Genomic DNA, 55604 nt, shown 5'->3' with positions numbered 1-55604 from the left:
AGCCGACCCGCTGGGACCTGGCCGAGACCCGCGCACTGGACCGGCCCGCCCTGCTCGCCCACGACGTCATGGTCAACGCCGTCCTCGCCGCCAGCCCCGTCCCGCCCTTCCTGCGGGACGCGGACCTTGACGACCCCGCCCGCCGGCTGCGCACCCTCTGCGATGTCACCTGCGACGTCGGCTCCCCCCTGAACGTCCTGCCGGTCTACGACCGCACCACCGACTGGACGGCCCCCGCCCGCCGGCTGCGCGAGCGGCGGCCCCTGGACCTGATCGCCATCGACAACCTGCCGTCCCTGCTGCCGAGGGAGTCCAGCACCGACTTCTCGGCGGCGCTGCTGCCCCAGCTGCTGCAGTTCGGGACGGGCGCGGCGTGGGTGCGCGGTCTGGGCCGGTTCCACCAGGCCTGCCGGGAAGCCGGAGTCGGGGAAGGGGAGGCCCGCCATGTCTGACCTGGTTCCCGCGAGCGGCACGGTCCACTGGGTCGGCGCAGGACTGTCCACCGGCAGCGGTCTCGCCCGGCTGTGCGAGACGGCCGAGCGGGTACGGCTGTGGCACCGCACCGAGGATCGCGCCGCCGACGCCCTGTCCCGGCGCGGCCTGACCGGACGCGCCGAGCCGCGCGCGTACACGCTCGCCGCGCTGACGGCCGGACTCGCGCCCGGCGACGTCGTCGTGTCGATGCTGCCCGCGCCCGAGCACGCCGGACTGCTGGCCGCCTGCGTGGCCCGGCGGGCCCACTTCGCGTGCTCCAGCTATGTGTCGGACGCCGTGCTGGCGCAGGTACCGGCGGCCACGGCGGCCGGTCTGGTCGTCCTCACCGAGGCGGGCCTCGACCCGGGCATCGACCATCTGTTCGCCCACTGCCTGGTCGCCCGCGCCCGGGAGGCGATCGGCGACGGTACGGCCGCCACGTACAGCCTGACCTCGTACTGCGGCGGAGTTCCCGCGGAGCCGAACGACTTCAGGTACCGCTTCAGCTGGGCGCCCTCGGGCGTCCTCAACGCCCTGCGCTCGCCCGCCCGTTACGTCGAGGACGGCGTCGAGACCACCGTGGAGCGGCCCTGGGAGGCGACCCGGCGGCACCTGGTCGAGGGGGAGGTGTTCGAGGTCTACCCCAACCGCGACAGCGTCCCCTTCATGGCCCAGTACGCGCTGCCGGAGCAGTGGAAGCCGCGCACCTTCGTCCGCGGCACCCTGCGGCTGGAGGGCTGGCTGCGCGCCTGGGAGCCCGTCTTCGCGGAGCTGAGGCGCGGCGACGACGAGCGCATCGCCGCCCTCGCCCGGGAGCTGGCCGACCGCCACCCCACCACGGACGCCGACCGGGACCGGGTCGTCCTCGCCGTCTCCCTCGACGTGCGCGGTGCGAACGCGCGGACCTGGAGCGGCAGTTTTCTGCTCGACCTGGTCGGTGACGAGGAGGAGAGCGCGATGGCCCGCTGTGTCTCGCGGCCCCTCGCGCTCGGCGTCCGCCACATCCTGGACGGCTCCCTGCCGCCGGGTCTGAGCCGGGCCGCCGAGACACCGGCCCGGTCGGACCGGTGGCTGCGTGAACTGGCCCTGGAGGGGCTGGGGTTCACCCTGGCGGTCAGTCGGTGACGGCCTCGTGCACCAGCCGTTTGAGGTCCTGGAACATGGTGTGGGACGTCTTCGGCCGTACCTGGGTCATGAACTGCACGGTGAGGTCGCGGGTCGGGTCGATCCAGAACGTCGTGGTCGCCACACCGCTCCAGCCGTAGGTGCCGAGCCCGGCCGGGTCCCGGGTGCGGGACGGGTCGATGACGACGGAGACGCCGAGGCCGAAGCCGACGCCGTCGTTGCCGGGCTCGTCGTGGGCGGGCCGGCTGCCGAAGGAGCGCAGGTCGGCGCCGTCGGGGAGGTGGTTGGAGGTCATCAGGTCGACCGTCCGAGGGGCGAGCAGGCGGACGCCGTCGAGTTCGCCGCGGCGGCGCAGCAGCTCCATGAACCGGTGGATGTCATGGGCGGAGGCGGCCAGGCCACCGCTGCCGGACAGGAACCGGGGGCGGCCGTGCCGCAGCGGAAGCCCGGGGATCGGAGTGATCCGGCCGTCGCCGGTCTCGCCGTACAACTCGGCGAGCCGGTCCCCTTGCGCGTCGGTCACCTGGAATCCGGCGTCGGTCATGCCGAGCGGGCCGAAGACGCGCTCGGCGAGGAACTCGTCCAGCGGCCGGCCGGAGACGACCTCGATGACCCGGCCGAGGACGTTGCTGGCGACCGAGTAGTTCCACTGCGTGCCCGGGTCGAACTGGAGCGGCAGGCTCGCGTACACGTCGACCGTCCCGGCCAGGTCCGAGCCCGGCAGCACCGCCGACTCCAGGTGGGCCTCGCGGTACAGGGCGTCCACCGGGTGGCAGTGGTAGAAGGCGAAGGTCAGGCCCGCGGTGTGGGTCATCAGATGGCGGATCAGCAGCGGACCGGCGGCCGGGCGGGTGCGGACATCCGGGCCGGAGCCCTCGACGTACACCCGCGGCTCGGCGAAGGCGGGCAGGTGGCGGCCCACCGGGTCGTCGAGCCCCAGCTTCCCCTCCTCCACCAGCAGCAACGCCGCCACCGCGGTGACCGGCTTGGTCATGGAGTAGATCCGCCACAGGGTGTCCGGCTCCACCGGCCGTCCGGCGGCCACGTCCCGCAGGCCGTGCGTGGTCAGGTGGGCGACGCGTCCACCCCGGGAGACGGCGACCAGGAAGCCGGGCAGCCGTCCTTCGTCGACGTAATGGGCGAAGTGCTGGTCGAGGCGGTCCAGTGCCTTCGGATCCAGACCGGCCTCGGCCGGTTCGACCTCTTGTCGCAGCAGTGCCATCGCTCTCCTCACGAATGCGGGCGCCGAGTGCTCCGGCATACCCAGCCGCGGCGGCCCGCGATCTTATCGTCGCGCAGGAACAGGTGTGCGGTCCTGTGGATCGCTGTGCTCGTCATCGGCCGAGGTGAAACGTCCGCGCGTGAGCGGCGGGCGGCCCGGCGCGGCGCGCGGGAATGTCCGGCACGGCCCGCCCGGTTACCGGGACATGACTCAGGACCGGACCGAAGAGGCCTTGCTGCCCTTGCTCTCCGAGGGACACGGCGGCGTGCTGGTGACCCTCAAGCGCGACGGCCGCCCCCAGCTGTCGAACGTCACCCACGCCTACGACCCGGACGAGCGGATCATCCGGGTCTCGATCACGGACGATCGCGCCAAGACCCGTAACCTGCGCCGGGATCCACGGGCGTCGTACCACGTGACCAGCGCCGACCGCTGGGCGTACACCGTCGCCGAGGGCACCGCCGACCTCACGCCCGTCGCCGGCGACCCGCACGACGGCACGGTCGAGGAACTCGTCCGGCTGTACCGGGACGTCCAGGGCGAACACCCCGACTGGGACGACTTCCGCGCCGCGATGGTCCGGGACCGCCGGCTCGTGCTGCGGCTGAGGGTGGAGCGGGTGTACGGAGTCCCAAAGCGCGGCTGAGCCGCCCTACCCGGTGAACCCGTGCTCGCGGGCACGCCACACCACCGCGAGCACGGGCACCAGCAGCGCCAGCACACTCCACGGGAACGCGGCCGCTCCGAACAGGCCGAGCAGCACCCCGCCGACCACCCCGCCCCCGGCCATCGCCGCGTTCCACAGGGTGACCAGCATCGCCTGCGCGGCGTCCGCCTGCTCGCCGCCGGCGTCGGCCACGGCGGTCTGCAGCAGCGTGGGCGCTCCGCCCCAGCCCAGGCCCCACAGCGCCGCGGCGGCGTAGACCAGCGGCGGCTGCTCCGCGAACCCCGCCAGCACCGCGGCGGCCACCCCGACCAGCACCACGCTCCCCAGGGTCAGTGCGCGCAGCCGCCGGTCGATGCGGGCGCCGACGATCCAGATGCTCAGCAGCGAGGTGCCGCCGAACACCAGCAGCACCAGGTCGGTCGAGCCGCCCATGCCGTACCGGTCCAGGAAGGTGGCGATGTAGGCGTACAGGACGGTGTGCGCGAGCACGAACACCAAGGTGACGAAGAGGACGGGGGCGACTCCGGGGAGGGCGAGCGCCGTGCGCACGGGGGCCCGGGTGCCGCTCTTCAGCCCGGGCCGGTCCGGGACCAGCAGGGCGATCCAGCCGAGCAGCGCGACGGTCACCGCGGTCATCAGCGCGAACGCCGTACGCCACCCCAAGACGTCGCCGAGATACGTGCCAGCGGGCACCCCGGCCGCCAGCGCCAGTGGGACGCCCGCCATGACGACGGCGACCGCCCTGCCCTGCACGGCGGACGGCACCAGCCGCCGGGCGTAACCGGCCAGCAACGCCCAGGCCAGGCCCGCCGCCACGCCCGCGACGAAACGGGCCGCCATGGTCAGCGGGTAGTTCCCCGACACGGCCGTGACGGTGTTGGCCAGCGCGAACCCCGCCATCGCCGCTAGGAGCAGCCGCTTGCGCCGCCAGTGCGCGGTGGCCGCGGACAGCGGGATCGCGGTCAGGGCGGTGCCGATGGCGTAGACGGTCACGGCCTGTCCCGCCGCGGACTCGCTCACCTTGAGATCCGAGCTCATCGCGGGGAGCAGACCCGCCGGAAGCGTCTCGGTGAGGCTGGTGACGAAGACGGCGGTGGCCAGGGCGAGCAGGGCGGGGAGGGGAAGGGCGGCGGGCGGGCGCAGTTCCTGAGTGGTGGTCATGGCGGGAGGATCGGGCCTGACACCGGTGTCAGGTTCAAGGGCGGCCGGGGCGCTTCCCGGCAGGGACCTAGGCCCCTGGGCGCAGGGCGGACGGCCGATGGTCCGGCGGGACCGGGCTGCCTAGGCTGCCGGAGGGATCAGGCAGCCAGGAGAAGAGGACCCATGCCCGTCGACGGCCGCAGTCACATCCGTATCGCCCGCCCCTCCCGGGACCTGGCCGCCGCCGAGCGGTTCTGGGGCGCGGGGCTGGGGCTCGGCGTCGTCTGGCGGACGGAGGGCGGGTCCGGACCAGGCGAGCACGATCTGCTGATGCTGGGCCGGCCCGACGCCGACTGGCATCTCGAACTCGTCCATGAGCCCGCCCGCCCCGTCGAGCCCCGGCCCACCGAGGAGGACCTGCTGGTGATCTACGTCGACGGACCGGTGCCGGAGGATCTCGTCGCGCGCCTGGAGGAGTGCGGCGGCAAGCGGGTCGCGTCGCCGAACCCGTACTGGAACCAGTGGGGTGTCACGGTCGAGGACCCCGACGGTTACCGGCTCGTCCTCTGCGAGCGGGGCTGGTCGAACGCCTGAGTCCCGAACCCCGGGGCCGCGCGGGCGACCGGGGTCCGGGGCACCTGGGTGGGCTCAGGCGGTCACGGTCTCCCGCTCGGCCGCCTTCTCGGGCGCCCGCTCGCCGAGCCGCTCCGTGGGGACCTTGTGGGTCTCGCGCGCGGAGAGCGCGGCGATGACCGGCGGGAGGCACAGGGCCGCCGTGAAGAGGCCGACCGCCGACCAGTCGTCGCCGTCCGGGCCCGCGATCTGCGCGGCGAAGGTCACCGCGAACCCGGCGACCGCGAAGCCGATCTGGGTGCCGATCGCCATGCCGGACAGCCGGACCCGGGTCGTGAACATCTCGCCGTAGAAGGACGGCCAGACACCGTTCGCGGCGCTGTAGACGACACCGAAGGTGACGATGCCGAGGAGCAGGGTCAGCGGGTAGTTGCCCGTCGAGATCGACCACAGGTAGAGGAACATCATCACCGCGCTGCCGGCCGCGCCGATCAGGAACACCGGGCGGCGGCCGATGCGGTCCGAGAGCGTGGCCCACAGCGGGATCGCGGCCAGCGCGACCAGGTTCGCCAGCGCGCCCACCCACAGCATCGAGGAGCGGCTCATCCCGACGGAGTCGCTCGTCGCGTACGCCAGCGCCCACACCGTGAAGATCGTGCTCACCGAAGCGACCAGCGCGCAGGCCACCACCCGCAGCACATCCGCCCAGTGCTCGCGCACCAGCACCACCAGCGGCAGCTTGACCACGCCTTCCGTCGCCGCCTGCTGCGCGAAGGCCGGGGTCTCGTCCAGCTTGCGGCGGATGACATAGCCGACCACGGCGACCGCGATGCTCATCCAGAACGGCACCCGCCAGCCCCACGACAGCAGTTGGTCCTCGGGGAGCGCGGCGATCGGTATGAAGACGAGGGTGGCGAGCAGCTGGCCGCCCTGGGTGCCGCTGAGGGTGAAGCTGGTGAAGAAGCCGCGCCGGTTCGGTGGCGCGTGTTCCAGGGTCATCGAGTTCGCGCTGGCCTGCTCGCCGGCCGCGGAGATGCCCTGGAGGACCCGGCAGAGCACCAGCAGCACCGGGGCGAGCGTGCCGACCTGGTCCCGGGTGGGCAGACAGCCGATCAGGAACGTCGACACACCCATCAGGATCAGCGTGAAGACCATGATCTTCTTACGGCCGAGGCGGTCGCCGTAGTGGCCGAGGAAGAGCGCGCCGACCGGGCGGGCGGCGTACGCCACACCGAAGGTGGCCAGCGACAGCAGGGTCGCGGTGGCCGGGTCGGACTCGTCGAAGAAGACCTCGGGGAAGATCAGTGCGGCCGCGCTGCCGTAGATGAAGAAGTCGTAGTACTCCAGCGCGCTGCCGATCCATGCGGCGGTCGCGGCTTTCTTCGGCTGCCCGGGCGGGGCGGCGGGGGTGGGGACGGACACGGCGGCTCCTTTGAGGGAACTCCAACGTAAGGGGAGTGAGCGGCGGGGAGAGGGGGCCGGATCTTCGGCTAATTAACCCACTGGATAGTTAGTCCCGGTGGGAAGGGATGTTGCGCCCGCGTTTCCCGCGTGTCAAGGGGTCCTGCCGTACGAACTCGCGCCGCGTCCGGTTCCCCGGGTCAGTCCGCTGCGCGCTCCGCCGTGAGGTAGGCGATCACCATGTCGCCGAGCATGGTCCGGTAGTGCTCGCGCTGGGCGGGGTCGACGAGGTCCCGGCCGAACAGGGCGCCGAAGGTGTGCCGGTTGGCGACCCGGAAGAAGCAGAAGGAGCTGATCATCGCGTGCAGGTCCACCGCGTCGACGTCGGCCGTGAACAGGCCGGACTCCTGGCCCGCCGCCAGGATGCGGCGGATCACGTCCAGCGCCGGCGAGCCGATCCGGCCCAGCTTCTCGGAGCCGGCGATGTGCTCGGCGCCGTGGATGTTCTCGATGCTGACCAGGCGGATGAAGTCCGGGTGCGCCTCGTGGTGGTCGAAGGTCACCTCCGCCAGCCGCCGGATGGCCGCCACGGGGTCCAGATGCTCGACGTCGAGCTGCTGCTCGGCCTCCCGGATCACGCCGTACGCCCGCTCCAGCACGGCCGTGAACAGCTGTTCCTTGCCGCCGAAGTAGTAGTAGATCATCCGCTTCGTGGTCCGGGTGCGGGCGGCGATCTCGTCCACCCGGGCGCCGTCGTAACCGGCGCGCGCGAACTCCTGGGTCGCCACGTCGAGGATCTCGGCCTGGGTGCGGGCGGCGTCACGGATGCGTCCGCCGCGCCGTGCCTCTTCGTCGACGCTGGTCATCGGGTTCCTTCGGGCGAGGGACAGGTGTCGCGATTGTAAGAGCTGGGCCCGGACCACTTCCTCCGACCGTGGGAGGAGTGCTATGACTAACGTACTAGTTCGTACATTAATTGCCTGGAGGTCCGCGGTGCCCAAGGACTCGTATCTCGTCGGACTGATCGGTTCCGGTATCGGACCCTCCCTCAGCCCCGCCCTCCATGAGCGCGAGGCCGACCGGCAGGGCCTGCGGTATCTGTACCGGCTGATCGACCTCGACGTCCTCGGCGCCCCGCCGGAGCGGGTCGGCGACCTGGTGCGGGCCGCCCGCGAGCTCGGCTTCGACGGGCTCAACATCACCCACCCGTGCAAGCAGCTCGTCATCGAGCATCTCGACGCGCTGTCCCCGCAGGCCCAGGCGCTCGGCGCGGTCAACACCGTCGTCTTCGACGGCGGCCGGGCCGTCGGCCACAACACCGACGTCACCGGCTTCGCCGCGTCCTTCGCGCGCGGCCTGCCCGACGCCCCGCTGGAGCGGGTGGTCCAGCTCGGCGCGGGCGGTGCGGGGGCGGCCGTGGCGCACGCCACCCTCACGCTCGGCGCCGAGCGCGTCACCGTCGTCGACGCGCTGCCCGAGCGGGCGGCCGGCCTCGCCGCCTCCCTGAACCGGCACTTCGGCGAGGGACGCGCCGTCCCCGCGGCGCCCGACCGGCTCGCCGGGCTCCTGAGCGCGGCCGACGGCATCGTGCACGCCACGCCCACCGGCATGGCCGCCCACCCCGGGCTGCCCTTCCCCGCCGAGCTGCTGCACCCCGGGCTGTGGGTCGCCGAAGTGGTCTACCGGCCGCTGGAGACCGAGCTGCTGCGCGCCGCCCGGGCGCGGGGCTGCGCCACCCTCGACGGCGGCGGCATGGCCGTCTTCCAGGCCGTGGACGCGTTCCGCCTGTTCACCGGGCGGGAACCCGACAGCGCCCGCATGCTCGCGGAGTTCGCCGAGCTGACCGACGTCATGGCCGCACCCAAGTAGGCCGTTCCCCAACTCCCGCGGCAAGTCCCGCTTGAAGAGAGGTACCGACGTGCGTACGTCCATCGCCACCGTCTCCCTGAGCGGATCCCTCACCGAGAAGCTCACCGCCGCGGCCCGGGCCGGCTTCGACGGCGTCGAGATCTTCGAGAACGATCTGCTGGCCAGCCCGCTGACCCCCGAGGAGATCCGCGCCCGCTGCGCCGACCTGGGTCTGACCATCGACCTGTACCAGCCGATGCGGGACATCGAGGCCGTGCCCGAGGACGTCTTCGCCCGCAATCTGCGCCGCGCCCGGCACAAGTTCGAGCTGATGCGCCGGATCGGCGCCGACACCGTGCTCGTCTGCTCCAGCGTCTCCCCGGACGCGGTGGACGACGACGCGCTCGCCGCGGCGCAGCTGAGCCGGCTGGCCGACCTGGCCGAGGAGTCCGGCGTCCGGATCGCCTACGAGGCGCTGGCCTGGGGGCGTCACGTCAGCACGTACGACCACGCCTGGCGCATCGTCGAGCAGGCCGGGCACCCGGCGCTGGGTACCTGCCTGGACAGCTTCCACATCCTGTCCCGGGGCTCCGATCCGAAGGGCATCGAGGACATCCCCGGCGAGAAGATCTTCTTCCTGCAACTGGCCGACGCCCCGCTGCTCGGCATGGACGTCCTGCAGTGGAGCCGCCACCACCGCTGCTTCCCCGGCCAGGGCGGCTTCGACGTCACCGGGCTCGTCCGGCACGTGCTGCGCACCGGATACGACGGACCCCTCTCGCTGGAGGTCTTCAACGACGTCGTCCGGCAGGCAGAGGCGGGCCCCACCGCCGTGGACGGCCGGCGCTCGCTGCTCCTCCTCCAGGAGTCGTTGGGCCTGGCCGCCCCGCCCGCGCCCGTCGTCCCCACCGGGATCGCCTTCGCCGAACTCCTCACTCCCGACGCCGAACCCGTCTCCGCTGTTCTCTCCGCCCTGGGCTTCGCCCGCACCGCGCGTCACCGCAGCAAGCCGGTCGACCTGTGGCAGCAGGGCGAGGCGCGGATCCTGGTCAACACCGGCGGCGCCGCCCGCCGGGAGAGCGTCCAGCTCGCCGCCGTCGGCCTGCGGTCCCCCGATCCCGCGGGCGCCGCCCGCCGCGCCGAGGCCCTGCTCGCCCCGGTCCTGCCGCGCCGCCGCGCCCCCGAGGACGCGGCCCTGGACGCGGTGGCGGCCCCCGACGGCACCGAACTGTTCTTCTGCGGCCCGGCTTCCGACTGGCGGGGCGACTTCGAGGACGTGCCGCACACCCCCACGGCCACCGCCGTGACCGGCGTCGACCACCTCGCGCTCACCCAGCCCTGGCACCACTTCGACGAGGCGACCCTCTTCCACCGGGCCGTCCTCGGCCTGCACGCCCAGCCCAGCGTGGACGTCGCCGACCCCTACGGACTGCTGCGCAGCCGCGCTGTCACCACCCCCGACGGCAGCGTGCGGATCGCGCTGACCGTGGGCGCCGCACCGGGCGACGACACGGTGCACGCCCAGCACATCGCGCTCGCCACGGACGACGTGGTCGCGGCGGCGCGCCGCTTCCGCGCGGCGGGCGGCCGGCCGCTGCCGGTCCCCGCGAACTACTACGACGACCTGGCGGCCCGCTTCGACTTCACCGAGGGCGAGTTGGAGACCTACCGCGACCTCGGCATCCTCTACGACCGCGATGCCGGCGGCGCCTTCCGGCACTGCTACACGCAGACCGTCGGCCGCGTCTTCTTCGAACTCGTCCAGCGCGATCCCGGCTACCGGGGCTACGGCGCCCAGAACGCGCCGGTGCGGCTGGCCGCGCAGCACGCCGCACGGGCGGTCACTGGCGGCTGACGGTGCGGGTGACGCCGGCCAGGATCGTCGTGGCGAGGATCCAGCCCGCCAGGACCAGGACGTACGACAGCCACTGGGACCAGCCCTGCGGCGCGTAGGCCGCCTCCTGGCCGAAGGAGATGACCGGCACCAGCAGGTCCAGGGCGAAGAACACCGGGTTGAAGTCCGGCGCCTCGGCCGGCTTGAGCGCGGGCGGCCGGTCCAGCGCGAAGGCGACCGAGCCGACGGCGAGCAGGGACAGCAGCCAGCCGAAGGCGCGCAGCGGCCGGAAGCCGTAGCCGACGGCCAGGTCCTGCACGTGACCCCACAGCCGTCCGTACCAGGGCAGGGTCGTGCGATGGCGGCGCTGCTTGGCGAGCTGGACCAGGCGGGCGGCGTGGTCGTCGCCGCTGCGCCGGTAGGCGGCGGTCAACTGCTCGTAGCCGTGGGGGTCGTAGGTGTTGCCGTCGCGGGCCAGCATCGGCAGCCGCCGCCGCACGGGCTCGTGCGGGGTGAGGAAGGTGTAGGTGAGATCCAGGATCCGTACCTCGTCCGGCAGCATCTCCGGCTCCAGGTCGAGCTGTTCGATCTGGGCGCGGCGCAGGTTGAGGCGGCCCACGATCTGCGGGCCCTCGCGCAACCAGAGTTCGCCGATGACGACGCTGCTGGCGCGCAGTGCGGTGTTGCCCGGGTGGGACAGGGTCGTCCGCAGCAGATCGAGGCGCCCCGGTATGCGGGCGCCGCGCAGGTCGATCCGGCCCTCGGCGCGCAGCCGCCGCCCGAGCACATGGGCGCCGACGTCCAGCGACTCGGCGTCGAGCGCGGTGCCGCCGGGGTGGCTCAGCCGGGCGTCCTCCAGGTTGACCGAACCGGCGACCCGGGCCCCGCTGAGCCGGATCCCGCCCTCGGTACGCAGTCCGGGCGCGCACAGCTCGTCCTCGACGGTGACCTGGTTGAGCCGCAGGACGGGCCGCTCATGGTCGGCGGCCGTGAGTTCCGCGCGCTCCAGGAACAGCGCTCCGGCGATCTGGGCGCCGCCGAGGTGGACCGGGCCGCTGAACCGGCAGCCGGTGAGCCGCAGGCTGCCGTCCACCCGGATACGGGCCCCGGACAGGCCCGGCAGCACGGAGTCGCTGAGGTTGAGATAGCCCAGCTGGGCGCCGGACAGATCGGGAGCGGTGTCGAAGTGACAGTGGCTCAGCCGGACGACGCAGTCCACGGTCGCGTACCGCAGGTCCAGTACGCCCGTGACGTACGCGCCCGCGACCTTGACCGCGGCGATCTCGCCGATCTCGCGGGGGCCGTTGAGCAGCAGGGCCCGCAACACCCGGGCCCGCACCGTGCGTTCGGGGCCCCGGTCGTCGCCGTCGGTCCGGAAGTCCACTTCCGTGCCCGTGGCGAAGGCCCGCCAGACGCGCTGTTCGGCCGGTGTCAGATCGTTGATCTCCATCAGCCGCGACTCTGGCGGGCCTCCTGGGCGGTGTCAAACTCCTGGGGCCGTGCGTTCCATTCCGCGATGACCGGCTGGAACAGCCGCCCCTCGGCGGGCGGGAGAACCCGGCACCTGTGCCGTCAGCACGCGCAGGAAGTGGGCGTGCGCGACGAGGACGGCGTCCCCGTCAGGCAGTGCCTCGTCCACGCGGGCCGGCACCCGGTCGGGCCGCCGCCCCACCTCGGCCGGAGACTCGCCGGGGTGCCCGGCCGGGCCGGGCGGGACGCCGTCCGTCCACAGGTGCCAGTCCGGCCGGGTGCGGTGGATGTCGACCGTCGTCATGCCCTCGTAGCCGCCGTGGTCCCACTCGTGCAGGTCGTCGCAGAGCAACGCCCCCATGAAGTCCGCGAGTTCGGCGGTGCGCCGGGCCCGGCGTGGGGGGGCACCTCCCACGCCCTTCAGGCAGTGGGGGAGGACCAGGAGGAGATCCCCCACCGCCGCGCCTACTTCGCGGACTCGACGGCGTGGCCGCCGAACTGGTTGCGCAGCGCCGCGATCATCTTCATCTGCGGGGAGTCCTCCTGGCGGGAGGCGAACCGGGCGAAGAGGGAGGCGGTGATCGCGGGCAGCGGCACGGCGTTGTCGATGGCGGCTTCCACGGTCCAGCGGCCCTCGCCGGAGTCCTCCGCGTAGCCGCGCAGCTTGTCCAGGTGCTCGTCCTCGTCGAGGGCGTTGACCGCGAGGTCCAGCAGCCAGGAGCGGATGACGGTGCCCTCCTGCCAGGAGCGGAAGACCTCCCGCACGTCGGTGACGGAGTCGACCTTCTCCAGCAGCTCCCAGCCCTCGGCGTAGGCCTGCATCATGGCGTACTCGATGCCGTTGTGGACCATCTTCGCGAAGTGCCCGGCGCCGACCTTGCCCGCGTGGACATAGCCGTACGGCCCGTCCGGCTTGAGCGCGTCGAAGACCGGCTGGACCTTCGCCACGTGCTCGGGATCGCCGCCGACCATCAGGGCGTAGCCGTTCTCCAGGCCCCAGACGCCGCCGGAGACACCGGCGTCGACGAAGCCGATGCCCTTCTCGCCGAGTTCGCGGGCGTGCTTCTCGTCGTCCGACCAGCGGGAGTTGCCGCCGTCCACCACGATGTCGCCCGGGGACAGGAGCTGTCCCAGCTCGTCCACGACGGACTGGGTGACGGGCCCGGCCGGGACCATCACCCAGACCACGCGCGGTCCTTCGAGCCGGTCGACCAGTTCGCCGAGGGAGGCGACGTCGGAGAGGTCCGGGTTGCGGTCGTACCCGATGACGGTGTGGCCGGCACGGCGGATCCGCTCGCGCATGTTGCCGCCCATCTTGCCGAGGCCGATGAGTCCGAGCTGCATCGATGTCATGTCAGTGCACTTCCTTCAGTTCACGGTAGGCGGCCACGAGGGCAGCGGTGGAGGAGTCGAGGCCGGGGACGTCGGCGCCGTCGGTGAGGGCGGGCTCGACGCGCTTGGCGAGGACCTTGCCGAGTTCGACGCCCCACTGGTCGAAGGAGTCGATGTTCCACACCGCGCCCTGGACGAACACCTTGTGCTCGTAGAGGGCGATCAGCTGGCCGAGCACCGACGGGGTCAGTTCCCGGGCGAGGATCGTGGTCGTCGGGTGGTTGCCGCGGAAGGTGCGGTGCGGCACCTGCTCCTCGGCCACGCCCTCCGCGCGGACCTCCTCGGCGGTCTTGCCGAAGGCGAGCGCCTGTCCCTGCGCGAACAGGTTGGCCATCAACAGGTCGTGCTGCGCCTTGAGTTCGTCGCTCAGCTCGCCGACCGGACGGGCGAATCCGATGAAGTCGGCCGGGATGAGCTTGGTGCCCTGGTGGATCAACTGGTAGTAGGCGTGCTGCCCGTTGGTGCCGGGCGTGCCCCACACCACGGGCCCGGTCTGCCAGTCCACGGGGCGCCCGTCGCGGTCCACCGACTTGCCGTTGGACTCCATGTCGAGCTGCTGGAGGTAGGCGGTGAACCTGGACAGGTAGTGGCTGTAGGGCAGTACCGCGTGCGACTGGGCGCCGAAGAAGTTGCCGTACCAGATGCCCAGCAGGCCGAGGAGCAGCGGGGCGTTGGCCTCGGCGGGGGCGGTGCGGAAGTGGTCGTCGACGATGCGGAAACCGTCCAGCAGTTCCCGGAAGCGGTCGGGGCCGATGGCGATCATCAGGGACAGGCCGATCGCGGAGTCGAACGAGTAGCGTCCGCCGACCCAGTCCCAGAACTCGAACATGTTGTCCGGGTCGATACCGAACCCGGTGACCTTCTCCGCGTTCGTCGACAGGGCGACGAAGTGGCGGGCGACCGCCTTCTCCTCGCCGTCGAGCCCGGCCAGCAGCCAGGAGCGCGCCGAGGTGGCGTTGGTGATCGTCTCGATGGTGGTGAAGGTCTTCGAGGCGACGATGAACAGCGTCTCCGCCGGATCCAGGTCGCGCACGGCCTCGTGCAGGTCGGCGCCGTCGACGTTGGACACGAACCGGAAGGCCAGCTCCCTGTCCGTGTACGGCCGCAGCACCTCGTACGCCATCGCCGGGCCGAGGTCGGAGCCGCCGATGCCGATGTTGACGACGTTCCGGATGCGCTTGCCGGTGTGTCCGGTCCAGGCGCCGGAGCGGACCCGGTCGGCGAAGTCGCTCATCCGGTCCAGGACGGTGTGCACGCCCGGCACGACGTTCTCGCCGTCGACCTCGATGACCGCGCCCCGGGGGGCGCGCAGCGCGGTGTGCAGCACCGCCCGGTCCTCGGTGAGGTTGATGCGGTCACCGCGGAACATCGCGTCGCGCAGCCCGAACACATCGGTGGCGGTGGCCAGTTCCTGGAGCAGGGCGAGCGTCTCGTCGGTGACGAGGTGCTTGGAGTAGTCGATGCGCAGATCGCCCACGCGCACCACATAGCGGTCCGCGCGCTCGGGGTCCGCGGTGAACAGGTCCCGCAGATGGGCGTGCCACTCGGCGCGGTGGTCCTCCAGGGCGGTCCACTCAGGCCGCCGGGTGAGCCTCGGGAAGTCAGACATGGGAAAGGGGCTCCTTGCCCGCCTCGCCCCGCAGGGCGACGGCGTACATCTCGTCCGCGTCGAGGCGCCGCAGCTCCTCGGCGATGAGTTCGGAGGTGGTGCGGACCTTCAGCGCGAGGGTGCGCGGGGGCTGGCCGGGCAGCGAGAGCGTGGCCAGCGGGCCCTCGGGGCGGTCGATGACGATGTCGCCGTTCGCGGTGCCGAGGCGTACGGCGGTGACCACGGGTCCCGCGGTGACGACCCGGTCGATCGTCACCCGCAGCCGCGCCTCGAGCCAGCGCGCGAGGAGTTCCGCGGCCGGGTTGTCGGCCTCGGCCTCCACGGCTCCCGAGAGGATCGGCACCCGGGCCTGGTCCAGGGCCGCGGCCAGCATCGAGCGCCACGGGGTGAGCCGGGTCCAGGCCAGGTCGGTGTCGCCGGGCGCGTAGGAGCGGACCCTGGTCTCCATGACCGCGAAGGGGTTCTCCACCGCGTACAGGTCGGTGATCCGGCGCTGTGCCAGCGCGCCCAGCGGGTCCTTGGCGGGGTTGTCGGGCCCTCCCACCGGCCACCACACGACCACCGGGGCGTCCGGCAGCAGCAGCGGCAGGACGACGGAGTCGGCGTGCTCGGACACCTCGCCGTAGGTGCGCAGGATCACCGTCTCGCCGGTGCCCGCGTCGGCGCCCACCCGGACCTCGGCGTCGAGCCGGGAGGCGGTGCGCTCGCGGGGGGTGCGGGCGTGCCGTTTGATGACGACCAGGGTGCGCGAAGGGTGCTCGTGCGAGGCTTCCTCGGCCGCCTTGATCGCGTCGTAGGCGTTCTCCTCGTCCGTGACGATCACCATCGTCAGGACCATGCCCACGGCGGGGGTGCCGATGGCGCGGCGGCCCTGCACAAGGGCCTTGTTGATCTTGCTTGCCGTGGTGTCGGTCAGGTCGATCTTCATGGCCTGCGCCAGCTCCGTCCGTCTCGTGCGAGCATCTCGTCGGCTTCGTCGGGTCCCCAGCTGCCCGAGGCGTACTGCGCCGGCTTGCCGTTCCGCGCCCAGTACTCCTCGATGGGGTCGAGGATCTTCCAGGACTCTTCCACTTCCTGGTGACGGGGGAACAAATTGGCGTCGCCGAGCAGGACGTCCAGGATGAGGCGCTCGTACGCCTCCGGGCTGGACTCGGTGAACGACTCGCCGTAGGCGAAGTCCATCGTCACGTCCCGGATCTCCATGGAGGTGCCGGGCACCTTGGAGCCGAAGCGGACCGTGATCCCCTCGTCCGGCTGGACGCGGATCACGATCGCGTTCTTGCCCAGCTCCTCCGTCGCGGTGCGGTCGAAGGGGGAGTGCGGCGCCTGCTGGAAGACCACCGCGATCTCGGTGACCCGGCGGCCGAGCCGCTTTCCGGTGCGCAGGTAGAAGGGGACGCCCGCCCAGCGGCGGTTGTCGACCTGCAGCTTGATCGCGGCGTACGTGTCGGTGGTGGAGGCCGGGTCGATGCCGTCCTCCTGGAGGTAGCCGCGGACCTTCTCGCCGCCCTGCCAGGCGGGCGCGTACTGCGCGCGCACGGTGTGCCGGCCCAGGTCCTCCGGGATCTTCACGGCCTTGAGGACCTTCAGCTTCTCCGTCAGCAGCGAACCGGCGTCGAAGGAGGCGGGCTCCTCCATCGCGGTGAGCGCCATCAGCTGGAGCAGGTGGTTCTGGATGACGTCACGGGCGGCGCCGATGCCGTCGTAGTAGCCCGCCCGGCCGCCGATGCCGATGTCCTCGGCCATCGTGATCTGCACATGGTCCACGAAGGACCGGTTCCAGATCGGCTCGAACATCGTGTTGGCGAAGCGCAGCGCCAGGATGTTCTGGACGGTCTCCTTGCCCAGGTAGTGGTCGATCCGGAAGACCTGCTCCGGGTCGAACACGTCGTGCACGATCGCGTTCAGCTCGCGGGCGCTGCCCAGGTCGTGGCCGAACGGCTTCTCGATGACCGCCCGGCGCCACGATCCCTCCGGCCCGTCGGCGAGCCCGTGCTTCTTCAGCTGCTGGACGACCTTCGGGAAGAACTTCGGCGGCACCGACAGGTAGAAGGCGTAGTTGCCGCTGGTGCCCCGGGAGGCGTCCAACTCCTCGACGGCGGAGCGCAGTTGCTTGAACGCCTGGTCGTCGTCGAAGTCGCCCGGGATGAACCGCATGCCCTCGGCGAGCTGCTGCCAGACCTCCTCGCGGAAGGGGGTGCGGGAGTGTTCGCGGACGGCGTCGTGCACGACCTGCGCGAAGTCCTGGTCCTCCCAGTCCCGGCGGGCGAACCCGACGAGGGAGAAGCCCGGCGGCAGCAGACCGCGGTTGGCGAGGTCGTAGACGGCCGGCATCAGCTTCTTGCGGGACAGGTCGCCGGTCACGCCGAAGATGACGAGGCCGGAGGGGCCGGCGATCCGCGGCAGGCGCCGGTCGCCGGCGTCGCGCAGCGGGTTGGTCCAGTCGGTGGTCATTCCGCGTCCACTCCCTTGCTGTCCAGGGACTTGGCGACCGCGTCCAGCAGTTCCTGCCAGGCGGCCTCGAACTTGGCGACGCCCTCGTCCTCCAGCTTGGTGACGACCTCGTCGTAGGAGATGCCGAGGCGTTCCACGGCCTGAAGGTCGGCACGGGCCTGGGCGTAGCCGCCGGTGACGGTGTCGCCGGTGATGTCGCCGTGGTCGGCGGTGGCGTTCAGGGTGCCCTCCGGCATGGTGTTGACCGTGCCGGGCGCGACCAGGTCGTCGACGTAGAGGGTGTCCTTGTACGCCGGGTCCTTCACGCCGGTCGACGCCCACAGCGGGCGCTGCCGGTTGGCGTGCGCGCTCGCCGACTTCGCCCAGCGGTCGGAGGAGAAGACCTCCTCGTACGCCTGGTAGGCGAGGCGGGCGTTGGCGAGGGCCGCCCTGCCCTTCAGGGCGAGCGCCTCGTCGGTGCCGAGCACGGTCAGCCGCTTGTCGATCTCGCTGTCGACCCGGGAGACGAAGAACGAGGCGACGGAGTGGATGGCCGACAGGTCCAGGCCCCGCTCGGCGGCCTTCTCCAGGCCCAGCAGATAGGCGTCCATGACCTCGCGGTAGCGCTCCAGCGAGAAGATCAGCGTGACGTTGACGCTGATGCCCTGGGCGAGGGCCGCGGTGATGGCCGGCAGGCCCGCCCGGGTCGCGGGGATCTTGATCATGACGTTGGGGCGGTCGACCAGCCAGGCGAGCTGTCTGGCCTCGGCGACGGTGGCCGCGGTGTCGTGGGCGAACCGCGGGTCGACCTCGATGGAGACCCAGCCGTCCCGGCCGCCGGTCCCGTCGTACACCGGGCGCAGGACGTCGGCGGCGGCGCGCACATCGGCGGTCGTCATCATCCGTACGGCCTCGTCGACCGTGACCCCGCGGACGGCGAGGTCGGCCAGCTGCTCCTCGTACCCCTCGCCGCTGCCGATCGCGGCCTGGAAGATGGACGGGTTGGTGGTGACACCCACCACGTGCTTGGTGGCGACGAGTTCGGCGAGGTTGCCGGAGGCGATCCGCTTGCGGGACAGGTCGTCCAACCAGATGGAGACGCCCTCGTCGGAGAGGCGCTTGAGTGCTGCGGTCACTGTGATCATCTTCTTTCTGGCGGTCGGATCAACCACGCGCGGCGGCCAGGGATTCCCTTGCCGCGGCGGCGACGTTCTCGGCGGTGAAGCCGTACTCGGCGAACAGTGCCTGGGCGTCGGCGGAGGCGCCGAAGTGTTCGAGGGAGACGATGCGTCCTGCGTCACCCACGAACCGGTACCACGTCAGGCCGATCCCCGCTTCCACGGCGACACGCGCTCGCACGGACGGCGGAAGGACGGCCTCGCGGTAGGCGCGGGGCTGCTGCTCGAACCACTCCACGGACGGCATCGACACCACCCGGGTGCCGATCCCCTCGGCTTCGAGCCGCTCGCGCGCGGCGACGGCGAGCTGCACCTCGGAGCCGGTCGCGATGAGCACGACGTCCGGCGTGCCGGTCGAGGCCTCGCGCAGGACGTAACCGCCCTTGGCGGCGTCCTCGTTGCGCTCGTACGTCGGCACGCCCTGGCGGGTCAGCGCGAGGCCGTGCGGGGCCGGGTCGGTGGCGTGCCGGCGCAGGATCTCCGCCCAGGCGACGGCGGTCTCGTTGGCGTCGGCGGGCCGCACGATGTTCAGGCCCGGGACGGCGCGCAGCGAGGCCAGGTGCTCGACCGGCTGGTGGGTGGGGCCGTCCTCGCCGAGGCCGATGGAGTCGTGCGTCCACACATAGGTGACCGGCAGCTGCATCAGCGCGGACATCCGGACGGCGTTGCGCATGTAGTCGGAGAACACCAGGAAGGTGCCGCCGTAGATACGGGTGTTGCCGTGCAGGGCGATGCCGTTCATGACCGCGGCCATGGAGAACTCGCGGATCCCGAAGTGGACGGTACGGCCGTAGGGGTCGGCCTCCGGCAGCGGGTTGCCCCGCGGCAGGAAGGAGCTGGCCTTGTCGATGGTGGTGTTGTTGGAGCCGGCCAGGTCGGCGGAGCCGCCCCACAGTTCGGGGAGCACCGCGCCGAGCGCCTGGAGCACCTTGCCGGAGGCGGCACGGGTGGCCAGGGACGCGCCGGGTTCGAACACCGGGACGGCGTCCTCCCAGCCTTCGGGGAGCTGACCGGCGACGACGCGGTCGAAGAGCCGGGCGCGCTCGGGGTGGGCGCCGCGCCACTTGTCGATCCGCTTGTCCCAGGCGGCGTGTGCCTCGGCGCCCCGGTCGAGGGCGCGGCGGCTGTGCGCCAGCACCTCATCGGCGACCTCGAAGGTGCGCGCGGGGTCGAGACCGAGCAGCCGCTTGGTGGCGGCGATCTCGTCCTCGCCGAGCGCGGAGCCGTGGGAGGCCTCGGTGTTCCGGGCGTTCGGGGCGGGCCAGGCGATGATCGTGCGCATGGCGATGATCGAGGGGCGCCCGGTCTCGGCCCGGGCGGCCTCCAGCGCCGCGTGCAGGGCGTGCACGTCGACGTCGCCGTCCTCGGTGGGCGCGATGCGCTGGGTGTGCCAGCCGTAGGCCTCGTACCGCTTGAGGACGTCCTCGGAGAACGCGGTGGCGGTGTCGCCCTCGATGGAGATGTGGTTGTCGTCGTAGACGAGGACCAGGTTGCCCAGCTTCTGGTGGCCGGCCAGCGAGGAGGCCTCGGCGGAGACGCCCTCCTGGAGGTCGCCGTCGGAGACGATCGCCCAGACGGTGTGGTCGAACGGGGACTCGCCCTCGGGGGCCTTGGGGTCGAACAGACCACGCTCGTAGCGGGCGGCCATCGCCATGCCGACGGCGTTCGCGACGCCCTGGCCGAGCGGTCCCGTGGTGGTCTCCACGCCCGCGGTGTGGCCGTACTCGGGGTGACCGGGGGTCTTCGAACCCTGGGTCCGGAAGGCCTTGAGGTCGTCCAGCTCCAGCTCGTACCCGGCGAGGAAGAGCTGGGTGTAGAGGGTCAGCGAGGTGTGGCCGGGGGAGAGCACGAAGCGGTCCCGGCCGGTCCACTCCGGATCGGCGGGGTCGTGGCGCATCACCTTCTGAAAGATCGTGTACGCGGCGGGCGCGAGGCTCATCGCGGTGCCCGGGTGGCCGTTGCCGACCTTCTGTACGGCATCCGCCGCCAGCAGGCGTGCGGTGTCGACGGCACGCCGGTCGAGTTCGGTCCATTCGAAGCGGTCCGGGGTCTGCGTGCTCATCTTCAAGAAATCCTTGGTGAGAGTGGGTTTCCTGCTCTGACGCGTTCAAAAGTAAAAGTCTGACTTTTTCTAGGGAAGGTCGCCGTGTGTCAGCCTGTGGTGAAAGTGGGACACCGGGCGCGTGATCGAGGCGGAACGAGCAGGACATGGGAGACAGAACGGTGCAAGACGGCGGCGAGGACGGGATCAGAACCTTCCCCTTCCCGGTCGACCGGAGTGTGCTGGGCGTCGGCATGCAGGTCGGCCCGATGCGCCCCGGCCGCAGCTGGCACGCCGATGTGCCGCTGGAGCGGGTGCACCGCATCGACTTCCATGTCGTGATGCTGTTCGGTGCGGGGCCCGTCCGGCACATGGTCGACTTCACCGAGTACGAGGCGGGCCCCGGCGATCTGCTCTGGATCCGCCCGGGGCAGATCCACCGCTTCTCGCCGACGAGCGAGTACCGGGGAACCGTCCTGACCATGCAACCCGGCTTCCTGCCCCGGGCGACGGTGGAGGCGACGGGCCTCTACCGCTACGACCTGCCGCCCCTGCTCCACCCCGACGAGCCGCAGCGCAGCGCCCTCCAGGCGGCGCTCGACCAGCTGCGCCGCGAGTACAAGGACACGGCGACCCTTCCCCTCAGCCTGCACACGGCGGTCCTGCGCCACTTGCTGTCGGCGTTCCTGCTGCGCCTGGCGCACCTGGCGGCCAGCTCCGAGGAGGCGGCCCGCCGCGACGCCGGCTCGGCCTTCACCCTCTTCCGGGACGCGGTGGAACGCGGCTTCGCCACGAACCACAGCGTGAGCGCGTACGCCGATCAGCTCGGCTACTCACGCCGCACCCTGGTGCGCGCGGTACGGGCCGCGACGGGGGAGACCCCGAAGGGCTTCATCGACAAGCGGGTCGTCCTGGAGGCCAAACGGCTGCTGGCCCACACGGACCTGCCGATCGGGCGGGTCGGGGTGGCGGTGGGTTTCCCCGACGCGGCGAACTTCTCCAAGTTCTTCCACCAGCACACGGACCTGACCCCGGCGGGCTTCCGGGCGGAGCTGCGCTAGCGGAGGAGGGGCCGGGATTGCACCGACGCGCGCCGGCGGCCCGGAGTTCCTCGCTCGGAATCCGGACCGCCGGCGCCTCACCGCTCCCCTCAGCGGCGGAAGTTGAACCAGTTGACGTTCACGAAGTCGGCGGGCTGTCCGCTGGAGAAGGTCAGGTACACATCGTGGGTGCCCGTCACCTCGGCTGTCCAGGCGCACCTCGACCAGTCCGCTCACCCCGGACCCGGCCCGGCTCGCGACCCGGGCGACGAACTGAGTGGCCGCCGTGGACCCGAAGTCGACGCCCCGGAACAGCGCCCAGTCGCCGTTGCCGATCGCGCCGATGTTCTGGCCGCCCCCGGTGTCCGAGGTCGCCTCGGTGATCGTGCCGGACTGGCTGTCGCGGGACTCGGCCCGGATGGCGCTGTAGGCGTCCCGGTTGCCGGTCGGCGGAGGTGTGGTGCCGCCGCCGGAGCCGCCGCCGGGCCCGCGCCCGCCGTGAGGGCGGCGGCGGGGACCGTGCGAGACGCCCACGGCAGGCCATCCTGGTACATCCACGTTTGCGCCTGCATCGTGCCGCTCGGACCTGGGGCGGACCTGTGAACCGGCGGTGCGCCGGATGAGATTCCGTGCGCCTCAGACCTTCGTCGGTACGGGCGGCTCGGCCGCCGGTGCCGCCGCCTCCCGCAGCCCGAACCGGTCATGGAGCCGCCGCAGCGGACCGGGCGCCCACCAGGCACGGCGGCCGAGCAGCGCCATCGTCGCCGGGACCAGCAGCATCCGTACGACGGTGGCGTCGATCAGCACCGCCAGGGTGAGCCCGAGGCCGATCTGGAGGATGGGCGAGAAGCCGCCCGTCATGAAGGCACCGAAGACGATCGCCAGCAGCAGCGCGGCACAGGTCACCACGCGCCCGGACCGGCGCAGCCCGGTCACCACGGCCTCCCGCTCGTCCTCGCCCCGCTCCCTGGCCTCACGCATCCGGGCGAGGATGAACAGCTCGTAGTCCATGGCGAGCCCGAAGGCGATGGCGATGATCAGCGGCGGCGCGGTGAGGCTCAGCGCGCCCAGACCCTCGGCGCCCAGCAGCCCGGCCAGATGCCCGTCCTGGAACACCCACACCACCGCACCGAGCGCGGCGCCGAGACTGAGCAGGGTGGTCGCGATGGTGCGCAGCGGGATCAGCACCGACCCGGTGAAGGCGAACAGCAGCACGAAGATGCCGCCGAGGACGGTCACGGCGGCCCAGGGGGCCCGTGCGGCGAGCATCTCCCGGAAGTCCACCAGCCGGGCCGCGGACCCGGTCACCTCGACCGGCTCGTCGCCGCGCAGCTCCCGGATCCGCTCCACGAGACCGGTCGCCGCCTCGCCGTCGACGCTGCCCGGCGGCCGGACCTCCACCACCGTGGTGCCGCCCGGCAGCTGACGGGACTCGGCGCCGGACAGCGCGCCGATCCGCTCGGCGGTCGCCGGATCGGTGCCGGGCCGGACGACGACGGTGACCGGGGAGACGCCGGTACCGGGCGGGAAGTGGGCCTCGACGGTGTCGTACAGCTGCCGCGCCTCGGTGCTCGCGGGCAGCTGCCGGGCGTCGCCGAGGTTGATCGTCAGCCCGGCGACCGGCAGCGCCAGGACCAGCAGGACCGGCACGACGGTGGCCACCACGGCGATCCGGCGGCGCGCGGCGAACCGGGCCAGGCGGGCGAAGAGGCGGCCCTCCTCGGCATCCGGCCGGACCCGCGCGGGCGGGATCTTCCCGCCGAACCTCGTCAGCAGTGCGGGCAGCAGGGTGACCGCGGCGAGCATGTCGACGACCACCACGGCGGCCACCGCCAGACCCATGCTGCGCAGGAACACGCTCGGGAAGACCAGCAGCCCGGTCAGGCTGACGGCGACCGTGAGCCCGGAGAACAGCACGGTCCGCCCGGCCGCGGCGACCGTGCGGTGCACGGCCGCCACGACGTCCTCGGTGTGCCGGCGCTCCTCCCGGAACCGCACCAGCATCAACAGGGCGTAGTCCACGGCGAGTCCGAGGCCGAGCATGGTGGTGACCTGGATGGCGTAGACCGAGATGTCGGTGACCTCGCTGAACGCGAACAGCGCGAGGAACGCGCCCGCGATCCCGCTGACCGCGATCACCAGCGGCAGGGCGGCCGCCCGCAGCCCGCCGAACACGACGAGCAGCAGGGCGAGTACGACGGGCAGGGAGATCAACTCGGCGTTCTTGACGTCCTCCTGGGCCCGTTCGCCGAGCTGCCTGCCGAGCAGTTCACCGCCGCTGACATGGACGTCGGGCGCCTCGATCTGCCGGATGCGCTCGGCGGCGGCGTCCGTCGCGTCCGCCTCGGCGTCGTCGTCGAGGCCGCCCTCGAAGGTGACCGGGATGATCAGGGCCCGGCCGTCCCGGGCGGTGAGCCCCGGCGTGCCGTACGGATCGGGTACGGCGGCCACTCCGGCGATCTCCCGGACCTCGGCGACGGCCCGTTCGACCTGGGCGCGCACGGCGGCGTCGGCGACCGATTCGCCCGCGACGACGGCGGTGACGGTCTCCCCGGTCGGGTCCAGGCGGGACAGGTACTGCTCGGCCAGTTCCGACTCGGTGCCGGGGACGTCCGGCACATCGTCGGAGAGCCGCCCGAAGACGCCCGTGCCGAGGCCGAAGCCGAGCAGCAGGAAGAGCAGCCAGAGCAGGATGACGGTGAGCGGGCGGCGGGTGGCCGCCCGGGTGAGCGTGGAGAGCACGGGGGCCTCCGGGGCCGTTGGACGGTGGACATGTGCTCTCAGGTTGGTCCCGGGCCGGGGCGCACCGGATCGCCGGAGGGAGCGGTTTGCCGGGCTCCGTCGCACGGGGGAGAAACGGGCCGGACTCACTCGTACGAGGGAGGGGGCGGCGGGAATCATCCGGCCCGGCCCGGGAGTTGTCCGGTCAGGAGCCGCTGATCACGAAGGAGTGCCGATGTCCGAGGAACCGGGAGTCCGCGAGCTGCGCCTGGTGGTCACCGCGGCGGACTACGACGCCGCACTGCACTTCTACCGGGATGTCCTGGGCCTGCCCGAGAGAGCGGCGTTCTCCTCGCCGGGCGGCCGGGTGAGCATCCTGGAGGCGGGGCGGGCGACGCTGGAGCTGACCGATCCGAACCACGCGGAGTTCATCGACGACGTCGAGGTCGGACGGCGGGTCGCCGGGCACATCCGGGTGGCGTTCCAGGTGGACGACTCCGCGGCGGTGACGCGGGAGCTGGCCGAGGCCGGGGCGGAGGTCGTCGCCGAGCCGACGCGCACGCCCTGGAACTCGCTCAACTCCCGGCTCCAGGCGCCGGGGGCGCTGCAGCTCACCCTCTTCACCGAGCTGGGGGAGGATCAGGACCGATCCTCCCCGGGGGCCACCAGACCGGTCTCGTAGGCGCAGATCACCGCCTGCACCCGGTCCCGCAGCCCCAGCTTGCTCAGCACATTGCTGACATGGGTCTTCACCGTGTGCTCGCTCACGAACAGGGCCGAGGCGATCTCCGCGTTGGACAGTCCACGGGCCAGCATCCGCAGCGTCTCCGCCTCGCGGGCGGTGAGGACGTCCAGGCGCTCGGGCGTGACCTCGGCGGCCGCCTCCTGTCTCCGGCGGCGCACCAGGTCGGCGACGAGCCGGCGGGTCACGGTCGGGGCGAGCAGCGAGTCGCCGGCCGCGACCACCCGGACGGCGTGAACGAGGTCGTCGCGGCGGACGTCCTTCAGCAGAAAGCCGCTGGCGCCCGCGTACAGCGCCTCGTACACGTACTCGTCCAGGTCGAAGGTGGTCAGTATGACCACCTTGCAGGCGGACTGCGCGCACACCCGCCGGGCCGCCTCCAGGCCGTCCATGACGGGCATCCGGATGTCGAGGAGCAGTACGTCGGGCGCGTGCTGCCGCACCGCGGCGACCGCCTCGGCGCCGTCCCCGGCCTCGGCGACCACCTCGATGTCCGGCTGCGCCTCCAGGATCATGCTGAAACCGCTGCGGACCAGCTCCTGGTCGTCGGCGACGACCACCCGGATGCTCACCCCAGCGCCGCCTGCCGGTCATCGGCCGGGAGCCGTACGACGACCTGGAAACCGCCGTCGTGGCCGCGCCCGGCGCGGGCGCTGCCCCCGCAGGCCGCGGCGCGCTCACGGATGCCGATCAGCCCGTGTCCGCCGCCCGGTCCCGAGGGGCCACGGCCGTCGTCCGTCACCGACACTGTCAATGCGTCCTCCGCCCAGTCGAGAGCGACGGTAGCGGAGGAGGCGCAGGCGTGCTTCACGGTATTGGTGAGGGCCTCCTGCACGATCCGGAAGGCGGCCACCTCGGTGTCCGGCGGCAGCGGGCGCGGCTGCCCCGCGCTGCGCAGATCCACCCGCAGCCCGGTGGACTCGGTGACCTGCCGGACCAGGCCGGGCAGCGCCGCCACGCCCGGCTGCGGCAGCCGCCGCGCCCCGCCCTCGCGCTCCTCCTCCTTCAGGACGCCGAGGATCCGCCGCAGCTGCGACATCGCGTCCCGGCCGGTCGTCGCGATGGCGTCGAACGCCGCCTCCGCGCGGACCGGATCGGTGCGCATCACCACCGGTCCCGCCTCGGCCTGCACCACCATCAGGCTCACCGCGTGGGCCAGGATGTCGTGCATGTCCCGGGCGATCCGGGCCCGCTCCTGGGCCGTCGCCCGAGCCGTGTCCGCGGCCCGCTCCCGTTCCAGGCGCCGGGTCCGGTCCACCAGGGCGGCGGTGTAGGCGCGCTGCACCCGGGCGAGCATGCCGAGGCCGTACGCGCCGACGACGCTCAGCAGCTGGAAGGCGTACTCGAAGGGCAGCGGCTCCTCCTTGTGCTGCATGGTGAGCACGACCCCGAGGATCCAGCCCGTGAGCATGAACCGGCGCTGCCAGGCCCGGCCCTGGGCGGCCATCGTGTACAGGACGATCAGACCGGCGTACATCACGTCCGGCGGGGGCGCGTGGTACCAGGCCATCGCGGGGGTGGCCACCGACACCGCGCACGCGGTGGCGAACGGCGCCCGGCGACGCCAGACCAGGGGCAGCGCGGTGGCCGCGGCCAGCAGCCAGCCCTGCCAGGTCAGCCTGTGGTCCCCGTCGTCCCGGAAGAGCCACTGGAGGGAGGCGGCGAACAGCACCAGCGCGGCGAGCGCGGCGTCGACGACGTACGGGTTCGCCGTGCGCAGCCGGGCGGCGGCGGGGGCGAGCCAGGTCGGCGGGGACATGGGCGGCTCCTCGGGGCAAGAGGCCGTTCCAGTATCGGAGGCCGGACGGGGCGACGTCCTCACCGGTGAGAGGGATATCCGCCCTCCGTTTGTGATCGCTTCGATGCCGCGGAGAAGGAACCAGGAGTCAGGACCTTTCCCTCTCAAAGGTCGAAACAGAGCGTTCACAGCGTGTGCATGGTCATGGACCGACGGCTGCGACCACCATCGTCTGCGGATGCCCTGCCCGCCGCCTCCAGGAGTCACGTATGCCGAGCCGCCGCCGAGTCCTCACCGCGGCCGCCGCCGTGCCGGTCGCGGCCGGGGCGGTCACCGCGTGCGACGAGGGGCCCGAGCCGCCGGTGCCGGTGGCCGACGGCAAGCAGGCCTCGGCCGTGCCGGCCGTGCGCTCCGGCACGGACCGGCTCAGCTTCGTGGTGATCCTCGCCGACGACCTCGGCCACGGTGAACTCGGCGCCTACGGCCAGAAGCTCATCCGCACCCCCCGCCTGGACGCCCTGGCCGCCGAGGGCCTGCGCTTCACCGACGCCTACGCCACCGCCCCCGTCTGCGCGCCCTCGCGCTGCTCGGTGCTCACCGGACTGCACGCCGGGCACGCCACCGTCCGCGAGAACCCCTGGGGCCCGGGCGGCCAAGGGGCGCTGACCGAACGGGACTTCACCTTCGCCGAGGCGCTCCGCGCGCTCGGCTACCGCACCGGCATCTTCGGCAAGTGGGGCTTCGGACCCGAGCTGCCGGACCAGCCCAGCCACCCCAACTCCCGAGGTTTCGAGGAGTTCCACGGCTACATCGGGCACCGCCACGCCCACGACTACTTCCCCGAGTACCTGTGGCACAACGGCACCCGGCAGGAGATCCCCGCCAACCGCGGCGGCGCCCGCGAGGTGTACGCGCCCGACCTGCTGAAGGAGCGTGCGCTGGCCTTCCTGGACGCGCACCGCGCCGAGCCGTTCCTGCTGTACCTGACCCCGGCCCTGCCGCACGCGCCCAGCCACACCCCCGACGACGGCGGGTACGGCGACCGCCCCTGGCCGGGCCCCGACCGGCGGCACGCCGCCCAGGTCACCGCCTTCGACGCGCTGGTCGGCGACGTCGTCGACCGCCTCACCCGGCTCGGCGTGGCGGACCGCACCCTCGTCCTGGTCACCAGCGACAACGGCCCGCACGAGGAGGGCCGGACCGACCCCGACCTCTTCGACGCCAACGGCCCGTTGCGCGGCTACAAACGGAACCTGTACGAGGGCGGCGTCCGCGTCCCGCTCATCGCCTGGTCCCCGCGGCACATCCCGGCCGGCACCACCGACCGCCCCACCCCGCTGACCGACCTGCTCCCCACCCTCGCCGACCTCGCCGGCGCCCCCGCCCCCACGGACCTCGACGGCCTCTCGCTGGCCCCGCTGCTGCGCGGCTCCGGCCACCCGGCCCGCCACGACCACCTGTACTTCTACCGCAATCACAGCGGAGTCACCCCGCGCTCCGACGCCGTCGACCGGGGCCGGGGCCGCCGGCTCGCGGAGGCGCTGCGCCGCGGCGACCTGAAGGCGGTGCGCTTCGCCCCGGGCCAGGACCGCGGCGTCCCCGACGACGAGTGGGACGTGGAGCTGTACGACCTGTCCCGGGACCCCGGCGAGCAGGACGACCTGGCGTCGGCGCGCCCGGCCCAGGCGGACGCGCTGGTACGGCTGATGCGTGACTCCTGGTCGCCCACCTACCCCCGCAAACCCTTCGGCCTGACACTGGAGGTCACCGGCCGGGCGCCGGACCTCCTCGTCACCGCGACCCTCGCCAACGGCTCCGCCCGCCCGTGGACCGCCCCCCGCCTCACCCTGGGCGCCCCCGGCGGCTGGGACATCCGCGCCCTCGACCCGGTCACCGCCCCGCTGCTGCGGGCGGGCGACGATCTGACGGTCCGCTGGCGGATCACCCCGGCCCAGGTCACCTCCGACACGACCCTCGCCTGCCGGGCCACCGCCCGGCACGCGGGGAAGGACGTGACGTACCTGGCCCGCACGGTGCTGGGCTGAGCGCTCAGCGCCCCTCGGGGAGCCACCCCAGCGCGCGCGAGATCCCGCGCGCCGCGATCCGCACGGCCGGGGCCAGCACCGGTACCTGGGCGTCGGCCTCGGGAACCACCACCGACACCGCCGCGACCACCGCGCCGCCGGTTCCCCGTACGGGCGCGGCCACCGACAGGGCGTCGTCGGTGACCTGACGGCTGCTCACCGCCACTCCCGTACGGCGCACTTCGGCCAGCTCGCGGCGCAGCCGGGCGGGGTCGGTGATCGTGTACGGGGTGAAGGACGCCAGCGGCCCGGAGCAGTACTCCTCCTGGCGGGCCGGGTCGTCATGGGCCAGCAGGGCGAGGCCCACCCCGGTGGCGTGCAGGGGCCAGCGGGCGCCGACGCGGATGTGGACGCCGACCGCCGAGCGGCCCGAGAGCCACTCGATGTAGACGACCTCCGGGCCGTCCCGCACCGCCAACTGCACGTTCTCGTGGGTCGCTTCGTACAGGTCCTCCAGGAAGGGCAGCGCGGCCTGCCGGAGGGCGAGGCCGCGCGGCGCCAGTGCCGCGATCTCCCACAGCCGCAGCCCCACGTGGTAGACGCCGCCCGGGTCGCGTTCCAGCGCGCCCCACTCGGTGAGGGCGCCCACCAGACGGTGTGCGGTGGTCAGGCTCAGCCCGGCCCGCCGGCTGATGTCCGTCAGGCTCAGCGCCGGATGCTCGTGGTCGAAGGCGGCGAGCACGGACAGCAGCCGGTCGGGCGCGGAACGAGGGGTCATGGCCGGGCGTCTCCCGGGTGGGCCAGATCGTAGGGGTGGGGGTAGGGGGCCGGACTGTACCCGGTGTAGCGGGGCTCGGTGCTGGAATCGGTCTGCCGCGCACGGGAGTTGAGCGCACGGGGCGAGGCGTCCCAGCGGCCCGTGTCCAGCCGGGCCCGCAGCGTGTGCAGGGCGCCCACCGTCTCGCCCGGGGTGAACGTGCAGTGGCCGGCGGCGTCGACGTAGGCCTGCGCCAGCAGTGCTCCCGAGCCCGCCGCGGTGGCGGCCCTGCGGTAGGCGCTCTCCGCCTGGACGGGGATCAGGGTGTCGCCGGTGGTGTGGATGGTCAGCTGGGGGTCGGTGAGACGGCCGGTGAGGACGCTGGTGTCCCGCATCCACCGTACGGCCGGGGCGTCGGCGGTGACCCGGGGCGCCCGGCGCAGGGCGTGGAGGTCCTCGCGCAGGGAGACGTCCGCCTCCTTGTAGAGGCCGGCGACCTCCTTGTACAGCGGGGAGCGGTGGAGCATGGCCGGGTAGTCGACGCCCGTGTTCCAGGACGGGTTGCCGCCCGCCCGGGTCTCCGCCTCCTGACGCCAGCTGAAGGCGGGGAGCTGGACGAGCCCGGGCAGGGCGTCGCCGGGGATGCCGTGCAGAGCGGCGGCGAGGGCGATCCGGGCGCGGCCCTCGGGGGTCTGCCGGGCGGCCGTCAGGTCCGCGGCGAGCGACGCGGCGGCGTGCTGCGCCTCGGTGTGGTCCGCGAAGCCGGTGAGCCGGACGTCCGAGCCGAGCAGGGTGTCCAGCGCGAACACCGGGTCCAGCGTGCTGTTCCAGTTCGCCACCCCGCCCTGCACCAGGCCGCACATCGACAGCGAGCCGTCGAAGCGGTCGGCGTGCCGTTCGGCGAGCGTGGTCGTGACCAGTCCGCCGTAGGACGTGCCCCAGGCGAGGGTCTCGTCGGCCGGCCCGAACTTCTCGGTGAAGACGTCGAGCGTGGCGAGCTGGTCGGGGACGGCGTCGGTCACGGCCCAGCCGGTGGTGGCGTAGGAGGAGCCGATCAAGGCGTACCCCTGGTCCAGGAGTTCGGCCCGGGTGGCCGGGTCGGGCGCGTTTTGGGGCGGGTTGGGCGAGCCGGCGGGCCGGTAGCCGTGGCTGTACAGCAGGACCGTGCCGTTCCAGTTCGCCGGTACGTCCATCAAGTAGGCCGCGCCCGAGGGGAGATGGCCCTCCAGGTGGGTGTCCGCGGCGGGCGGGGCGGCGGCCGTGGTGAGGGTGACGGCCAGTGCGACGGCGACCAGGGTTCTCAACGGGGTGTCCCTTCCGGGGTGGGGGTGGCGGAACGGGCCGGGGCGGGTTCCAGGGCGTCGGTCCGGGTCTCGCGGATCCGCCACACGGTCAGCGCGGTGATCGCCGCGCCACCGCACAGCAGCAGGGAGACGGGCGTGCTGTCACCGCCGTTCGAGGCGAGCAGACTGCTGGCGATCAGCGGGGAGAAGCCGGCGCCGAGCAGGGTGGCCCCCTGGTAGCCGAGGGAGGCGCCGGTGTAGCGGACCCGGGTGCCGAACATCTCGGTGAGCAGGGCGCCCAGCGGGCCGTACATCGTGGACTGGGCCACGCCGTGGCCGAGCGCGAGGGCGAGGATCAGCAGGCCGGGGGAGCCTGACTCGACCAGGGCCAGGACGGGGAAGGCGAGCGCGGCGGAGGCGACGGCGCCGGACAGCACGACCGGGCGGCGGCCGACCCGGTCGGACAGGGCGGAGGCGGCGGGCAGGACCAGCAGGGCGACCCCGGAGGCGACGGTCACCGCGGTGAGCACCTGCGAGCGGCTGTACCCCTCGTCGACCGCGTACGTGATCATGAAGCTGGTCAGCAGTGACTGCGCGGTGAAGGCGCCGATGCCGACGCAGGCGGCCAGCAGCACCGGCTTGGGGCGCCGCAGGACCTCCAGCACCGGTGGCTTCTCGCGCGGCGCGGGCTTGGTGAACAGAGGGCTCTCGGCGACCTTGAGGCGGACGAACATGCCGACGCCGAGCAGGACCACGCTCAGTAGGAACGGCACCCGCCAGCCCCAGGAGCGGAAGTCGTCGTCGGGCAGCGCGGAGACCGCGGTGACCACTCCGGCGGAGAGCAACGAGCCCAGTGGCGCGCCGAGTTGGGTGAAGCTGGACCACAGCCCGCGCCGCCCGCCCTGGGTGCGCTCGGCGTGCTCGACGACCATCAGGGTGGCGCCGCCCCACTCCCCGCCGATCGCGATGCCCTGCACCACGCGGAGCAGGACCAGCAGCACGGGCGCCCAGACGCCGATCGCGTCATAGGTGGGCAGCAGACCGATCAGAAAACTCCCGCTGCCCATCAGCAGCATGGTCAGCAGCATCATCGACTTGCGGCCCACGCGGTCGCCGAAGTGGCCGAAGAGGATGCCGCCGACGGGGCGGGCCAGATAGCCGGCGGCGAAGGTGCCGAAGGCGGCGATCGTGCCGACGGCGGGGTCGGCGTCGGGGAAGAACAGTTCGCCGAAGACGAGCGCGGCGACGGTGCCGTAGACGAGGAAGTCGTAGAACTCGACGGCGGTGCCGAGCAGGCCGGACAGGGCGACTCTGCGCAACTGCCGGGAGTCGGGGACGGGCGGGGATGGCTGCACGGTGGGCTCCCTGGGGGACGGTGCCGATGCCCCCGTGAAGTTAGGCAGTGCTCGTGCAGCCGTCAATCATTTGCACAACATTCTTGTCGTCACGCCAGTCCGTCCTGGGCGATCCGCAGGAGCAGGGCGTGCAGCGTCTCGCGCTCGGCCGCCGCGAGCGGTTCGAGGAGTTCCTCGGTCACCCGCAGGCCCGCCTCGTCGGTGTCCCGCAGGAAGGCGCGGCCGGCTCCGGTCAGGACGACGATCCTGCTGCGGCGGTCGTCGGGGGAGGGGCGGCGCTCGGCGAAGCCCGCCTTCTCCAGGTCGTCGACCAGGCCCACGATCGCGCTCGGGTCGTAGCCGAGACGGGCGCTGAGTTCGCGCTGGAGGGCGCCCTCGCAGGTGGCGAGGAAGCGCAGCACCGCGTAGTGGCGCAGGCGCAGGCCGGACTCCTGGAGGCAGGAGTTGAACAACTGCCCGGAGCGCAGGCCCAGCCGGTAGAGCAGGTAGCCGGTGTCCGCGTGCAGGTCGCGCATCCATGGCTCGTTCGCGTCGATCGGGTCGGTCTTCATGGGGTCAGTCTTTCCCAGCCCGGCAGTCGGTGACAACTATTGACGTCACCAATTATTGCTCTTAACTTCGATCTCGCTCACGCAGTCCCCGCTCTCGCTCACGCAGTCCCCGCTTTCGCACCCCATGGAAGGACTCAGCTGTGCCCAGCATCGATCTCACCGGCAAGGCCGCCGTCGTCACCGGCAGCGGCCGGGGCCTCGGCCTCGCCTATGCGCACGCCCTGGCCGCCCACGGCGCCTCGGTGGTCGTCAACGACCTCGACGGGACCGTCGCCGAACAGGCCGCGAAGTCGATCCGCGAGGCCGGCGGCACGGCCGTCGCCGAAGCGGTGGCGGTCGGTACGGCCGAGGCCGCCGACCGCCTCGTCGACCGTGCCGTCGGCGAGTTCGGCCGCCTCGACGTGCTGGTCACCAACGCCGGCATCCTGCGCGACAAGGTGCTGTGGAAGATGACCGACGACGACTTCGACGCCGTGCTCACCACCCACCTCAGGGGCACCTTCACCTGCGCCCGCGCCGCCGCCGTCCGGATGCGCGAGCAGGGTGAGGGCGGCACCCTGATCCTGGTCGGCTCCCCGGCCGGGCAGCGCGGCAACTTCGGGCAGACCAACTACGCGGCGGCCAAGGCGGGCATCGCCGCCATGGCCCGCACCTGGGCGATGGAGCTGGGCCGCGCGCACATCACCGTCAACGCGATCGTGCCGGTCGCCGCGACCGCCATGACCGAGACCGTCCCCGCCTTCGCGCCCTACATCGAGGCCCTGCGCAACGGCGAACCCCTCCCCGGCGTCCTCCGCAAGGGCGAGGGCTTCGGCACCCCCGAGGACTGCGCGGCCCTCGTCCCCTTCCTCGCCTCCGCGGCGGCCCGCTCGGTGACCGGCCAGTGCATCGGCATCGGCGGCGACAAGGTGGCCCTGTGGTCGCATCCGCGGGAGATCAGCACCGCCTACGCCGACGGCGGCTGGACCCCCGACTCCCTGGCCGACGCCTTCCCCGCCTCGGTCGGCGCCGAACTCCAGACGGTCGGCATCCCCGCGCCCCGGCTCCCGGAGGCGTGATGGACCTCCAGGCGCTGACCGCGATCGACGTCCACACCCACGCCGAGGTGTCGTCCACGGGCCACTCCTCGCTCGCGGACCATCTGCACGACGCCTCCTCCGCCTACTTCAAGGTGGCGGGCAACCGCAAGCCGACCCTGGAGGAGACGGCCGCCCATTACCGCGAGCGGAACATGGCCGCCGTGATCTTCACGGTGGACGCCGAGTCCGCCACCGGCACCCCGCCCATCCCCAACGAGGAGGTCGCGGAGGCCGCCGCCGCCAACTCCGACGTCCTCATCCCCTTCGCCTCCATCGACCCCTTCCGCGGCCGGGCGGGCGTGCGGCAGGCCCGCCGCCTGGTCGAGGAGTACGGCGTGAAGGGGTTCAAGTTCCACCCCAGCATCCAGGGGTTCTTCCCGAACGACCGCTCGGTGGCGTACGCCCTGTACGAGGTGATCGAGGAGACGGGCACGATCGCCCTGTTCCACACGGGCCAGACCGGCATCGGCGCGGGCGTGCCGGGCGGCGGCGGGATCCGCCTGAAGTACTCCAACCCCCTGCACGTCGACGACGTGGCGGCCGACTTCCCCCACCTGAAGATCATCCTGGCGCACCCGTCCTTCCCCTGGCAGGACGAGGCCCTCGCCGTCGCCGGCCACAAGCCCGGCGTGCACATCGACCTGTCCGGCTGGTCACCGAAGTACTTCCCGCCGCAGCTCGTGCGGTACGCCAACACCCTGCTGCAGGACAAGGTCCTCTTCGGCTCGGACTTTCCCGTCCTCACCCCCGACCGCTGGCTCGCGGACTTCGCGAAGCTGGAGATCAAGGACGAGGTCAGGCCGAAGATCCTCAAGGAGAACGCCGCCCGCCTGCTCGGGCTGAGCACACCGTAAGGGGTGCCGGATGCGCAACGAGGGAACGGGATCGTGGCCCGCACGCCGGGCCCGCAAGACCCCGCACCGCACTGCCCTGGTCCACGGCGACACCGCCGTCACCTACGCCACGCTGTACGACCGCACCACCCGCCTCGCCCAGGCCCTGCGCGCCCGGGGCCTGCGCCGCGGCGACCGGATCGCCTACCTCGGCCCCAACCACCCCTGCTTCCTGGAGACCCTGTTCGCCGCGGGCACACTCGGCGCGGTCTTCGTCCCGCTCAACACCCGGCTCGCCGAACCCGAGATCGCCTACCAGCTCGCCGACTCCGGAGCCAAGGCGCTGATCCACGGGAGCCCGTCACCGAGCGTGCGGCGCACGGACATCCGGGTCTACGTCGAAGTGGGCGCCGCATACGAGGAGTTGCTGGCCTCGGCCGACACCACCCCCATCGACGAACCGGTCGGCGCCGACGACATCTGCATGATCATGTACACCTCGGGGACGACCGGCCGCCCCAAGGGCGCCATGCTCAGCCACGGCAACCTCACCTGGAACGCGGTCAACGTCCTCGTCGACACCGACCTGCTCACCGACGAACGGGCCCTGGTCAGCGCCCCGTTGTTCCACACCGCGGGGCTGAACATGCTCACGCTTCCGGTGCTGCTCAAGGGCGGCACCTGCGTCCTGACCGGGGCCTTCGACCCGGACGCCACCTTCGACCTGGTCGAACGGCACCGGATCAGCTTCATGTTCGGGGTGCCCACCATGTTCGACCAGCTGGCCCGGCACCCGCGCTGGGCGGACGCCGACCTGTCCTCCCTGCGGATCCTGACCTGCGGCGGCTCCCCGGTGCCGACCCCGCTGATCGCCGCCTACCAGGAGCGCGGGCTGACCTTCCTCCAGGGGTACGGCATGACCGAGACCTCGCCCGGCGCCCTCTTCCTCGACGCAGAACACGCGGTGAGCAAGGCGGGTTCGGCGGGGGTGCCGCACTTCTTCAGCGATGTGCGGGTGGTGCGCCCGGACCTGACGCCGGCCGACGTCGGCGAGACGGGGGAGGTGGTCGTGCGCGGGCCGCACGTCATGTCCGGCTACTGGGGGCTGCCCGAGGAGACGGCCGCCTCCTTCGCGGACGGCTGGTTCCGCAGCGGGGACGCGGCCCGCACCGACGAGGACGGCTATGTCGTCATCGTCGACCGCATTAAGGACATGATCATCTCCGGGGGCGAGAACATCTACCCCGCCGAGATCGAGGACCTGCTCCTCGCCCACCCGGACATCGCCGAGTGCGCGGTCATCGGCGTGCCCGACGACAAGTGGGGCGAGGTCCCGCGCGCGGTCGTCGTCCCCCGCGAGGGCGCCGCCCCCGACCCCGGTGACCTCCTCGCGTCCCTGACCGGACACCTCGCCAAGTACAAGATCCCGAAGTCGGTGGTCCTCGCCGACGAGCTCCCGCGCACCGCCTCCGGAAAACTCCTCAAGTCCCGTCTGCGCAGTCGGTACGGCAACAGTGAAGGAACCCCATGAGCATCACCGTGAACGGCCTCGACGAACTCAGGAAGCTGGCCGGCGCCCACCTCGGCACCAGCGAGTGGATCGAGGTCACCCAAGGCCGCATCGACACCTTCGCCGACGCCACCGGCGACCACCAGTGGATCCACGTGGACCCCGAGCGGGCCAAGGCGGGCCCCTTCGGCGCCCCCATCGCCCACGGCTACCTCACCCTCTCCCTCTTCATCCCCCTGTTCACCGAACTCCTCGACGTCCGGGGCGTCACCACGAAGGTCAACTACGGCCTGGACAAGGTGCGTTTCCCCGCACCCGTGAAGGCGGGCGCACGCATCCGCCTGGCCGCCGTGCTCGCCGAGGTCCAGGAGGTGCCCGGCGGGGTGCAGATCGCCGTGGACGGCACGATCGAGATCGAGGGCGGCACGAAGCCCGCTGCCGTGCTGCGGAGCCTGTCGCGGTTCTACGCCTGATCCCGGCGCACCGGCACCAGGTCGAGAAGCCGTGCCGCCGCGGCGTCCGCGAGCGGCGTCAGCCGCTCGTGCACCGAGCGGAACGTCTTCTCGGCCCGGTCCGCCGGCCAGTCCTCGGGCAGATGGCGGACCGGCAGCCGGGGGTCCCGGCGGATCAGCCGCAGCCACTCCGTCTGCGCCCGCAGCCGCAGCGTGAGAGCGTCGTCGGCACCCGGGGCGTCCGTCTCCCACGGCAGCCAACGGGTCACGAACGCCTCGTAGCGGGCGGCCAGTTCGGACAGTTCCCAGGTCTCCTCGATCATGGCGCCGATGTCCATGCCGGCGTCCGCGTGCGCGCGGAAGACCTTCACATGGGCCGACAGGCCGAGTTCGGCGACCAGGGCCGACACATCGACCTCGCCCGGGGCGATCCACAGGCCGTTGAACAGCGGTCCGAAGCCGCTCCAGGTGAGCTGCGATCGCAGGTCGTGACGCTGGCGCTGCCAGGACTCGGGGAGCGAGAAGCCGAGCAGCGTCCAGGTGCCGTCCCACAGCCGGTTCACCGCGCCGGCGTGCCAGATCCTGCGCTCGCCGTCGCGCAGGACGGCCGTCGAGCGGTCGGTGAGCCCGAAGTACATCCGCCGGCCCTCGCGCTGCCGGCGCAGCAGACCGCGGTTGACCATGCGGGTGAGCGTGGACCGCGTCGCCTGCTCGCCGATCCCGGCGCGGGCGAAGACCTCGATGACGCTGCCCGAGTACACGCACACGTCCCGGCCGAGCACCTGCTCGCCCAGGAACGTCAGCATGAGGGACTGGGGCCGCAGCGACTCTTCCGTGGTCACGCGGCCCACGGTAACCCGAGGTACCGGGTGGCGGGCCCGACGGGCGCCGCCCCCAGTCGCAGCCGGGGCGCGCACACCTCGGTGCCGCGCGGGCCCCACGGCTCGTCGTCCTTCGTGGTCACCCGCAGGGTCACCCAGGCCTCGCCCCCGTCCCCGGGCAGCTCGAACGGCAGCGGCACCGCCGCCGTCTCGCCGGGCCGGAGATCGGGCAGTACGGCCGGAGCGGTCAGGGTGCGGCCGTCGGCGAGGGCCAGCTCCCACTGCCCGGCCAGCCGGCCCAGGCCACGGACGCACCGGTGGTTCCGCACCACCAGACCCTCGTGCCGGAAGGCCCGCAACAGCACCGGTGCCGCGATCTCCCGGTGCCCGTGCAGCACCGGCCTGGGCGTGCGGTCGGGAAGGACGAACCCGTCCGCGACGGAGCCGTCGTCGTCCAGCCCGGCGCCGGAGCGCCCAGCGGGTCTGCCGTCTGTCACGCGGAGCAGAATTCCGGGGCTCCGGGGCTCCCGGATGAAGCCGCCCCGAAGACCGGGCGTCGACTCGATGGCGGCCCAGTGGTCCGGTCCGTTCCGTCGGACAGCGTCGGCGCGACGCGCGGGGGACGCCGGGGAAGGACGCGTAATGTCTGTGCGGAGCTGGCAGAGCGACGACAGCAGGTGCAGACGTGAAGCTGACGATTCTGGGCGGCGGCGGATTCCGGGTGCCGCTCGTGTACGGGGCGCTGCTCGGGGACCGGGGCGCCGGGCGGGTGACGCGGGTCGTGCTGCACGACCTGGATCCGCGACGGCTCTCCGCCATCACCCGGGTACTGGCGGAACAGGCCGCCCAGGTGTCCGATGCGCCCGAGGTCACCGCCACCACCGACCTCGACGAGGCGCTGCGCGGCGCCGACTTCGTCTTCTCCGCGATCCGCGTCGGCGGACTGGAGGGCCGGGCGAACGACGAGCGGGTGGCCCTCGCCGAGGGTGTGCTCGGACAGGAGACCGTGGGCGCCGGTGGTATCGCATACGGCCTGCGGACCGTGCCGGTGGCCGTCGACATCGCCCGGCGGGTGGCCCGGCTCGCGCCCGGCGCCTGGGTCATCAACTTCACCAACCCAGCGGGCCTGGTCACCGAGGCCATGTCCCGCCACCTCGGCGACCGCGTCATCGGCATCTGCGACTCCCCGGTCGGCCTCGGCCGCCGTATCGCCCGCGTGCTCGGCGTGCGCAACCCGGCCGAGGCGTGGATCGACTACGTCGGCCTCAACCACCTCGGCTGGGTCCGCGGTCTGCGCGTCGCCGGCCGGGACGAACTCCCGCGCCTGCTCGCCGACCCCGCCCTGCTCGGCTCCTTCGAGGAGGGCAAGCTCTTCGGCCCCGACTGGCTGCGGTCCCTCGGCGCGATCCCCAACGAATACCTGCACTACTACTACTTCAACCGCGAGGCCGTACGCTCCTACCAGCGGGCCGAGCAGACCCGCGGCGCCTTCCTCCGCGACCAACAGGCCCGTTTCTACGACGAGATGACCGACCCGGACGCCGCGGCACTGGCCGCCTGGGACCGCACCCGCGCCGAGCGCGAGGCCACGTACATGGCGGAGAACCGGGAGAGCGCGGGCGCCGGCGAGCGTGCCGCCGACGACCTGTCCGGCGGCTACGAGAAGGTCGCCCTCGCCCTGATGCGGGCCATCGCCCGGGACGAGCGCACCACCCTCATCCTGAACGTCCGCAACCAGCACACGCTGTCCGTCCTCGACCGCGACGCCGTCATCGAGGTCCCCTGTCTGGTCGACGCCAACGGCGCCCATCCCGTCGCCGTCGACCCGCTGCCCGGCCACGCCACCGGGCTGGTCTGCTCGGTCAAGGCGGTGGAGCGGGAAGTGCTGGCCGCCGCCGAGTCCGGTTCCCGGGCGACGGCCGTCAAGGCCTTCGCCCTGCACCCGCTGGTCGACTCGGTGAACATCGCCCGCGATCTGGTCGAGGGCTACACCTCGGTCCACCCCGGCCTGGCCTACCTCCGGTGAGCGCTCGTGCCGCGTCGGGCACCGAACTCCCATGAAGATTTAAGGAAGCGGTAAACCACCAGGTCACCTCCGGAATCGGGGCCTCCGCGGCCCTGGCGCTTTGCCTTCCGGACACCTGGAGTTCGCCTTCTGCCTCTGGGATGCGGGGGCAGACGCAAGAGAAAGGTGTGACGGTGCGAGACTCGCGCAAAGCCGTGATCGGCAAGGGGCTCAGGCGTCGGGGCAGGCTGATGATCCAGGCGGTGAGCCCGCCACGCCGCACCCTCGACGCCATTCCCGCCCCCCGGGCCGAGACGCAGCCCGAGCAGCCGACCTACGAGGCCCCGCGCGCCCCGCGCCTGGTGGACTCCCCGGTGTTCGTGCTGTCCTCGGTGCGCTCGGGCTCGACCCTGCTGCGGGTACTGCTGAACAGCCACAGCCGGATCCGCGCCCCGCACGAGATGCATCTGCGCACCGTCCACGTCCAGTTGACCCGCAGCTTCACCGCGGACGCCATGAAGGCGCTGGAACTGGACAAGACCGAGCTGGAACACCTGCTCTGGGACCGGGTGATGCACCTCGAACTCACCCGCAGCGGCAAGGACGTCATCGTCGACAAGACGCCGCCGAACACCCTCATCTGGCCCCGGCTGCACCGATGTTGGCCGAACGCCCGCTACATCCTGCTGCTGCGGCACCCGGGCGCGATCATCGCGTCCCTGACCGAGCGCCGCAAGGATCCCGACCACGCGGAGATCCTGGCGGAGGTGCTGAACTACTCCGAGAAACTGGAGGAGGCGCGCCGGACGCTGGACGCCCATGTGGTGACGTACGAGGAGCTCACCGCGGAGCCGGAGAAGGCGACCCGGGCCCTGTGCGCGTACCTGGGCGTCGAGTGGGAGAGCGGCATGCTCGACTACGGCAGCAAGGACCACGGCAGGTTCCGGCCGCAGCTCGGCGACTGGAGCAGCACCATCAAGTCCGGCCGCATCCAGCCCGCCCGCACGGCCGACCCGACGGCCGAACTGCCGCCGCGTCTGCGGGAGATCGCGAAGGCATGGGGGTACGAGGTCTAGGGCCCCCGCTCCCGAGCGGCGGCCTTCTACAGCGGCAGGGCCTGACTCGCCCTCCCCGCAGCGGAGTTGACGGGGGAGCCGACGGGGGAGGGGAGGGCGGGCAGGGCCTGCTGGGGCCCCTCCACGCGTTGCTGGGGCTCCTCCACACGCGGCTGGGGCAGCGAGACGCCCCGCAGGGGCCGGAGCCCGGAGACGACCGTGTAGTCCTGCCCGAGGAACGGCGGCGCCACCTCCCCCGGGTCCTCCCCGAGCGCCAGCTGAACAGCGGCCCACGGCGCGTTGATCCCGCACAGCGACAGCTGGTGCAGACCGCCCGCGGGGCGCGTGTTGACATCCATCAGCACGGGCCGGTCGCCGAACATCCGGAACTGGATGTTGGACAGGTAGTGCAGCCCGAACCCCTCGGCGATCGCCCGGGCCGGCTCCAGCCACTGCTCGTGGAGCGTGAACCCGCGACGGCGGCCGTTCTTCGTGCGGCCCACCGCCATCCGGATCCGGTTGTCGGGGCCGGTGAGACAGTCCACCGACACCTCCGGCTGCTCCAGGCGCGGCATGACCAGCCAGTCGACCTCCTCCTCGGCCTGCGCGAGGGCGTCCACCACCAGATCCAGCGGTACGTACGGGCTCGGGAAGCCGTTGAGCTGCGCCATCGAGAAGGGAGCGCGGGTGATCACGCGGAAGCCCACCCCGCCCGCCCCGGACGCCGGCTTGAAGCACGCCTTGTGCCCGGCGGCCTCCAGCTCCTCGACCGCGGCGACCAGCTCCTCGGCGCCGCGCACCCGCCACCACGGCGGCACCGGCACCCCGATCGCCTGGACCGCCTCGTACGCGATCACCTTGTCGTGGAAGACGGCCACCGCCTCCGGCGGCGGCGCCAGCAGGGCCGTACCGACCGCCGCGAACTCCGCGCGGTGCGCGACCACCGCCGACTGGTGCAGCCGCGGCACGAACACGTCGATGCCGCGGCGCTGGCACTGATCGAGGGCGTACTCGACGTACCCGGCCGGGGACAGGCCCTCCGGCTCCAGCTCGGCGGTGTCGGCGGCGGCCAGCACGGGGGAGTCGGCGTCGCCGTGCGTGGCATGGATCTCGACGGCCCGGTCGCCGGGATTTCGGCGCAGCTGATCCATGAAGAACACGTTCTCCGCGTACGTGCGGTTGAGCCAGACGCGTACGCGAGAGACCATGCAGGCCGCCTTTCAGGGTGTGCGGGCACGGCGAAGCAGGCCGTGCCCGGCCAAGGAGTTTGGAGGTACACCAAACCGCCCCCTGCGAAGGGATGTGCATGGCGGTGGTGTTGAGGCGATCATACGGCCCCGCGGAGGCCCCGCGTGCAACATGCGTGTTACGGAATTCCCGATCATGGCCGGGCGGATCATGGGACACCGTGGTCGCGCCCCTGCCCGCCCGCCGCAGGCGGGAACCCGCCTTGTACCGGACCCGCGAATGTGTTCTCGTGGTGCTTTCCACGCGCGGAGGGGGACGAGAGGTGGCGTCGACGGCCGGTGGTGCCGGACAGCTGCTGGCCATCAGTGACCTGCACATCGGCTACGAAGAGAACCGCGCCCTGGTCGAGAAGATGCGCCCGGAGAGCGACGACGACTGGCTGGTGGTCGCCGGTGACGTCGCGGAGACCGTGGCCGACATCCGATGGGCGCTGCACACGCTCTCCGGACGCTTCAGCAAGGTCATCTGGGCCCCCGGCAACCACGAGTTGTGGACCCACCCCCGGGACCCCGTCACCCTGCGCGGCGTCGCCCGCTACGAGTACCTGGTCGCCCTGTGCCGCGAGCTCGGCGTGATCACTCCCGAGGACCCGTACCTCGTCTGGGAGGGCACCGGCGGCCCCGTGGCCGTCGCCCCGCTGTTCCTGCTGTACGACTACTCCTTCCTGCCGGCCGGCTGCGCCACCAAGGAACAGGGGCTGCAGTACGCGCAGGGCACCGGCATCGTCTGCAACGACGAGTATCTGCTGCACCCCGACCCCTACCCCTCCCGCGAGGCCTGGTGCCGGGCCCGGGTCGCCGAGACCGCACGCCGCCTCGCCGCGCTCCCCGGCGATCTGCCCACGGTCCTGATCAACCACTACCCGCTCGACCGGCACCCCATGGAGATCCTCTGGCATCCCGAATTCGCCATGTGGTGCGGCACCGAGCTGACCGCGGACTGGCACCGCAGGTTCCGGGTGGAGACCATGGTCTACGGCCATCTGCACATCCCGCGGACCACCTGGCACGACGGCGTCCGCTTCGAGGAGGTGTCGGTGGGCTACCCGCGCGAGTGGCGCAAGCGCCCGGAACCGCCGGGGCGGCTGCGCCGCATACTGCCCAGGGAGGTCGGGGCCCCGTGATCGAGGAGCTGCTGCCGGACGCGGTGGTGACCGTGGAGGCGTACGGCGAGGAGGACGCCGAGGCCGCCCTGTACCCCGAGGAGGCGGCCGTCGTGGCGCGGGCGGTGGACAAGCGCCGCCGGGAGTTCGCCGCCGTACGCGTCTGCGCCCGCCGGGCCATGGAGAAGCTCGGAGTGGCGCCGCAGCCGCTCGTGCCCGGCGACCGGGGCGCCCCGCGCTGGCCCGAGGGCCTGGCCGGCAGCATGACCCACTGCGACGGCTACTGCGCCGCCGCCCTGGTCCGCGCCGGGGACCTGGCCTCCCTCGGCATCGACGCCGAGCCCAACGCGCCCCTCCCGGACGGGGTATTGGCCGCCGTGGCGCTGCCCGGCGAGGCCCAGCGGGTGCTCAGGCTGTCCCGCGAACGGCCCGAGATCCGCTGGGACCGGCTGCTGTTCAGCGCCAAGGAGTCCGTCTACAAGGCGTGGTTCCCCCTCACCGGCAAGTGGCTGGAGTTCACCGAGGCCGACATCGACCTCCACGCCGACGCGGACGGACGGCCCGGCGGCGGCTTCAGCGCCACGCTGCTCGTCCCGGGCCCCCTGGTCGGTGCCCGGCGCGTGGGCGTCTTCGAGGGCCGCTGGACCGTCGAGCACGGCCTGGTCGCCACGGCCGTCACGGTGCCGCACGGCTGAGCCGCCTCACGGCTCCCGGCACCAGCTCTGCAGGAGCCGGAAGAACTCCTCCTCGTTGCCGGTCAGGCCGGCGTCCGCCAGGGCGCGCTCCGCCTCCGCGAGCACACCGGGCGGCACCACGGGTGGCCGGGGATCAGCGGGCGGTCCTCCGGCGGCGTCGAAGGCGGCCCGCACGGTGTGCAGCAGCCGCAGATACGCCTGCACGGCGATGCGTTCGCGGTCCGTCAGTACGGCGGTGGGCATCGGTCGGCTCTCCCCAAGTCGGCGTCGTCTGTCCCGCCCCGCGGATGAGGGCGCACCACCAGCTTGCCGTCCACCACTGACAACCGGGCCGGGACCACTCGCCGGTTCGCCCACTCAGCGGTGCTGAAAGCCGCCCCTGGCCTGCCCCTGACCTGCCGTGCCAGGCGCTCAGCCCTGCGGGCCCCGGTACCCGAGCGACGCCTCGATACGGCCCGCCAGCCGGTCCTGGCGCACCGGTCCGCGCAGCGTCGAACCCGCGAGCCAGGTACGGCACTTGCTGGCGAGCAGCAGCCCGAAGCTCTCCGCCTCCTGCTCGTCGGTCAGATCGAAGCGGCTGCGCGCCGCCACCTGCCGTACCGTCGCCTCCAGCTGGGCGTCGTCCTGGAGCAGCCGGGCCGCCACCGCCGCGCCGTCGATGTGGTGGCCGCTGTGCCCGGCCTTCATGTGCCACAACTCGTGACCGAGGATCACCAACTGATGGTCCGGAGCGGTGCGTTCCTCGATCACCACGAGGTCCTGGTCGGCCATGTCGAGCCACAGCCCGCTCGCGGTGCCGGCCGGGAAGGCGGCCGTGCGGAAGCGGACCGGGCGGCCACGGCGTCTGGCCATCGCCGCGCACAGCGCGCCGTACAGGTCCGCCGGGTGGGCCGGAGCCGGGAGCTCCAGCTCGCCGACCAGTTCGCCGCACAGGCGGTGCATGTCCCTACGGATGCCCACAGTTCTCCCCCGGGTCACGACTCGGGCCGCTTGACGCTCTCCAGGAGCATGTCCAGCCATTCGGCGACCTTGTCGCGATGCTGGTCGGTGGGCAGTTGCGCGGCCCGCCAGGCGATCCCGCGCACGCCGTGGTCCTGGAGCAGCCGCTCCAGCGGGTCCACGGCCGCGACGGCCGCCTCCCGCTCGGCGAGTTGCTGGAGGAGCTCCTGTTCGGTGCGCTGCAGGGCGCCCGCGAGCGCCTCGGGGTCCTCCGCGGTGAGGAAGCCCGCGTGCACCCGGAAGAAGCGCTGGATGGCGTCGCAGTGCTCCATGGTGGGGCGCCGGTCGCCGTTGATCAGGGCGCCCGCCTGCTGCCGCGACATGCCCGCCCCGTCGGCGATCTCCTGCTGGGTGTACTTGCGGCCGTTGGGCTTCAGCCGGGTGCGCCGCAACAGGTCCAGCCGCTGGAGGAAGCGGGCCTGGACGTCGGGTTCACCCGCGGGCCGGCCGCGCAGCAGCGCCTTGACCACGGGTTCGGGGACACCGGAGGCGACGGACAGCCGGCCGGTGTCGAAGACGTCGGTGTGCGGCACGCCCAGCCGGTCGGCCAGCGCGGTCACGCGAGCGACGACGGCCGGCAGTGCCGCCGTCCCCGTGGCGCCCGGACCCTCGAAGCCACCCGTCACCGACAGAACTCCTACGTCTCTCACCGTCTTCTCACCAGCGGTCGCGTGTGAACTTCCCGGAGAGTAGCGGGTGGTTCGAACTCACATCCAGGTCTCGCCACAACTGTGGCCAATTTCAGCCGTCAACCGGCATGAAATGCCACGATAGTTGACACCGCTTGCGTCGGGGCAGCAGGATCGGGGCGCCGCGTCAAGGCCGCACAGGCAAGAGGGGTGACCTCCCGATGGCATATCAGGCAGGAGGGCAGCGATCGGCACCGCGGCCCGTCCCCGGCGATCCGGAGACCCAGGCCTATCTCCAGGACTGCGCGACCCTCCTGGAGGCCGGGTCCTTCCCCTCCGTCGTGCTCGACCACCGCTGGGACGTCGTCCTGGCCAACGCCGCTTTCGCGTCACTTTTCCGTGGGGTGGGCCCGCATCCGACGGCCATGCCCGGTGACAACTTCCTCCGGTTCGTGCTCTTCCACCCCGACGCGGGCACGGTCCTCGGCGAGCACGAGTCCCGCTGGTGCCTGCCGATGCTCGCGAACTTCGCCGCCGCCGTGGAGCGGCACGGCCACGACCACGGCCTGCAGGCCATCCGCCGGGACATCGCCCAGGACCCCATCATGGAGGCCGCCTACCGGCACGGCCTGCCGCACTGGATCCGCACGGTCGGCGAGCAGGCCCTCGCGCACGACGGTGCCGTCCGGCCGCTGCTGCACCCGGACCCCCGCTGGGGCGCCACCGACTGCCGGATCGTCGACGAGACGCCGGGCGTCCTCAAGGACATGGGTTACACGCGGATGACCCTGGTGCTGCGCGAGGCGCGCCGCCCCGCCCACCCCTCCCGCAGAGCCGGACGTCCGCGGCGCACGGCGGCCCACCTGAGCGTGGTGCCCGCCCCCGAGGTCTGACGGGCACCGTCGGCGTTCAGGTCGCCGACGGCGCCTTGTCATTCCCCGTAGCAGAGCCATGTGACATAGTACTGCCGTGAGCATGCGACTGACCTGCGACGTCGTGGTCGTCGGGGCCGGGATGGTGGGCGCCGCCTGCGCGCTGTACGCCGTCCGGGCCGGACTCGACGTCATCGTGGTCGACCGCGGCCCGGTGGCCGGCGGCACGACCGGAGCGGGGGAGGGCAACCTCCTCGTCTCCGACAAGGAGCCCGGCCCCGAACTCGACCTCGCGCTCCTGTCGGGCCGCCTGTGGGCCGAACTGGCCCGGGAACACGGCGAGTCCATGGAGTACGAGGCCAAGGGCGGCCTCGTCGTGGCCTCTTCCCCCGAAGGCCTCACCGCGCTCCAGCGCCTCGCCGACGGCCAGCGCGCCGCCGGGGTCCTCGCCCGGCCGGCCACCGGCGAGGCCCTGTACGACCTGGAACCCCACCTCGCCCCCGGCCTGCCGGGCGGCATGCACTACCCGCAGGACGCCCAGGTGATGCCCGCGCTGGCAGCCGCCCACCTGCTCCGCGCCTCCGGCGCCCGGCTCCTCATCGGCCGTACCGTCACGGCCGTCCCCCGCACCCCCGCCGGCGCGGTACGCGGCGTCCGCACCGACCGCGGCGACATCCACGCCCCGGCGGTCGTCAACGCCACCGGCACCTGGGGCGGTGAACTGGCCGCCCTCGCCGGCGCCCACCTGCCGGTCCTCCCGCGCCGCGGCTTCGTCCTCGTCACCGAACCCCTGCCGCGCCTGATCCGGCACAAGGTGTACGCCGCCGACTACGTGGCCGACGTCGCCAGCGACTCGGCCGCGCTCCAGACCTCACCGGTCGTGGAGGGAACGGCCGCCGGCCCGGTGCTGATCGGCGCCGGCCGGGAGCGCGTCGGCTTCGACCGGAGCTTCTCGCTGCCCGCCGTCAGGGAGTTGGCGGCCGGCGCGACCCGGCTCTTCCCCGCCCTGGCGGACGTCCGCGTCCTGCGCTCCTACCTCGGCTTCCGCCCGTACCTCCCCGACCACCTGCCCGCCATCGGCCCCGACCCCCGGGTTCCCGGCCTGCACCACGCCTGCGGACACGAGGGCGCCGGCATCGGCCTCGCCACCGGCACCGGGCACCTCATCGCCCAGGCGCTCGCCGGGAAGACCCCCGACCTGAGCCTGGCGCCGTTCCGGCCCGACCGCTTCCCCGAGCCCGCGGAGGCCGCGTGAGAACGCCCCTGGACCTGGCCGGAGCCCGCCCCGGCCCCGCCTTCACGGTCACGCTCGACGGCCGGGAGATCGAGGCCCTGCCCGGCCAGACCGTGGCCGCCGCGCTCTGGACGGCCGGGGTCACCTCCTGGCGCACCACCCGGGGCGAGGGCCGCCCGCGCGGCGTCTTCTGCGGCATCGGCATCTGCTTCGACTGCCTGGTGACCGTCAACGACCGCCCCAACCAACGCGCCTGCCTGGTCCCCCTGCACCCGGGCGACGCGATCCGCACCCAGGAGGGGACCGGCCACGATGACTGAACGACCCCACCTCGCGGTGATCGGCGCGGGCCCGGCGGGCCTCGCCGCGACCGTCGCGGCCGCCGCCCACGGTCTGCGGGTCACCCTGATCGACGCGGCGGCGGAGGCGGGCGGCCAGTTCTACCGCCGCCCCCCGGCCGCCCTGCGCGCCCGCCGCCCCCAGGCCCTGCATCACCAGTGGCACACCTGGGAACGGCTGCGTGACGGGCTGAACGCCCACGAAAAAGCCGGTTTGGTACGGCAGTTGACGAATCATCACGTGTGGCTGGTCGAGCGCCGGCGCCGCGGATTCACCGTGCACGCCCTGGTCGGCCCCGAGCAGCGGGACCCGGCGGAGGTGCGCGCCGACGCCGTCCTGCTGGCCACCGGTGGCTACGAGAAGGTGCTGCCCTTCCCCGGCTGGACCCTCCCCGGTGTCGTCACCGCGGGCGGCGCGCAGGCCATGCTCAAGGGCGGCCTCGCGGTGTCCGGCCGTACCGCCGTGGTCGCCGGGACCGGGCCACTGCTGCTGCCGGTGGCGACCGGGCTCGCCGCGGCGGGCGTCGAGGTGGCCGCGCTGGTCGACTCCGCCGACCCGGCGGCCTTCGTACGCCGGTCCCGGGCACTGCTCGCCGAGCCCGGCAAGGTCGTCGAGGGCGCCGGGTACGCGGCACGGCTGCTCCGGCACCGGGTGCCGACGCTCACCCGGCACACCGTGGTCGAGGCGCACGGCACCGCACGGCTGGAGGCGGTGACCGTGGCCGCGCTCGACCGTGCCGGGCGGGTCAGGCCGGGCACCGGGCGCCGTATCGCCTGCGCCACCCTCGCCGTGGGGCACGGCATGCTCCCGGGCACCGACCTCGCCGAGACCCTGGGCTGCCGGCTCGACGGACTCGCCGTCCACGTCGACGACGAGCAGCGCACCGACGTCCCCGGCGTCTGGGCGGCGGGCGAGACCACCGGCATCGGCGGCTCGGCCCTCTCGCTCGCCGAGGGGCACATCGCGGGCCGCTCCGCCGCCGCCCGGCTGCACGGCACCGCACCCGACCCGCGCGTGTGGGCGGCGGCCACCCGGGCCCGGACCCGGCTGCGCGCCTTCTTCGCCGCCCTGGACACCGTGTACGCCCCGCCCGCCCACTGGGCCGAGCTGGTCACCGACGACACCGTGGTGTGCCGGTGCGAGGAGGTCACCGGCGGCGCGATCCGCGAGGCCGTCGCCGGACTCGGAGCCGGGGACGCGCGGACCGTGAAGCTGCTGACCCGGGCGGAGATGGGCTGGTGCCAGGGGCGGGTGTGCGGACCGGCGGTCGCCGGACTCGCCGGGTGCGCGCTCACCCCGTCGCGCCGACCGTTCGCCCGGCCCGTGCCGCTCGGGGTGCTGGCGCGAGCCGGGGACACGGACGGTGACGGCGACTGATCACACCCCGCACCCATGCTTCCCAGCGCACTTGAGCTGCTTCCGGCCTGTGCCATGTCACACGCCACCGAGACGAGACCGAGGGAAAGCCCATGACCACCAGTGACCCCCGCCCCTGGCACGGAGTCCTCGTCGCGACCGCCCTCCCGCTGCGCGACGACCTCTCCGTGGACTACGACCGCTACGCCGAGCACTGTGCCTGGCTCGTGGCGAACGGCTGCGACGGCGTCGTGCCGAACGGCTCGCTCGGCGAGTACCAGGTCCTCACACCCGAGGAGCGCGCCCGGGTCGTCGAGACGGCCGTGGCCGCCGTCGGCGGCGAGCGGGTCATGCCGGGCGTCGCCGCGTACGGCTCGGCGGAGGCCCGCCGCTGGGCGGAGCAGGCGCGGGACGCCGGATGCGCGTCCGTGATGCTGCTCCCGCCGAACGCCTACCGCGCCGACGAGCGGTCGGTGCTGGCGCACTACGCCGAGGTCGCGAAGGCGGGCCTGCCGGTCGTCGCGTACAACAACCCCGTCGACACCAAGGTCGACCTGGTGCCGGAGCTGCTGGCCGAACTGCACGCCGAGGGCCACATCCACGCGGTCAAGGAGTTCTCCGGCGATGTCCGCCGCGCCTACCGGATCGCCGAACTGGCCCCCCAACTCGACCTGTTGATCGGCGCCGACGACGTCCTGCTGGAGCTGGCGCTGGCCGGCGCCAAGGGCTGGGTGGCGGGTTTCCCGAACGCGCTGCCCGCGGCGACGGTGCGGTTGTACCGCGCGGCCGTCGCCGGGGACCTGGACACCGCGAAGGAGCTGTACGCGCGACTGCATCCGCTGTTGCGCTGGGACTCCCGGGTGGAGTTCGTGCAGGCCATCAAGGTGTCCATGGACGTCGCCGGGAGGTACGGCGGCCCCGTGCGCCCGCCGCGCGTGCCGCTGCTGCCCGAGCAGGAGGCCGTCGTCCGCGCGGCCACCGAGAAGGCCCTCGCGGCCGGATCGGTCTAGGGGCCATGCGCAGCGAACTCGTCCTGCACGCCGTCGACTCGCACACCGAGGGCATGCCCACCCGTGTCGTCACCGGCGGCATCGGCACCATCCCCGGCGCCACCATGAACGAGCGGCGGCTGTACTTCCGCGAGCACCGCGACCACATCAAGCGGCTGCTGATGAACGAGCCGCGCGGCCACTCGGCGATGAGCGGTGCGATCCTCCAGCCGTCCACCCGCCCCGACTGCGACTGGGGCGTCCTCTACATCGAGGTCTCCGGTTATCTGCCGATGTGCGGGCACGGCACGATCGGCGTGGCGACCGTGCTGGTGGAGACCGGCATGGTCGAGGTCGTCGAACCGGTCACCACCATCCGGCTCGACACCCCGGCGGGCCCGGTCGTCGCCGAGGTCGCGGTGGAGGGCGGGGCGGCGAAGGCGGTCACGCTGCGGAACGTGCCGTCCTACTCCGTCGCCCTCGACCGCAAGATTGCACTGGCCGACGGGCGCACGGTGACATACGACCTGGCCTACGGCGGCAACTTCTACGCCATCCTGCCGCTGGCGGAGTTCGGGCTGCCCTTCGACCGCACCCGCAAGGACGACATCCTCCGGGCGGGCCTGTCCCTCATGGAGGCGATCAACGCCGAGTCGGAGCCCGTCCACCCCGAGGACCCCTCCATCCACGGCTGCCACCACGTCCACCTGTACGCGCCGGACGCCACCGCCCGTCACTCGCGGCACGCGATGGTGATCCACCCGGGCTGGTTCGACCGCTCGCCCTGCGGCACCGGCACCAGCGCCCGCATGGCGCAGCTGCACGCCCGCGGCGAACTCCCGCTGCACACCGACTTCGTCAACGAGTCGTTCATCGGCACGACGTTCACCGGCCGGTTGCTCGGCACCACCGAGGTCGCGGGGCGCCCCGCCGTCCTGCCGAGCTTCACCGGCCGCGCCTGGATCACCGGAACCGCCCAGTATCTCCTCGATCCCAGTGACCCCTTCCCGGCCGGATTCGTGCTCTGAGCCGGGCAGGGATAATGGCCGGTGACGCGTGACATTGCATTCCTAGGAGACAGCTCTATGGCCGCCCAGCCCGCCGGCGCCCCCTCCCTGCCCACGCTGGGCGGCAAGAAGCGCAGCTACCGCGAGGGGGTCGCCGACGCCCTGCGGGCCGCGCTGATCGCCGGTGAGCTGCTCCCGGGCGAGCTGTACTCCGCGCCGACCCTGGCCGCCCGCTTCGGCGTCTCGGCGACGCCGGTGCGCGAGGCCATGCTGGACCTCGCCAAGGAGGGCCTGGTCGACACCGTCCCCAACAAGGGGTTCCGGGTCACCGCGGTCTCCGACAAACAGCTCGACGAGTACACGCACATCCGCGCGCTCATCGAGATCCCCACGGTGGCCGGGCTGGCGAGGACCGCCGACCCCGTCTCGCTGGAGGCGCTGCGCCCGGCGGCCCGGGAGATCGTGCGGGCGGCGGCCGCCGGTGACCTGATCGCGTACGTCGAGGCCGACACCCGCTTCCACCTCGGCCTGCTCGCCCTCGCGGGCAACGCCCACCTCGTCGAGGTCGTCGGCGACCTGCGCGGCCGCTCCCGCCTGTACGGGCTCACCGCGCTGGTGAAGGCGGGCCGGCTGCTGGCCTCCGCGGAGGAGCACCTGGAACTCCTGGACGCCCTGCTGGCCCGGGACGAGCACGCCGTGCGGGAGGTCATGACCCGGCACCTCGGCCATGTGCGCGGACTGTGGGCCGCGCAGCCCGGCGTTCAGTGAGGCGGAGGCGTGTCCGCCTTCAGGACCGGCACCCCCCGTTTCGCCGCCTGGATCTGCTCGTACACATGCGTGCGCAGTTCCGCGAAGCGCGGTGCGACCCGGGTGTGCAACTGGTCCCGCTCGTCCGGGAGATCGACCTTCAGCTGCTCCTGGACGACGGTGGGGGAGGCGGACAGCACGACCACCCGCTCGCCCAGGTACACGGCCTCGTCGATGTCGTGGGTGACGAACAGGATCGTGATCCCCCGCTCCCGCCACAACCGCCGTACCAGGTCCTCCAGATCGGCCCGGGTCTGTGCGTCGACCGCCGCGAACGGCTCGTCCATCAGCAGCACCCGCGGCTCGTAGGCCAGCGCCCGGGCGATGGCCACGCGCTGCTGCATCCCGCCGGACAACTGCCAGGGATACGCCCCCGTGGCGTCCTCCAGACCGACGGACTCCAGCGCGTCCCGCACCAGTTCCCGCCGCCGCCCCTTGTCCAGGTCCTTCTGCCGCAGGGGGAGTTCGACGTTCTCGCCGACCCTCATCCACGGGAACAGGCTGCGCCCGTACTCCTGGAACACGAACGCCATCCCGGGCGGCGGCCCGGTCACCTTCCGTCCCTCCAGCAGCACTTCGCCGCCGGTCGGCGCGAGCAGGCCGCCCATGCACTTCAGCAGGGTGGTCTTCCCGCATCCCGACGGGCCCACGAGACAGACCAGTTCGCCCGCATCGACGGTGAAGGTGAGATCGCGCACCGCCTCCACCCGGCGTCCGGATCCCTCGTACACCTTCCGCAGGCCGCGCACGTCGAGCATGGGGTGCCCTTTCAGGAGGCTCACGGGGACCGCCGGGTGGAGGCGCGCAGGCCGTGGTACCAGCCGAGGACGCGCCGTTCGACGAGCTGGAAGACGACGGAGAGCAGAAAGCCGAGCAGACCGAGGACCAGGATGCCGGTCCACATGTCGGGGATGGCGAAGCTGCGCTGGAACTGCACGATGGTGAAGCCGAGTCCGTTGCTGGCGGCGAACATCTCGCTGATGACCATCAGGATGATCCCGAGCGACAGCGCCTGGCGCAGGCCGGCGAAGATCTGCGGACTCGCCGAGCGCAGCACCACGTGCCGCAGCCGCGCCGCGCCCGTGATGCCGTAACTGCGGGCCGTCTCCGCCATCACCGGGTCGACCGCGCGCACACCCTCGACGGTGTTGAGCAGGATCGGCCAGACGCAGCCACTGGCGATCACGGTGATCTTCATGGTGTCGCCGATGCCCGCGAACAGCATGATGACCGGCACCAGCACCGGCGGCGGCACCGCCCGCAGGAACTCCAGCACCGGCTCGCACACCGCCCGCACCCGCCGGTAGGAGCCGATGACCGTGCCGAGCGCCACGCCCGCCACGGCCGCGAGCGCGTAGCCACCCGCCAGCCTGAGGACGCTGGGCAGGACGTCGCCCCGCAGCCGGTCGGCGGTCCAGACCTCCGGGAAGGTCTCGAGGATCGTCCGCAGCGGCGGCCAGTACACGTCCGTGCTGTCGTCGGAGGCCACCCACCACACGCCCACCAGCACGGCGGGCAGCGCCAGGACGAAGACGGTGCGCAGGAGCAGCAGCCTCACACCGTCACCTCCCCGCGCACCGACTGGTGCCAGGCCAGCGCCCGCCGTTCCACCGTCCGCGCGCCCACGTTGATCAGCAACCCCAGCAGGCCGGTGACCACGATCAGCGCGTACATCTCGGGTACTGCCTGGGAGTTCTGCGCGATGGCGATCCGCGCACCCAACCCCGGGGCGCCGATGACGAGTTCGGCGGTCACGGCGAGGATCAGCGCCACCGCGGCGGCGAGCCGTACCCCGGTCATGACGTACGGCAGCGCGGTCGGCCACAGCACATGCCGGATCCGCGCCCAGGTGCCGAGACCGTACGACCGCGCCGTCTCGTCGGCGACCGGGTCGAGGTCCTGGACGCCGTAGAGGACCTGGATCAGTACCTGCCAGAAGGAGGCGTAGACGACGAGGAGGAGGACCGAGCGCAGTTCGGTGCCGTACAGGAGCACGGCGAGCGGGATGAGCGCGACCGAGGGGATCGGGCGGAGGAACTCGATGGTGGAGGCGGTGGACTCGCGCAGGTACGGCACCACCGAGATCAGCACGCCCGCCGCGATCCCCGCGCAGGAGGCGATGGCCAGGCCCAGCGCCCAGCCGGTGAGGGTGTCGCCGAGCGCCGACCAGAAGGCGGAGTCGGCGAGTTCGGCGCCGAAGGCGTCGGCGATCCGGCTGGTGGGCGGGAAGTACGCCTCCTTGACCAGGCCGAGCCGCGGCACCGCCTCGCCGAGGGCGAGGAAGACCGCGAGCCCGGCCGCACCCAGTACGGCGTTCAGGCCCTTCACGAGAGCAGCTTGTCCAGGTCCGGGCTGGTCTTGAACAGGCCGTCGTCCTCGCCGAGTTGCATCAGCTTCTCGAGGGAGGCGCGGTTCGGCTCGGCGGGCCACTTCGGCAGCGTCACCTGCTCCAGCACCGCGGGCGGGATCTTGGTGTACGTCGTGACGATCTCGCGGACCTCGTCGGGGTGGGCGTCGGCGTAGGCGAGGGACTCGGCGGTGGCGTCCTGGAACTTCTTCACCAGCTGCGGGTTCTCCTGCGCGTACTGGGTGGAGGTGAAGTACATCGCCACCGTGAGGTCCGGGGCCACGTCGACCAGGGACGAGGCGATCTCCCGGCCGCCCTGGCTCTTGACCGTGGCGAGCGCCGGCTCGACCACCATGGCCGCGTCGATCTGCCCGGCGTCGAGCGCCGCGGGCATCTGGTCGAAGGCCAGCTCCACGAACCGCACCTTGTCCGGGTCTCCGCCCGCCTTGCGCACCGACTCGCGCACCGCGGTCTCGTTGATGTTCTTCAGCGTGTTGACGGCGACCTTCTTGCCCTCCAGGTCCTTGGGCGACTTCACCGCGCTGTCCTTCTTCACGGTGAGCCCGCCGAAGTCCTTGCCGTCCTGGCCGGTCGAGGCGATGCCGTTGGCGATCGCCCGCACCGGCACGTTGCTGGACTGGGCGATCATCAGCGAGGTCATGTTGCTGAATCCGAACTGGTACTGCCCGCTGACCACGGCCGGCACGATCGCCGCGCCGCCCTGAGCGGTCGTCAGCTTCAGCTTCAGGCCGTGCTTTTCGTAGAAGCCCTTCTCCTGGCCGAGGTAGAGGGGCGCCACGTCGACGATGGGGATGAGCCCCACGGTGACGGTGGTGACGCCGCCCGCAGAGGCGTCCTCGTCCGACGGATCACCGTCGTCGGACGAGCCGCAGGCCGTCAGGGCGAACAGGAACGTGCCGGCCGCGACAACGGCGAGCAGACGACGCATGACTCCTCCTGTGCAGACAACGGTGTTTCCGACAGGCTGTGCGCTGACCGCACAGTAGTGCTCACATGCGCTCAGCGGGAAGGTAGAGCCCTGTACGAATCAGGTCAACGAGCTTCGCTGACAAGGTTGTTGGCATGACAGGAGGCGCTGATGCCCGAGCCGGACCGCGGTCGCCACTTCGTGAACTCCTTCGCGCACGGCCTCGCCGTCGTCCGCTCCTTCGACGCCGAGCACCCCGCCCGCACCCTCAGTGAGGTGGCCCGCGACTGCCGGCTCACCCGCGCCGCCGCCCGCCGGCTGCTGCTGACCCTGGTCGACCTCGGCTATGTCCACCAGGACGGACGCCAGTTCAGGCTCACCCCCCGGGTGCTGGAGCTCGGCTACTCCTACCTCTCCAGCTTCACGCTGCCCGAGCTCGCCGAACCGCACCTGGAACAACTCGTCGGCCGGGTGCGGGAGTCGTCGTCCCTGTGCGTGCTGGACGGCGACGACATCGTCTACGTGGCCCGGGTCCCGACCAGCCGCATCATGACCGCGTCCATCACCGTGGGCACCCGCTTCCCCGCGCACGTCACCTCGGTGGGCCGGGTGATCCTGGCCCATCTGACGGAGGAGGAGATCGGCACCCGGCTTGCGCGGGCCGACCTGAGCCCGCTGA

General features: G+C 72.5%; 52 protein-coding genes and 3 pseudogenes (2 of these 55 only partly in view). 25 read left to right on the top strand and 30 right to left on the bottom strand.

Annotated features, from left to right (window positions below; genetic code table 11):
• Together ACFYW5_RS24520 and ACFYW5_RS24515 are read left to right on the top strand one after the other, a co-directional pair.
• Positions 1-452 carry the 3' end of a saccharopine dehydrogenase gene (locus ACFYW5_RS24520; RefSeq protein WP_389419205.1) on the top strand. Its footprint begins 601 nt before the window's first position, so the window shows 452 of its 1053 coding nt (coding positions 602-1053); its start codon lies beyond the left edge, outside the window; it ends in the stop codon at positions 450-452.
• Positions 445-1599 (top strand): saccharopine dehydrogenase family protein, encoded by a 1155-nt coding sequence (locus ACFYW5_RS24515; RefSeq protein ID WP_389419204.1) that lies wholly within the window; start codon positions 445-447, stop codon positions 1597-1599. The genes ACFYW5_RS24520 and ACFYW5_RS24515 overlap by 8 nt, the downstream gene beginning before the upstream one ends.
• Here ACFYW5_RS24515 and ACFYW5_RS24510 read toward each other — a convergent pair.
• Positions 1589-2821, bottom strand: coding sequence for a serine hydrolase domain-containing protein (locus ACFYW5_RS24510; RefSeq protein WP_389419203.1), 1233 nt, complete (start codon positions 2819-2821; stop codon positions 1589-1591). The genes ACFYW5_RS24515 and ACFYW5_RS24510 overlap by 11 nt on opposite strands.
• Positions 2822-3026: 205 nt before the next feature.
• Between ACFYW5_RS24510 and ACFYW5_RS24505 the strand changes: the two genes are divergently transcribed.
• On the top strand, positions 3027-3467 hold the full coding sequence (locus ACFYW5_RS24505; RefSeq protein ID WP_389419202.1) for a PPOX class F420-dependent oxidoreductase: 441 nt from the start codon (positions 3027-3029) through the stop codon (positions 3465-3467).
• A 6-nt stretch (positions 3468-3473) separates the two neighbouring features.
• Here ACFYW5_RS24505 and ACFYW5_RS24500 read toward each other — a convergent pair whose 3' ends face one another.
• The gene (locus ACFYW5_RS24500; RefSeq protein ID WP_389419201.1) at positions 3474-4649 is read right to left on the bottom strand and encodes an MFS transporter; all 1176 of its coding nucleotides are present in this window, start codon (positions 4647-4649) and stop codon (positions 3474-3476) included.
• Positions 4650-4811: 162 nt separating this feature from the next.
• On the opposite strand from ACFYW5_RS24500, the gene ACFYW5_RS24495 reads away from it, so the two are divergent.
• Positions 4812-5222 carry a VOC family protein gene (locus tag ACFYW5_RS24495; RefSeq protein ID WP_389419200.1) on the top strand — a complete coding sequence of 137 codons (411 nt, stop codon included), beginning with the start codon at positions 4812-4814 and terminating at the stop codon, positions 5220-5222.
• Positions 5223-5276: 54 nt separating this feature from the next.
• Here the strand turns inward: ACFYW5_RS24495 and ACFYW5_RS24490 are convergent, their stop codons facing one another.
• Positions 5277-6623, bottom strand: coding sequence for an MFS transporter (locus ACFYW5_RS24490; protein ID WP_389419199.1), 1347 nt, complete (start codon positions 6621-6623; stop codon positions 5277-5279).
• A 179-nt stretch (positions 6624-6802) separates the two neighbouring features.
• Complete coding sequence (locus ACFYW5_RS24485; RefSeq protein ID WP_389419198.1) at positions 6803-7468, bottom strand: TetR/AcrR family transcriptional regulator; 666 nt, start codon at positions 7466-7468, stop codon at positions 6803-6805.
• Positions 7469-7595: 127 nt separating this feature from the next.
• Here ACFYW5_RS24485 and ACFYW5_RS24480 point away from each other — a divergent pair, with 127 nt between their 5' ends.
• Positions 7596-8471, top strand: coding sequence for a shikimate dehydrogenase (locus ACFYW5_RS24480; RefSeq protein WP_389419197.1), 876 nt, complete (start codon positions 7596-7598; stop codon positions 8469-8471).
• 49 nt (positions 8472-8520) lie between these two features.
• Positions 8521-10305: a bifunctional sugar phosphate isomerase/epimerase/4-hydroxyphenylpyruvate dioxygenase family protein gene (locus tag ACFYW5_RS24475; RefSeq protein ID WP_389419196.1), complete on the top strand. Its 1785-nt coding sequence runs from the start codon at positions 8521-8523 to the stop codon at positions 10303-10305.
• Here the strand turns inward: ACFYW5_RS24475 and ACFYW5_RS24470 are convergent.
• From ACFYW5_RS24470 to tkt, 8 genes and pseudogenes are all read right to left on the bottom strand, one after another.
• The gene (locus ACFYW5_RS24470) at positions 10292-11734 is read right to left on the bottom strand and encodes a membrane-associated oxidoreductase (RefSeq protein ID WP_389419195.1); all 1443 of its coding nucleotides are present in this window, start codon (positions 11732-11734) and stop codon (positions 10292-10294) included. The two genes, ACFYW5_RS24475 and ACFYW5_RS24470, sit on opposite strands and share 14 nt — an antisense overlap.
• Positions 11734-12160 (bottom strand): annotated as a pseudogene (locus ACFYW5_RS24465) (histidine phosphatase family protein); the annotation flags it as partial. The gene ACFYW5_RS24470 and the pseudogene ACFYW5_RS24465, both read right to left, overlap by 1 nt.
• Positions 12161-12219: 59 nt before the next feature.
• Positions 12220-13098, bottom strand: a complete 879-nt coding sequence (gene gnd / locus ACFYW5_RS24460) for a phosphogluconate dehydrogenase (NAD(+)-dependent, decarboxylating) (RefSeq protein ID WP_389419225.1) — start codon at positions 13096-13098, stop codon at positions 12220-12222.
• A gap of 10 nt (positions 13099-13108) precedes the next feature.
• Positions 13109-14755 (bottom strand): glucose-6-phosphate isomerase, encoded by a 1647-nt coding sequence (gene pgi / locus ACFYW5_RS24455; RefSeq protein WP_389419194.1) that lies wholly within the window; start codon positions 14753-14755, stop codon positions 13109-13111.
• Entirely contained in the window at positions 14748-15683 is a 936-nt protein-coding gene (gene opcA, locus ACFYW5_RS24450; protein WP_389419193.1) for a glucose-6-phosphate dehydrogenase assembly protein OpcA, read from the bottom strand. The genes pgi and opcA overlap by 8 nt, the downstream gene beginning before the upstream one ends.
• Entirely contained in the window at positions 15680-17209 is a 1530-nt protein-coding gene (zwf, locus tag ACFYW5_RS24445; RefSeq protein ID WP_389419192.1) for a glucose-6-phosphate dehydrogenase, read from the bottom strand. The genes opcA and zwf overlap by 4 nt, the downstream gene beginning before the upstream one ends.
• A complete protein-coding gene (gene tal / locus ACFYW5_RS24440) occupies positions 17206-18333 on the bottom strand; it encodes a transaldolase (protein ID WP_389419191.1) in 1128 nt (375 codons plus the stop codon). Before tal ends, zwf begins: the two co-directional genes overlap by 4 nt.
• Before the next feature lie 19 nt (positions 18334-18352).
• Complete coding sequence (gene tkt / locus ACFYW5_RS24435) at positions 18353-20428, bottom strand: transketolase (RefSeq protein ID WP_389419190.1); 2076 nt, start codon at positions 20426-20428, stop codon at positions 18353-18355.
• Between the two features lie 146 nt (positions 20429-20574).
• Here tkt and ACFYW5_RS24430 point away from each other — a divergent pair, with 146 nt between their 5' ends.
• Complete coding sequence (locus tag ACFYW5_RS24430) at positions 20575-21468, top strand: helix-turn-helix domain-containing protein (protein WP_389419189.1); 894 nt, start codon at positions 20575-20577, stop codon at positions 21466-21468.
• 89 nt (positions 21469-21557) lie between these two features.
• On the opposite strand, the pseudogene ACFYW5_RS24425 reads toward ACFYW5_RS24430, so the two are convergent.
• Both ACFYW5_RS24425 and ACFYW5_RS24420 read right to left on the bottom strand, forming a co-directional pair.
• Positions 21558-21921: pseudogene (locus tag ACFYW5_RS24425) on the bottom strand (carbohydrate-binding protein); the annotation flags it as partial.
• 162 nt (positions 21922-22083) lie between these two features.
• On the bottom strand, positions 22084-24189 hold the full coding sequence (locus ACFYW5_RS24420) for an MMPL family transporter (RefSeq protein WP_389419188.1): 2106 nt from the start codon (positions 24187-24189) through the stop codon (positions 22084-22086).
• 214 nt (positions 24190-24403) lie between these two features.
• On the opposite strand from ACFYW5_RS24420, the gene ACFYW5_RS24415 reads away from it, so the two are divergent.
• Complete coding sequence (locus ACFYW5_RS24415; RefSeq protein ID WP_389419187.1) at positions 24404-24850, top strand: VOC family protein; 447 nt, start codon at positions 24404-24406, stop codon at positions 24848-24850.
• Here ACFYW5_RS24415 and ACFYW5_RS24410 read toward each other — a convergent pair.
• Both ACFYW5_RS24410 and ACFYW5_RS24405 read right to left on the bottom strand, forming a co-directional pair.
• Complete coding sequence (locus ACFYW5_RS24410; RefSeq protein ID WP_389419186.1) at positions 24808-25482, bottom strand: response regulator; 675 nt, start codon at positions 25480-25482, stop codon at positions 24808-24810. The two genes, ACFYW5_RS24415 and ACFYW5_RS24410, sit on opposite strands and share 43 nt — an antisense overlap.
• The gene (locus ACFYW5_RS24405; RefSeq protein WP_389419185.1) at positions 25479-26669 is read right to left on the bottom strand and encodes a sensor histidine kinase; all 1191 of its coding nucleotides are present in this window, start codon (positions 26667-26669) and stop codon (positions 25479-25481) included. Before ACFYW5_RS24405 ends, ACFYW5_RS24410 begins: the two co-directional genes overlap by 4 nt.
• 248 nt (positions 26670-26917) lie before the next feature.
• Between ACFYW5_RS24405 and ACFYW5_RS24400 the strand changes: the two genes are divergently transcribed.
• Positions 26918-28693, top strand: coding sequence for a sulfatase-like hydrolase/transferase (locus ACFYW5_RS24400; RefSeq protein ID WP_389419184.1), 1776 nt, complete (start codon positions 26918-26920; stop codon positions 28691-28693).
• 4 nt (positions 28694-28697) lie between these two features.
• Here the strand turns inward: ACFYW5_RS24400 and ACFYW5_RS24395 are convergent, their stop codons facing one another.
• From ACFYW5_RS24395 to ACFYW5_RS24380, 4 genes are all read right to left on the bottom strand, one after another.
• Positions 28698-29450, bottom strand: a complete 753-nt coding sequence (locus tag ACFYW5_RS24395; protein ID WP_389419183.1) for an IclR family transcriptional regulator — start codon at positions 29448-29450, stop codon at positions 28698-28700.
• On the bottom strand, positions 29447-30733 hold the full coding sequence (locus ACFYW5_RS24390; RefSeq protein WP_389419182.1) for an alpha/beta hydrolase family protein: 1287 nt from the start codon (positions 30731-30733) through the stop codon (positions 29447-29449). The genes ACFYW5_RS24395 and ACFYW5_RS24390 overlap by 4 nt, the downstream gene beginning before the upstream one ends.
• Positions 30730-32067: an MFS transporter gene (locus ACFYW5_RS24385; RefSeq protein WP_389419181.1), complete on the bottom strand. Its 1338-nt coding sequence runs from the start codon at positions 32065-32067 to the stop codon at positions 30730-30732. The genes ACFYW5_RS24390 and ACFYW5_RS24385 overlap by 4 nt, the downstream gene beginning before the upstream one ends.
• An 89-nt stretch (positions 32068-32156) precedes the next feature.
• Entirely contained in the window at positions 32157-32618 is a 462-nt protein-coding gene (locus ACFYW5_RS24380; RefSeq protein ID WP_389419180.1) for a MarR family winged helix-turn-helix transcriptional regulator, read from the bottom strand.
• 140 nt (positions 32619-32758) lie between these two features.
• On the opposite strand from ACFYW5_RS24380, the gene ACFYW5_RS24375 reads away from it, so the two are divergent.
• From ACFYW5_RS24375 to ACFYW5_RS24360, 4 genes are read left to right on the top strand one after another with little or no spacing between them, the layout of a single operon-like run.
• Positions 32759-33676 carry an SDR family NAD(P)-dependent oxidoreductase gene (locus ACFYW5_RS24375; RefSeq protein ID WP_389419179.1) on the top strand — a complete coding sequence of 306 codons (918 nt, stop codon included), beginning with the start codon at positions 32759-32761 and terminating at the stop codon, positions 33674-33676.
• A complete protein-coding gene (locus tag ACFYW5_RS24370) occupies positions 33676-34551 on the top strand; it encodes an amidohydrolase family protein (protein ID WP_389419178.1) in 876 nt (291 codons plus the stop codon). Before ACFYW5_RS24375 ends, ACFYW5_RS24370 begins: the two co-directional genes overlap by 1 nt.
• A gap of 10 nt (positions 34552-34561) precedes the next feature.
• Positions 34562-36061: an o-succinylbenzoate--CoA ligase gene (gene menE / locus ACFYW5_RS24365; RefSeq protein ID WP_389419177.1), complete on the top strand. Its 1500-nt coding sequence runs from the start codon at positions 34562-34564 to the stop codon at positions 36059-36061.
• Entirely contained in the window at positions 36058-36513 is a 456-nt protein-coding gene (locus tag ACFYW5_RS24360) for a MaoC family dehydratase (protein ID WP_389419176.1), read from the top strand. The genes menE and ACFYW5_RS24360 overlap by 4 nt, the downstream gene beginning before the upstream one ends.
• On the opposite strand, the gene ACFYW5_RS24355 is transcribed toward ACFYW5_RS24360, so the two are convergent.
• Positions 36504-37334, bottom strand: a complete 831-nt coding sequence (locus ACFYW5_RS24355) for a PaaX family transcriptional regulator C-terminal domain-containing protein (protein ID WP_389419175.1) — start codon at positions 37332-37334, stop codon at positions 36504-36506. The two genes, ACFYW5_RS24360 and ACFYW5_RS24355, sit on opposite strands and share 10 nt — an antisense overlap.
• 38 nt (positions 37335-37372) lie before the next feature.
• A pseudogene (locus ACFYW5_RS24350) lies at positions 37373-37894 on the bottom strand (DUF4981 domain-containing protein); the annotation flags it as partial.
• Between the two features lie 104 nt (positions 37895-37998).
• Between ACFYW5_RS24350 and ACFYW5_RS24345 the strand changes: the two are divergent.
• Entirely contained in the window at positions 37999-39339 is a 1341-nt protein-coding gene (locus ACFYW5_RS24345; protein WP_389419174.1) for a 6-phospho-beta-glucosidase, read from the top strand.
• Positions 39340-39512: 173 nt separating this feature from the next.
• Positions 39513-40394 (top strand): sulfotransferase family protein, encoded by an 882-nt coding sequence (locus ACFYW5_RS24340; protein ID WP_389419173.1) that lies wholly within the window; start codon positions 39513-39515, stop codon positions 40392-40394.
• A gap of 26 nt (positions 40395-40420) precedes the next feature.
• Here the strand turns inward: ACFYW5_RS24340 and ACFYW5_RS24335 are convergent, their stop codons facing one another.
• The gene (locus ACFYW5_RS24335; protein ID WP_389419172.1) at positions 40421-41581 is read right to left on the bottom strand and encodes an ATP-grasp domain-containing protein; all 1161 of its coding nucleotides are present in this window, start codon (positions 41579-41581) and stop codon (positions 40421-40423) included.
• Between the two features lie 302 nt (positions 41582-41883).
• On the opposite strand from ACFYW5_RS24335, the gene ACFYW5_RS24330 reads away from it, so the two are divergent.
• Both ACFYW5_RS24330 and ACFYW5_RS24325 read left to right on the top strand, forming a co-directional pair.
• Positions 41884-42744: a metallophosphoesterase family protein gene (locus ACFYW5_RS24330; RefSeq protein WP_389419171.1), complete on the top strand. Its 861-nt coding sequence runs from the start codon at positions 41884-41886 to the stop codon at positions 42742-42744.
• On the top strand, positions 42741-43418 hold the full coding sequence (locus ACFYW5_RS24325) for a 4'-phosphopantetheinyl transferase (protein WP_389419170.1): 678 nt from the start codon (positions 42741-42743) through the stop codon (positions 43416-43418). Before ACFYW5_RS24330 ends, ACFYW5_RS24325 begins: the two co-directional genes overlap by 4 nt.
• A gap of 6 nt (positions 43419-43424) precedes the next feature.
• Here the strand turns inward: ACFYW5_RS24325 and ACFYW5_RS24320 are convergent, their stop codons facing one another.
• The 3 genes from ACFYW5_RS24320 to ACFYW5_RS24310 all read right to left on the bottom strand — a co-directional run bounded on the left by ACFYW5_RS24320 (position 43425) and on the right by ACFYW5_RS24310 (position 45043).
• Positions 43425-43661 carry a hypothetical protein gene (locus ACFYW5_RS24320; RefSeq protein WP_389419169.1) on the bottom strand — a complete coding sequence of 79 codons (237 nt, stop codon included), beginning with the start codon at positions 43659-43661 and terminating at the stop codon, positions 43425-43427.
• Between the two features lie 168 nt (positions 43662-43829).
• Positions 43830-44360, bottom strand: a complete 531-nt coding sequence (locus tag ACFYW5_RS24315; protein ID WP_389419224.1) for a toxin-antitoxin system, toxin component — start codon at positions 44358-44360, stop codon at positions 43830-43832.
• Between the two features lie 32 nt (positions 44361-44392).
• A complete protein-coding gene (locus ACFYW5_RS24310) occupies positions 44393-45043 on the bottom strand; it encodes a helix-turn-helix domain-containing protein (protein WP_389419168.1) in 651 nt (216 codons plus the stop codon).
• A 224-nt stretch (positions 45044-45267) separates the two neighbouring features.
• Between ACFYW5_RS24310 and ACFYW5_RS24305 the strand changes: the two genes are divergently transcribed.
• The 7 genes from ACFYW5_RS24305 to ACFYW5_RS24275 all read left to right on the top strand — a co-directional run bounded on the left by ACFYW5_RS24305 (position 45268) and on the right by ACFYW5_RS24275 (position 51611).
• Complete coding sequence (locus ACFYW5_RS24305) at positions 45268-45939, top strand: hypothetical protein (RefSeq protein ID WP_389419167.1); 672 nt, start codon at positions 45268-45270, stop codon at positions 45937-45939.
• Between the two features lie 76 nt (positions 45940-46015).
• The gene (locus tag ACFYW5_RS24300; RefSeq protein ID WP_389419166.1) at positions 46016-47173 is read left to right on the top strand and encodes an NAD(P)/FAD-dependent oxidoreductase; all 1158 of its coding nucleotides are present in this window, start codon (positions 46016-46018) and stop codon (positions 47171-47173) included.
• On the top strand, positions 47170-47472 hold the full coding sequence (locus ACFYW5_RS24295) for a (2Fe-2S)-binding protein (RefSeq protein ID WP_389419165.1): 303 nt from the start codon (positions 47170-47172) through the stop codon (positions 47470-47472). The genes ACFYW5_RS24300 and ACFYW5_RS24295 overlap by 4 nt, the downstream gene beginning before the upstream one ends.
• The gene (locus ACFYW5_RS24290; protein WP_389419164.1) at positions 47465-48868 is read left to right on the top strand and encodes an NAD(P)/FAD-dependent oxidoreductase; all 1404 of its coding nucleotides are present in this window, start codon (positions 47465-47467) and stop codon (positions 48866-48868) included. Before ACFYW5_RS24295 ends, ACFYW5_RS24290 begins: the two co-directional genes overlap by 8 nt.
• Positions 48869-48960: 92 nt before the next feature.
• Positions 48961-49857, top strand: coding sequence for a dihydrodipicolinate synthase family protein (locus ACFYW5_RS24285; RefSeq protein WP_389419163.1), 897 nt, complete (start codon positions 48961-48963; stop codon positions 49855-49857).
• A 5-nt stretch (positions 49858-49862) separates the two neighbouring features.
• Positions 49863-50864, top strand: coding sequence for a proline racemase family protein (locus tag ACFYW5_RS24280; protein WP_389419162.1), 1002 nt, complete (start codon positions 49863-49865; stop codon positions 50862-50864).
• 57 nt (positions 50865-50921) lie between these two features.
• Positions 50922-51611, top strand: a complete 690-nt coding sequence (locus tag ACFYW5_RS24275; RefSeq protein WP_389419161.1) for a GntR family transcriptional regulator — start codon at positions 50922-50924, stop codon at positions 51609-51611.
• Here the strand turns inward: ACFYW5_RS24275 and ACFYW5_RS24270 are convergent.
• Genes ACFYW5_RS24270 through ACFYW5_RS24255 form a run of 4 tightly spaced genes read right to left on the bottom strand, consistent with a single transcriptional unit; the run spans position 51605 to position 54946 of the window.
• Positions 51605-52408 (bottom strand): ABC transporter ATP-binding protein, encoded by an 804-nt coding sequence (locus ACFYW5_RS24270; RefSeq protein WP_389419160.1) that lies wholly within the window; start codon positions 52406-52408, stop codon positions 51605-51607. The two genes, ACFYW5_RS24275 and ACFYW5_RS24270, sit on opposite strands and share 7 nt — an antisense overlap.
• Before the next feature lie 20 nt (positions 52409-52428).
• Positions 52429-53208 carry an ABC transporter permease gene (locus ACFYW5_RS24265; protein ID WP_389419159.1) on the bottom strand — a complete coding sequence of 260 codons (780 nt, stop codon included), beginning with the start codon at positions 53206-53208 and terminating at the stop codon, positions 52429-52431.
• Positions 53205-53978: an ABC transporter permease gene (locus tag ACFYW5_RS24260; protein ID WP_389419158.1), complete on the bottom strand. Its 774-nt coding sequence runs from the start codon at positions 53976-53978 to the stop codon at positions 53205-53207. The genes ACFYW5_RS24265 and ACFYW5_RS24260 overlap by 4 nt, the downstream gene beginning before the upstream one ends.
• Positions 53975-54946 (bottom strand): ABC transporter substrate-binding protein, encoded by a 972-nt coding sequence (locus ACFYW5_RS24255; protein WP_389419157.1) that lies wholly within the window; start codon positions 54944-54946, stop codon positions 53975-53977. The genes ACFYW5_RS24260 and ACFYW5_RS24255 overlap by 4 nt, the downstream gene beginning before the upstream one ends.
• Before the next feature lie 150 nt (positions 54947-55096).
• Here ACFYW5_RS24255 and ACFYW5_RS24250 point away from each other — a divergent pair, with 150 nt between their 5' ends.
• Positions 55097-55604, top strand: the 5' portion of a protein-coding gene (locus ACFYW5_RS24250) for an IclR family transcriptional regulator C-terminal domain-containing protein (RefSeq protein ID WP_389419156.1). Its footprint extends 308 nt past the window's final position; only the first 508 of its 816 coding nucleotides appear in the window; the start codon lies at positions 55097-55099; the stop codon falls past the right edge of the window.

Source organism: Streptomyces sp. NPDC002779 (genome assembly GCF_042888685.1).
Taxonomy (GTDB): domain Bacteria; phylum Actinomycetota; class Actinomycetes; order Streptomycetales; family Streptomycetaceae; genus Streptomyces.
Note: the sequence above shows the minus strand (reverse complement) of the source record. Positions and strands in the feature narration are given on the sequence as shown.

Excerpts from the sequence above, each read along its gene's own strand:
- opcA (WP_389419193.1), bottom strand. The coding sequence starts at position 15,683 with ATGAAGATCGACCTGACCGACACCACGGCAAGCAAGATCAACAAGGCC.
- gnd (WP_389419225.1), bottom strand. The coding sequence starts at position 13,098 with ATGCAGCTCGGACTCATCGGCCTCGGCAAGATGGGCGGCAACATGCGC.
- ACFYW5_RS24395 (WP_389419183.1), bottom strand. The coding sequence starts at position 29,450 with ATGACCCCTCGTTCCGCGCCCGACCGGCTGCTGTCCGTGCTCGCCGCC.
- ACFYW5_RS24380 (WP_389419180.1), bottom strand. The coding sequence starts at position 32,618 with ATGAAGACCGACCCGATCGACGCGAACGAGCCATGGATGCGCGACCTG.
- ACFYW5_RS24285 (WP_389419163.1), top strand. The coding sequence starts at position 48,961 with ATGACCACCAGTGACCCCCGCCCCTGGCACGGAGTCCTCGTCGCGACC.
- ACFYW5_RS24400 (WP_389419184.1), top strand. The coding sequence starts at position 26,918 with ATGCCGAGCCGCCGCCGAGTCCTCACCGCGGCCGCCGCCGTGCCGGTC.
- ACFYW5_RS24255 (WP_389419157.1), bottom strand. The coding sequence starts at position 54,946 with ATGCGTCGTCTGCTCGCCGTTGTCGCGGCCGGCACGTTCCTGTTCGCC.
- ACFYW5_RS24415 (WP_389419187.1), top strand. The coding sequence starts at position 24,404 with ATGTCCGAGGAACCGGGAGTCCGCGAGCTGCGCCTGGTGGTCACCGCG.
- ACFYW5_RS24495 (WP_389419200.1), top strand. The coding sequence starts at position 4,812 with ATGCCCGTCGACGGCCGCAGTCACATCCGTATCGCCCGCCCCTCCCGG.
- ACFYW5_RS24470 (WP_389419195.1), bottom strand. The coding sequence starts at position 11,734 with ATGGAGATCAACGATCTGACACCGGCCGAACAGCGCGTCTGGCGGGCC.
- menE (WP_389419177.1), top strand. The coding sequence starts at position 34,562 with ATGCGCAACGAGGGAACGGGATCGTGGCCCGCACGCCGGGCCCGCAAG.
- ACFYW5_RS24360 (WP_389419176.1), top strand. The coding sequence starts at position 36,058 with ATGAGCATCACCGTGAACGGCCTCGACGAACTCAGGAAGCTGGCCGGC.
- ACFYW5_RS24320 (WP_389419169.1), bottom strand. The coding sequence starts at position 43,661 with ATGCCCACCGCCGTACTGACGGACCGCGAACGCATCGCCGTGCAGGCG.
- ACFYW5_RS24430 (WP_389419189.1), top strand. The coding sequence starts at position 20,575 with ATGGGAGACAGAACGGTGCAAGACGGCGGCGAGGACGGGATCAGAACC.
- pgi (WP_389419194.1), bottom strand. The coding sequence starts at position 14,755 with ATGTCTGACTTCCCGAGGCTCACCCGGCGGCCTGAGTGGACCGCCCTG.
- ACFYW5_RS24280 (WP_389419162.1), top strand. The coding sequence starts at position 49,863 with ATGCGCAGCGAACTCGTCCTGCACGCCGTCGACTCGCACACCGAGGGC.
- ACFYW5_RS24500 (WP_389419201.1), bottom strand. The coding sequence starts at position 4,649 with ATGACCACCACTCAGGAACTGCGCCCGCCCGCCGCCCTTCCCCTCCCC.
- ACFYW5_RS24305 (WP_389419167.1), top strand. The coding sequence starts at position 45,268 with ATGGCATATCAGGCAGGAGGGCAGCGATCGGCACCGCGGCCCGTCCCC.
- ACFYW5_RS24405 (WP_389419185.1), bottom strand. The coding sequence starts at position 26,669 with ATGTCCCCGCCGACCTGGCTCGCCCCCGCCGCCGCCCGGCTGCGCACG.
- ACFYW5_RS24485 (WP_389419198.1), bottom strand. The coding sequence starts at position 7,468 with ATGACCAGCGTCGACGAAGAGGCACGGCGCGGCGGACGCATCCGTGAC.
- ACFYW5_RS24335 (WP_389419172.1), bottom strand. The coding sequence starts at position 41,581 with ATGGTCTCTCGCGTACGCGTCTGGCTCAACCGCACGTACGCGGAGAAC.
- ACFYW5_RS24505 (WP_389419202.1), top strand. The coding sequence starts at position 3,027 with ATGACTCAGGACCGGACCGAAGAGGCCTTGCTGCCCTTGCTCTCCGAG.
- ACFYW5_RS24290 (WP_389419164.1), top strand. The coding sequence starts at position 47,465 with ATGACTGAACGACCCCACCTCGCGGTGATCGGCGCGGGCCCGGCGGGC.
- tal (WP_389419191.1), bottom strand. The coding sequence starts at position 18,333 with ATGATCACAGTGACCGCAGCACTCAAGCGCCTCTCCGACGAGGGCGTC.
- ACFYW5_RS24370 (WP_389419178.1), top strand. The coding sequence starts at position 33,676 with ATGGACCTCCAGGCGCTGACCGCGATCGACGTCCACACCCACGCCGAG.
- ACFYW5_RS24510 (WP_389419203.1), bottom strand. The coding sequence starts at position 2,821 with ATGGCACTGCTGCGACAAGAGGTCGAACCGGCCGAGGCCGGTCTGGAT.
- ACFYW5_RS24270 (WP_389419160.1), bottom strand. The coding sequence starts at position 52,408 with ATGCTCGACGTGCGCGGCCTGCGGAAGGTGTACGAGGGATCCGGACGC.
- tkt (WP_389419190.1), bottom strand. The coding sequence starts at position 20,428 with ATGAGCACGCAGACCCCGGACCGCTTCGAATGGACCGAACTCGACCGG.
- ACFYW5_RS24515 (WP_389419204.1), top strand. The coding sequence starts at position 445 with ATGTCTGACCTGGTTCCCGCGAGCGGCACGGTCCACTGGGTCGGCGCA.
- ACFYW5_RS24315 (WP_389419224.1), bottom strand. The coding sequence starts at position 44,360 with ATGCACCGCCTGTGCGGCGAACTGGTCGGCGAGCTGGAGCTCCCGGCT.
- ACFYW5_RS24275 (WP_389419161.1), top strand. The coding sequence starts at position 50,922 with ATGGCCGCCCAGCCCGCCGGCGCCCCCTCCCTGCCCACGCTGGGCGGC.
- zwf (WP_389419192.1), bottom strand. The coding sequence starts at position 17,209 with ATGACCACCGACTGGACCAACCCGCTGCGCGACGCCGGCGACCGGCGC.